44 protein-coding genes and 2 pseudogenes are annotated in these 45,400 nt (G+C 39.3%); 34 read left to right on the top strand and 12 right to left on the bottom strand.

All coding sequences use genetic code 11. From position 1 onward, the window contains the following. The 11 genes and pseudogenes from B4H39_RS08145 to pknB all read left to right on the top strand — a co-directional run. Nucleotides 1–621 (top strand): annotated as a pseudogene (locus B4H39_RS08145) (hypothetical protein); the annotation flags it as partial. Nucleotides 622–884: 263 nt separating this feature from the next. Beyond that, the gene (locus B4H39_RS08140; protein WP_251420737.1) at nucleotides 885–1,334 is read left to right on the top strand and encodes a GNAT family N-acetyltransferase; all 450 of its coding nucleotides are present in this window, start codon (nucleotides 885–887) and stop codon (nucleotides 1,332–1,334) included. 344 nt (nucleotides 1,335–1,678) lie between these two features. Continuing rightward, a complete protein-coding gene (locus B4H39_RS08135; protein WP_251420735.1) occupies nucleotides 1,679–2,362 on the top strand; it encodes a type 1 glutamine amidotransferase domain-containing protein in 684 nt (227 codons plus the stop codon). Between the two features lie 336 nt (nucleotides 2,363–2,698). Further along, a complete protein-coding gene (gmk, locus tag B4H39_RS08130) occupies nucleotides 2,699–3,322 on the top strand; it encodes a guanylate kinase (RefSeq protein ID WP_202231424.1) in 624 nt (207 codons plus the stop codon). Between the two features lie 86 nt (nucleotides 3,323–3,408). Next, the gene (rpoZ, locus tag B4H39_RS08125; RefSeq protein WP_202231425.1) at nucleotides 3,409–3,768 is read left to right on the top strand and encodes a DNA-directed RNA polymerase subunit omega; all 360 of its coding nucleotides are present in this window, start codon (nucleotides 3,409–3,411) and stop codon (nucleotides 3,766–3,768) included. 144 nt (nucleotides 3,769–3,912) lie between these two features. Beyond that, a complete protein-coding gene (locus B4H39_RS08120) occupies nucleotides 3,913–6,240 on the top strand; it encodes a primosomal protein N' (RefSeq protein ID WP_202231426.1) in 2,328 nt (775 codons plus the stop codon). 260 nt (nucleotides 6,241–6,500) lie between these two features. After that, nucleotides 6,501–7,157 carry a deoxynucleoside kinase gene (locus B4H39_RS08115; RefSeq protein ID WP_251420739.1) on the top strand — a complete coding sequence of 219 codons (657 nt, stop codon included), beginning with the start codon at nucleotides 6,501–6,503 and terminating at the stop codon, nucleotides 7,155–7,157. Nucleotides 7,158–7,429: 272 nt separating this feature from the next. Next, entirely contained in the window at nucleotides 7,430–8,383 is a 954-nt protein-coding gene (gene fmt / locus B4H39_RS08110) for a methionyl-tRNA formyltransferase (RefSeq protein WP_286927561.1), read from the top strand. After that, nucleotides 8,373–9,644 (top strand): 16S rRNA (cytosine(967)-C(5))-methyltransferase RsmB, encoded by a 1,272-nt coding sequence (gene rsmB / locus B4H39_RS08105; RefSeq protein ID WP_251420730.1) that lies wholly within the window; start codon nucleotides 8,373–8,375, stop codon nucleotides 9,642–9,644. The genes fmt and rsmB overlap by 11 nt, the downstream gene beginning before the upstream one ends. A gap of 20 nt (nucleotides 9,645–9,664) precedes the next feature. Beyond that, the gene (locus tag B4H39_RS08100) at nucleotides 9,665–10,438 is read left to right on the top strand and encodes a Stp1/IreP family PP2C-type Ser/Thr phosphatase (protein WP_251420728.1); all 774 of its coding nucleotides are present in this window, start codon (nucleotides 9,665–9,667) and stop codon (nucleotides 10,436–10,438) included. Then, nucleotides 10,438–12,342: a Stk1 family PASTA domain-containing Ser/Thr kinase gene (gene pknB, locus B4H39_RS08095; RefSeq protein ID WP_251420726.1), complete on the top strand. Its 1,905-nt coding sequence runs from the start codon at nucleotides 10,438–10,440 to the stop codon at nucleotides 12,340–12,342. Before B4H39_RS08100 ends, pknB begins: the two co-directional genes overlap by 1 nt. 156 nt (nucleotides 12,343–12,498) lie before the next feature. Here the strand turns inward: pknB and rpsO are convergent, their stop codons facing one another. Together rpsO and proC are read right to left on the bottom strand one after the other, a co-directional pair. Continuing rightward, on the bottom strand, nucleotides 12,499–12,768 hold the full coding sequence (gene rpsO / locus B4H39_RS08090) for a 30S ribosomal protein S15 (protein ID WP_202231280.1): 270 nt from the start codon (nucleotides 12,766–12,768) through the stop codon (nucleotides 12,499–12,501). Between the two features lie 274 nt (nucleotides 12,769–13,042). Continuing rightward, nucleotides 13,043–13,834, bottom strand: a complete 792-nt coding sequence (gene proC, locus B4H39_RS08085; RefSeq protein ID WP_202231281.1) for a pyrroline-5-carboxylate reductase — start codon at nucleotides 13,832–13,834, stop codon at nucleotides 13,043–13,045. Nucleotides 13,835–13,980: 146 nt separating this feature from the next. On the opposite strand from proC, the gene glmU reads away from it, so the two are divergent. The 17 genes and pseudogenes from glmU (at nucleotide 13,981) to ileS (ending at nucleotide 31,750) form a co-directional block, all read left to right on the top strand. Beyond that, the gene (gene glmU / locus B4H39_RS08080) at nucleotides 13,981–15,357 is read left to right on the top strand and encodes a bifunctional UDP-N-acetylglucosamine diphosphorylase/glucosamine-1-phosphate N-acetyltransferase GlmU (RefSeq protein WP_202231282.1); all 1,377 of its coding nucleotides are present in this window, start codon (nucleotides 13,981–13,983) and stop codon (nucleotides 15,355–15,357) included. Nucleotides 15,358–15,389: 32 nt separating this feature from the next. Further along, nucleotides 15,390–15,974: an NUDIX hydrolase gene (locus B4H39_RS08075; protein WP_202231283.1), complete on the top strand. Its 585-nt coding sequence runs from the start codon at nucleotides 15,390–15,392 to the stop codon at nucleotides 15,972–15,974. Next, the gene (gene macP, locus B4H39_RS08070; protein ID WP_251420724.1) at nucleotides 15,967–16,245 is read left to right on the top strand and encodes a cell wall synthase accessory phosphoprotein MacP; all 279 of its coding nucleotides are present in this window, start codon (nucleotides 15,967–15,969) and stop codon (nucleotides 16,243–16,245) included. Before B4H39_RS08075 ends, macP begins: the two co-directional genes overlap by 8 nt. Nucleotides 16,246–16,355: 110 nt before the next feature. Continuing rightward, nucleotides 16,356–17,036 (top strand): 5'-methylthioadenosine/adenosylhomocysteine nucleosidase, encoded by a 681-nt coding sequence (locus B4H39_RS08065; protein ID WP_251420721.1) that lies wholly within the window; start codon nucleotides 16,356–16,358, stop codon nucleotides 17,034–17,036. Between the two features lie 76 nt (nucleotides 17,037–17,112). Then, nucleotides 17,113–18,423, top strand: coding sequence for an aminopeptidase C (gene pepC, locus B4H39_RS08060; protein ID WP_251420719.1), 1,311 nt, complete (start codon nucleotides 17,113–17,115; stop codon nucleotides 18,421–18,423). A 374-nt stretch (nucleotides 18,424–18,797) separates the two neighbouring features. Continuing rightward, on the top strand, nucleotides 18,798–19,802 hold the full coding sequence (asnA, locus tag B4H39_RS08055) for an aspartate--ammonia ligase (RefSeq protein ID WP_251420717.1): 1,005 nt from the start codon (nucleotides 18,798–18,800) through the stop codon (nucleotides 19,800–19,802). Nucleotides 19,803–20,629: 827 nt separating this feature from the next. Then, nucleotides 20,630–20,896 (top strand): hypothetical protein, encoded by a 267-nt coding sequence (locus B4H39_RS08050; RefSeq protein ID WP_237460006.1) that lies wholly within the window; start codon nucleotides 20,630–20,632, stop codon nucleotides 20,894–20,896. A gap of 136 nt (nucleotides 20,897–21,032) precedes the next feature. Beyond that, nucleotides 21,033–21,761, top strand: a complete 729-nt coding sequence (rlmB, locus tag B4H39_RS08045; RefSeq protein ID WP_202231288.1) for a 23S rRNA (guanosine(2251)-2'-O)-methyltransferase RlmB — start codon at nucleotides 21,033–21,035, stop codon at nucleotides 21,759–21,761. A 10-nt stretch (nucleotides 21,762–21,771) separates the two neighbouring features. Next, nucleotides 21,772–22,647, top strand: coding sequence for a DegV family protein (locus tag B4H39_RS08040; protein ID WP_251420716.1), 876 nt, complete (start codon nucleotides 21,772–21,774; stop codon nucleotides 22,645–22,647). A gap of 120 nt (nucleotides 22,648–22,767) precedes the next feature. Continuing rightward, a complete protein-coding gene (gene ftsA, locus B4H39_RS08035; RefSeq protein ID WP_251420714.1) occupies nucleotides 22,768–24,132 on the top strand; it encodes a cell division protein FtsA in 1,365 nt (454 codons plus the stop codon). A gap of 27 nt (nucleotides 24,133–24,159) precedes the next feature. Further along, nucleotides 24,160–25,159 (top strand): annotated as a pseudogene (gene ftsZ / locus B4H39_RS08030) (cell division protein FtsZ); the annotation flags it as partial. Nucleotides 25,160–25,433: 274 nt separating this feature from the next. Next, nucleotides 25,434–26,105 (top strand): YggS family pyridoxal phosphate-dependent enzyme, encoded by a 672-nt coding sequence (locus B4H39_RS08025; protein ID WP_202231292.1) that lies wholly within the window; start codon nucleotides 25,434–25,436, stop codon nucleotides 26,103–26,105. A 39-nt stretch (nucleotides 26,106–26,144) separates the two neighbouring features. Next, complete coding sequence (locus tag B4H39_RS08020; RefSeq protein WP_202231293.1) at nucleotides 26,145–26,723, top strand: cell division protein SepF; 579 nt, start codon at nucleotides 26,145–26,147, stop codon at nucleotides 26,721–26,723. Nucleotides 26,724–26,729: 6 nt separating this feature from the next. Next, the gene (locus tag B4H39_RS08015; protein WP_202231294.1) at nucleotides 26,730–26,975 is read left to right on the top strand and encodes a YggT family protein; all 246 of its coding nucleotides are present in this window, start codon (nucleotides 26,730–26,732) and stop codon (nucleotides 26,973–26,975) included. Continuing rightward, complete coding sequence (locus B4H39_RS08010; RefSeq protein WP_202231295.1) at nucleotides 26,972–27,769, top strand: RNA-binding protein; 798 nt, start codon at nucleotides 26,972–26,974, stop codon at nucleotides 27,767–27,769. The genes B4H39_RS08015 and B4H39_RS08010 overlap by 4 nt, the downstream gene beginning before the upstream one ends. Nucleotides 27,770–27,795: 26 nt before the next feature. Further along, nucleotides 27,796–28,623 carry a DivIVA domain-containing protein gene (locus B4H39_RS08005; protein ID WP_202231296.1) on the top strand — a complete coding sequence of 276 codons (828 nt, stop codon included), beginning with the start codon at nucleotides 27,796–27,798 and terminating at the stop codon, nucleotides 28,621–28,623. Nucleotides 28,624–28,963: 340 nt separating this feature from the next. Beyond that, nucleotides 28,964–31,750, top strand: coding sequence for an isoleucine--tRNA ligase (ileS, locus tag B4H39_RS08000; RefSeq protein ID WP_251420710.1), 2,787 nt, complete (start codon nucleotides 28,964–28,966; stop codon nucleotides 31,748–31,750). 67 nt (nucleotides 31,751–31,817) lie between these two features. Here the strand turns inward: ileS and B4H39_RS07995 are convergent, their stop codons facing one another. Continuing rightward, complete coding sequence (locus B4H39_RS07995; protein WP_202231298.1) at nucleotides 31,818–31,934, bottom strand: DUF4044 domain-containing protein; 117 nt, start codon at nucleotides 31,932–31,934, stop codon at nucleotides 31,818–31,820. 67 nt (nucleotides 31,935–32,001) lie between these two features. Further along, on the bottom strand, nucleotides 32,002–32,184 hold the full coding sequence (locus B4H39_RS07990; RefSeq protein WP_251420708.1) for an SPJ_0845 family protein: 183 nt from the start codon (nucleotides 32,182–32,184) through the stop codon (nucleotides 32,002–32,004). A 182-nt stretch (nucleotides 32,185–32,366) separates the two neighbouring features. Here B4H39_RS07990 and tuf point away from each other — a divergent pair, with 182 nt between their 5' ends. Further along, nucleotides 32,367–33,554: an elongation factor Tu gene (gene tuf / locus B4H39_RS07985; protein WP_202231300.1), complete on the top strand. Its 1,188-nt coding sequence runs from the start codon at nucleotides 32,367–32,369 to the stop codon at nucleotides 33,552–33,554. Between the two features lie 328 nt (nucleotides 33,555–33,882). Here the strand turns inward: tuf and B4H39_RS07980 are convergent, their stop codons facing one another. Both B4H39_RS07980 and B4H39_RS07975 read right to left on the bottom strand, forming a co-directional pair. Then, entirely contained in the window at nucleotides 33,883–34,227 is a 345-nt protein-coding gene (locus B4H39_RS07980) for a DUF1831 domain-containing protein (protein WP_202230266.1), read from the bottom strand. A gap of 2 nt (nucleotides 34,228–34,229) precedes the next feature. Continuing rightward, nucleotides 34,230–35,291 carry a cysteine desulfurase family protein gene (locus B4H39_RS07975; RefSeq protein WP_251420706.1) on the bottom strand — a complete coding sequence of 354 codons (1,062 nt, stop codon included), beginning with the start codon at nucleotides 35,289–35,291 and terminating at the stop codon, nucleotides 34,230–34,232. Between the two features lie 530 nt (nucleotides 35,292–35,821). Between B4H39_RS07975 and B4H39_RS07970 the strand changes: the two genes are divergently transcribed. Further along, the gene (locus B4H39_RS07970; protein ID WP_251420704.1) at nucleotides 35,822–36,505 is read left to right on the top strand and encodes a YitT family protein; all 684 of its coding nucleotides are present in this window, start codon (nucleotides 35,822–35,824) and stop codon (nucleotides 36,503–36,505) included. A gap of 164 nt (nucleotides 36,506–36,669) precedes the next feature. Here B4H39_RS07970 and B4H39_RS07965 read toward each other — a convergent pair whose 3' ends face one another. The 5 genes from B4H39_RS07965 to B4H39_RS07945 all read right to left on the bottom strand — a co-directional run bounded on the left by B4H39_RS07965 (nucleotide 36,670) and on the right by B4H39_RS07945 (nucleotide 40,553). Then, entirely contained in the window at nucleotides 36,670–37,050 is a 381-nt protein-coding gene (locus B4H39_RS07965) for a DUF956 family protein (RefSeq protein ID WP_202230268.1), read from the bottom strand. 105 nt (nucleotides 37,051–37,155) lie between these two features. Then, a complete protein-coding gene (locus tag B4H39_RS07960; RefSeq protein ID WP_202230269.1) occupies nucleotides 37,156–38,253 on the bottom strand; it encodes a PTS system mannose/fructose/sorbose family transporter subunit IID in 1,098 nt (365 codons plus the stop codon). 22 nt (nucleotides 38,254–38,275) lie between these two features. Next, nucleotides 38,276–39,079 carry a mannose/fructose/sorbose family PTS transporter subunit IIC gene (locus tag B4H39_RS07955; RefSeq protein WP_202230270.1) on the bottom strand — a complete coding sequence of 268 codons (804 nt, stop codon included), beginning with the start codon at nucleotides 39,077–39,079 and terminating at the stop codon, nucleotides 38,276–38,278. Between the two features lie 30 nt (nucleotides 39,080–39,109). Next, nucleotides 39,110–40,099, bottom strand: coding sequence for a mannose/fructose/sorbose PTS transporter subunit IIB (locus tag B4H39_RS07950; protein ID WP_251420702.1), 990 nt, complete (start codon nucleotides 40,097–40,099; stop codon nucleotides 39,110–39,112). Between the two features lie 250 nt (nucleotides 40,100–40,349). Beyond that, entirely contained in the window at nucleotides 40,350–40,553 is a 204-nt protein-coding gene (locus B4H39_RS07945; RefSeq protein WP_202230272.1) for a ferredoxin, read from the bottom strand. Nucleotides 40,554–40,598: 45 nt separating this feature from the next. Here B4H39_RS07945 and B4H39_RS07940 point away from each other — a divergent pair, with 45 nt between their 5' ends. From B4H39_RS07940 to B4H39_RS07930, 3 genes are all read left to right on the top strand, one after another. Then, a complete protein-coding gene (locus B4H39_RS07940) occupies nucleotides 40,599–41,111 on the top strand; it encodes an SAG1386/EF1546 family surface-associated protein (protein ID WP_202230273.1) in 513 nt (170 codons plus the stop codon). Nucleotides 41,112–41,143: 32 nt separating this feature from the next. Beyond that, the gene (gene cmk, locus B4H39_RS07935; RefSeq protein ID WP_251420700.1) at nucleotides 41,144–41,806 is read left to right on the top strand and encodes a (d)CMP kinase; all 663 of its coding nucleotides are present in this window, start codon (nucleotides 41,144–41,146) and stop codon (nucleotides 41,804–41,806) included. Between the two features lie 353 nt (nucleotides 41,807–42,159). Then, on the top strand, nucleotides 42,160–43,200 hold the full coding sequence (locus B4H39_RS07930) for a VanZ family protein (RefSeq protein WP_251420698.1): 1,041 nt from the start codon (nucleotides 42,160–42,162) through the stop codon (nucleotides 43,198–43,200). Nucleotides 43,201–43,581: 381 nt separating this feature from the next. On the opposite strand, the gene B4H39_RS07925 is transcribed toward B4H39_RS07930, so the two are convergent. After that, entirely contained in the window at nucleotides 43,582–43,737 is a 156-nt protein-coding gene (locus tag B4H39_RS07925) for a hypothetical protein (protein ID WP_251420696.1), read from the bottom strand. Between the two features lie 164 nt (nucleotides 43,738–43,901). Here B4H39_RS07925 and B4H39_RS07920 point away from each other — a divergent pair, with 164 nt between their 5' ends. Then, nucleotides 43,902–45,260 carry an LCP family protein gene (locus tag B4H39_RS07920; RefSeq protein WP_251420694.1) on the top strand — a complete coding sequence of 453 codons (1,359 nt, stop codon included), beginning with the start codon at nucleotides 43,902–43,904 and terminating at the stop codon, nucleotides 45,258–45,260. Nucleotides 45,261–45,400: the final 140 nt, after the last annotated feature.

Raw genomic sequence — 45,400 nt, 5'->3', positions numbered from 1 at the left:
ATTGATAACAACTGGGGGAACCCGGGACCAGAGGAGAATGTCCAACCCGACCAAATCAACTTTAGCCTCATGGCACCGGGGACCATCTTTACTATGGCTAATGAGCGGTACCGTTATTTGGAGAATATGGGGAACAGTAACCATATGATTATCCGTGAAGATGCCATTCGTCATGCACGCTTTCATAATCAAGACACTTTCAATAACACATGGTATGGCAACCTTGATCCCGCAGTTCAAGCTATGGTTCAGCCTGTAGCAGATCACTTTGATACAGGAAGCGTTGCGCTTGAAGGCTTAACATGGTCAGACAACTCTGCTGTGAATATTCCAACTAACCTGCATGAGTTTCCAGCAGTTGATGAAGATATAACTCAGGTTGATCCGAGTGGAACGCCACGTGCATTTTCTCTGTCCATGGCAGATGTAATACGTATTTTTGCTGACAGAGGCTCCCGTACTATATCTGTGCCCAGAACAGCTTTTTGGATGCTTCGTACTCCTGCAGCACCAGGAAATGGTTGGCTTATTTCTATGGGAGGCTGGTTTACTGGGGATTTGGCTGATACATGGGGTGGTTCTGCTGGTGGCACACGCCCGGCCCTCATCGTCAGACAATAAAACTGATTAAATTCACCTAAAATTAAAAAATCACTAAACAGGACATATTTATATGCCAAGACAAGTGATTTTTTTGTTTCTCACATTTTAACATTTGTAAGGAAGAGGGACTATGGTGTAATGAGCTATGGTTTTCATAAATTCCATGTTAATTCTGCTTATGATATAATAAAAAACACAGTTTGACAATTGAAACAGCTGCTCTAAGATAGGGAGACGTAGACTTATCTGGAATTTATTTGAATTGGAAAGAGGGTTTCAAAATGAATGATTTAGAGGAAAAAAAGTTAATCAGAGAAGCAACGGTAGCGGATGCAAAGCATTTAAGAGATATTACTGCTGAGCAATTAGGTTATGAGGTTTCCGCTGAATTGCTAGCAAAACAGCTGGAAAAATTAACCGCAGATAAGGAAAACCACTTTATCAGGGTTTATGGAAGCGCAGTTCCAATGGGCTATATTCACGCTGAGTTGTACGAGAGTATTTATTCTGAACCCATGTTTAACATCTTAGGACTCGCAGTCGCTAAGGGACATGAAAATCAAGGCGTGGGCAAGGCCTTACTGTTGGAGCTGGAGAGAGAAGCTAAACGAAGAAACCTGTGGGGGATACGCTTAAATTCTTCAGATAAGCGTAGACAGGCACATGAATTTTATGCGCATCTGGGTTATCATTCAGATAAATCACAGAAAAGGTTTTTGAAGATGCTGTAGGATGTCTCGGGCCTTTTAGATACAGTGAAAAAGTTGGGCAGTGATAAAATAACTGCCAGAAGCTATTGATTTATCAATAGCTCGCAGTTTTATCGTGAGGTTAAGAGCTCTACTGAATGCTATGCAGTAAGTAAAAGTACAGCTAAACTAAAGATGAGTGCGCGAAAAGGGCGGACAAGTCGGACACCGCTCTATGAAACCAAAAAATTTTATTGCTGAGAGAAGTCGCAGACTTTGTCAATCAAGAGGAATGATCGCTGGGGATTCTTCGATAGAAAAATTTCAATCAAGAATTTAACTGCAGTTTAAAGCTGTACCTCTATACCTATAAAGCAGGAAAAGAAATGAAAAAAATATTAATCGTATTAACAAATGTAAATAAATTTCCTACAACTCATGAAGCTACAGGCTTATGGCTAGCTGAAGCAACGGAGTTTGTAAGTGAAGTACAAAAAGCAGGCTATCAAGTAGATTATGTTAGTCCACTAGGCGGATACGTGCCAATTGACCCAAGAAGTTTGAAATCCTTTTATGCGGATAGTGAAACATTTGAAGTCTACAGCTCAGTTGATTTTCAGAGGCGTGCCTTATCCCATTCACTTCATCCAGATCAGATTAAACCTGAGCAATATGCTGCGATCTATTATACTGGTGGACATGGTGTAATTTTTGACTTCCCAGATAATCAAGAACTCCAAAACATAGCAGAAAAAATTTATCAGAGCGGCGGTTATGTCACTTCAGTATGCCATGGTGTTTGCGGCTTGCTTAATTTGAAAACATCTAATGATGAATTTTTAATTGCACATAGAACACTTACAGGGTTTACGCAACTTGAAGAACTGTTGAGTGGAAAAAATAAGCGCGTACCATTTGGAACGGAGAGAGAAAGTAAAAAAAGAGGTGCTCATTTTGTTAAAAAGCGCCCATTTGCATCATTTGCAGTACAAGATGGACAGCTGATTACAGGTCAAAATCCGATGTCAGGTAGAGCGGTGGCTAAACTACTGCTGAAAAATCTAGAGTAGCTGTATTTTGATGGATGAATGTTGTATTTGACGTGTGCTGACTTTGAGTTAAACTGTAATCATAAGTTCTGCTGTGGTGTAACGAGTGAATCTAAAATTCTAACCCTATGGAGCGAGGCGACTGTGTAAGACTTACACAATCGCTTTTTTCTTTTATAATTTGAAAGTCCTATTGTGCTGTTTAAGGAATGGTGCTAGTGCTAACCCATGCAGCTTTTATAATTCAAAGTGATATGTTACAATTGAATTAATAAAAATTACATTTTGTTACACAAAGTGGATGTGGCGTCTAGACTTTGCTAGAATAGATTGTAAACAATAAGTGAGGTTAAAGAGATGCCTGAACGTGGTTTATTAATTGTCTTTTCTGGTCCTTCAGGAGTTGGAAAAGGTACTGTCCGTGCGAAAATTTTTGAAAATGAAAATAACTTTGATTACTCTGTCTCAATGACAACGCGTCCACAGCGACCTGGTGAAGTGGATGGAAAAGATTATTATTTCCGTACGCGCGAGGAGTTTGAAGAAATGATTCGTAAAGGGGAAATGCTAGAATATGCTGAATATGTAGGAAATTATTATGGCACACCCTTGACCTATGTCAATCAAACTTTAGACGAAGGCAAAGATGTTTTCCTTGAAATTGAGGTTCAAGGTGCGCTTCAAGTGAAGGAGAAGGTTCCAGATGGTGTATTTATTTTCTTGACTCCTCCAGACTTGGAAGAATTACGCGGCCGACTTGTTGGGCGTGGCACAGATAGCGCTGAAGTTATTAATAATCGGATGAAAAAAGCTAAAGAAGAAATTCGTTTAATGAGTGAGTATGATTATGCTGTAGTTAATGACAAAGTTGAACTTGCTGCTGAACGTGTCATTAAGATTATCGAGGCCGAACACTACCGTGTGGATCGTGTAATGGAGCGTTATGCGCATATGATTGATAAATTGGATGAAAACGTTTAGATAACCAATATAAGGGGTGTCAACTCACAGGAGTGCTTACTGGCATAATCTAAATAACCTATAAAAAGAGGAAAGAGGAAACTGATATGATGTTAGAACCTTCAATTGATAAATTGCTACAAAATGTAGATTCAAAATATTCACTTGTCGTTTTGGAAGCAAAACGTGCGCATGAGTTGCGTGACGGTGAACGTCCTACGATGGAATTCAAATCTGTTAAACGTACGTTACAGGCTTTGGAAGAAATTGCTGAAGGTAGAGTAACCATCCACCCTTCGCCAGATGCAAAGCGTGAAACATTGAAAGAAAAGCGTGAACTTGAACGTCTTCAACAAAAGATGGCTGAAAAGCTTATTCGCGAACAGATCGCTAAGGAAGAGGCTGAGGAAGAAGCAAAACAAAAAGGAAATCGTGCAGCCAAAGCTGCAGCTGCGGCAGCAGAATAACAGGTATAGAAAAAGCTTTCAAAGGTTTGGATTTAAAACTTTTGAAAGCTTTTTTCAACAATCTAAAGTTTACACGTGTTCTTATCTTTTTGTTATAATTTATATATTAGATTCGCGTAGAAAAGACAAAAGCAGAGGAGAAAAATGTTGAAAAAAACGGCTAAAATTATTGTAGATGTTCCTCTGATGCAGACAGATAAGCCATTTTCTTATGCAATTCCTAGAAACTTAGAAAATCTGATTGAAACAGGGATGCGTGTTCATGTTCCTTTTGGTACAGCGAACCGTTTGGTTCAAGGGATTGTTATTGATTTTTCAGAGGAAGAAGATTCAGAGCTTAAGGAAATTGCAGAGCTTTTAGATGTAGAACCGGTTTTGACAGCAGAACAACTGAGATTAGCGGATGAAATGCGACATACTGTTTTCTCATATAAAATCTCTTGTCTAAAAGCGATGCTGCCTAATCTCCTTAATTCAAGTTACGATAAAATCCTAACAGATTCAGAGGGAATTCAAAGGAAATGGAGCTTACTGAACGAAAGTCAAAAAATAGAGGCTTTGAAAGAAGTCAAGTCAGGACATTTGAAAGTAAGTTACTCTGCAAGGTCTAAAGAAAATAAAAAAATAGAAAAATACGTGAAAGCCAGTGCAAAATTGGCTGACTTTAAAATCGGTAAGGCAGCAAAAAAGCGCGCCGAATTGAAAAGCTATCTTTTGAATCAAGAAGAGATGATTCGTCAGAAAGACCTTCCTTTCTCCTCTGCTGTCATCAAGTATTTTGTGGATAATGAGCTTGTAGAGGTAACGCAAAAGGAAGTCTCTAGAACAGCAGCCATGTTTGAGGCTGTAACCCCTGATAAGTCCAAAGTTCTAAATGAAGAACAAGCGCTTGCCTTTAATGCCATCATTGAGTCTGCAGACAAACCATTTTTGCTTGAGGGTGTGACAGGCTCAGGGAAAACGGAGATTTATTTGCAGGTGATTGAGCATACACTAAGAGAGGGAAAGACAGCGATTATGCTGGTTCCGGAGATTGCGCTAACACCACAAATGTCCAACCGCTTCATTGCCCGTTTTGGGGAAAAAGTTGCCATCATGCATTCTGGCTTATCAGATGGGGAAAAATATGACGAGTGGCGCAAGATAAAGGAAGGCCATGCACAAGTTGTTGTGGGGGCACGTTCCGCAATTTTTGTTCCTTTGGAAAATATTGGAGTAATCATCATTGATGAGGAACATGAAACGAGTTATAAACAGGATTCTAACCCACGTTATCATGCAAGAGATGTTGCGCTGTTGCGTGCGAAATATCATCAAGCGCGTGTGATTCTGGGTTCTGCCACACCAAGCTTAGAAAGCCGAGCGCGTGCACAAAAAGGGGTTTATCACTTGTTAACGCTTAAACACCGTGCAAACGAACAAGCACTCTTGCCTGAGGTACAAATCGTAGATATGCGGAGCCACCTTAGCGATCAGTCAGCCAATTTTTCGGATATTCTTTTGGAAAAAATTCGGGAGAAGGTTGAGCGAAAAGAACAAGTTATTTTAATGCTCAATCGCCGAGGCTACAGTTCTTTTGTAATGTGTAGAGATTGTGGTTTTGTGGTTGGGTGCCCTAACTGTGACATTTCTTTAACTCTACATATGGATACAAAGACGTTAAATTGTCATTACTGTGGTCATCAAGAGGCGATTCCACAAGTTTGTCCCAACTGTAACGGTCGCAAAATTCGCTATTATGGTTCAGGGACTCAGAAGGTTCAGGAAGAACTAGAAAAGCTGCTTCCAGAACTACGTATTTTACGAATGGATGTGGACACAACAAAGACAAAGAATGCGCATGAAAAGATTTTAAGAAAGTTTGGAGAACATGCTGCTGATGTACTTCTAGGAACGCAGATGATTGCTAAAGGTTTGGACTTTCCTAATGTGACCTTGGTCGGAGTGATTAATGCGGATACAGGATTAAATTTGCCCGACTTTCGCGCCAGCGAACGAAGCTTTCAGCTGCTGATGCAAGTTGCGGGACGTGCAGGTCGTGCAAATAAAAAAGGAGAGGTTATCATTCAGACCTTTAATCCGGGACATTATGCGGTTAAATTAGTCGCAGCTCAGGATTACGAAGCTTTTTACCGTCAAGAAATGTATTACCGTCAACAGTTAGCTTATCCTCCCTATTATTTTACTGTACAGATTTTGGTGAGTCACAAGGATGAAGATATCGTAGCCAAAAAAGCTTATGAAATTGCAAGTTTGGTGAAAGGGAAGCTATCAGATAAGGCTAAGGTTTTAGGACCGACTCCCAAACCTATTGCGCGTACTCATAATCTGTATCATTATCAGATACTGGTGAAATATCGCTTTGAGGCTCAACTAGAAGAAGTCTTGAATCAGGTTCTTGATTTAACACAAAAACGAGAAAATAAAAATTTACGTGTTTTAATTGACAGTGAGCCTCAAAGCTTTGTGTAAAAAGGATAAATTATCTTAGCTGCACACTACAAAGTGAGGAGAAGAATCTATTTCAGTCAGTTTTCACAGCTGCCTTTCTAAATGAGGGAGGGTATCTGTTAGTGTGTTATAATAAAAACGCCTTAAAGCATGATATGGAGCATTTGTGCTTTGGGGCGTTTTTCAGATATTAATGCAAGAAAAAATTCGTTTGCTGGGTGGAGGTTGCATTTTTTCGATATGAATATTTTGATACAAAGGGGGAAATACAGGAAGGCAAAATGACAGTGATAGTATTAGCTGGAACGATTGGAGCTGGCAAAAGTTCACTTACCAAGATGCTGGCAGAAGAGTTGGGGACAGAAGCTTTTTATGAAAGTGTAGAGGACAATGAGGTTCTGCCTCTGTTCTATCGAGAGCCACAAAAGTATGCTTTTCTACTGCAAATTTATTTTTTGAACAAGAGATTTGAGTCAATAAAAAGCGCACTTCTGCATGACAATAATGTTTTGGATCGCTCTATTTATGAAGACAGTTTACTTTTTCATCTGAATGCAGATTTAGGTCGGGCTACAGCAATCGAAGTAGAGGTTTATGACTCTTTATTAAAACACATGTTAAAAGAAATCGAGAACCTAACTTTTAAGAAAGGTCCAGATCTTTTGGTTCATGTCAGTGTATCTTTTGAGAAGATGTTGGAACGGATACAAAAACGTGGGCGGGAATTTGAACAGTTAGACTATGATTCCTCACTGTATGAGTACTACAAAGAGCTGAATGTAAGATATGAAAAATGGTTTGCCTCCTTCAATAGTTGTCCTAAAATGCAAATTGATGGAGATAAATATGATTTTGTAGAAGATGAAGCTGCTAGAGCCTTTGTTATACAAGAAATTAAGAAGAAATTAGCAGAAATTGAGGATGAAAAGCACAAATGATTTTAGGCGAGGAATAGGAGCCCACTCTTTCTGTTCGATCTAGCTTGTTTATATTTTTATTCCCTATACTTTTTTGTGAATTAGGCATGTGAAAAGAAATAGAAGTTAAGAAAGTGTTATAATTAATGACAGACACTTTACTTAAAAAGTTATATGAGACGTAAAACAGGAGGATGAAAAGTACAGAAGCTCTATTTTTTCTTAGACGTCAGTTCAGGAGATTTAAAAGAAGACTGACAAGAAAGGATAGAGTTGCTGTGTAAAATGACACGATGAAAAAAACAAAAATAATTTTTATGGGAACTCCCCAGTTTTCACAAACCGTTTTGAAAGGTTTAATTGATAGCCAAAAGTATGAGATTTTAGCCGTTGTCACACAACCTGATCGTAAGGTGGGACGTAAGCAAGAATTGCGTCAAACTCCAGTGAAAGAGTTGGCGCTTCAAGCAGGCTTGAAAATTTTACAACCAGAAAAATTATCGGGCTCTCCCGAGATGGAAGAACTTATGGCCTTTGGCTCACAGGGCGCAGGGATTGTAACGGCAGCTTTTGGTCAATTTTTGCCTGGGAAATTGCTCGATGCCATGTCTTTTGCAGTCAATGTTCACGCCTCCCTGCTGCCTAAATACCGTGGTGGAGCTCCTATCCATTATGCAATTATGAACGGTGAGAAAGAAGCAGGTGTAACCATTATGGAAATGGTTAGAAAAATGGATGCAGGGGATATGGTCGCTAAAGCTTCTATTCCTATTTTAGAAGAAGATAACGTGGGCACAATGTTTGAAAAATTAGCCCTTGTAGGCCGTGACCTTCTCCTCGAAACGCTTCCCCTGTATGTTGCTGGCGAAATCAAACCGCAAGCGCAAGATGAAAGTCAAGCGACATTTTCGCCCAATATAAGTCCAGAAGAAGAAAAAATTGATTGGACAAAAAGCAACCGTCAAATCTTTAATCAAATTCGGGGGATGAATCCTTTCCCAGTAGCACACACAACATGGAACGAAGGACGTTTTAAAATTTACGATAGCCGGTCAGTCAACACGGACAAGCACGGACATCCTGGTGAAATCATTGATAAAACAAAAAAAACACTTTTGGTAGCAACAGGTTCAGGAGCTTTAGAGCTTCTTGAAGTACAGCCTGCCGGAAAACCGAAGATGGATATCGTAAGTTTTCTCAATGGTTTGGGACAGAAAGTAAGTATAGGTGATCAGTTTGGCAAATAATGCAAGACAAGTCGCACTTGATGTGCTCAATGACATTTTTGGAAATGATGCCTATGCCAATATTGCCTTAGATAGAACTTTACGTGAGGCAGATCTTTCGGACTTGGATCGTCATTTTGTAACAGCTTTGGTCTATGGTGTGGTTTCTAAAAAAGGACTGTTGGAATGGTATTTAGAGCCCTTCTTAAAAAAAGCACCAAAGCCTTGGGCTAAGATGCTTTTGATCATGACGATATACCAAATCCTTTTTATGGATAAGGTGCCGACCTCAGCAGCTGTTGATGAGGCGGTAAAAATTGCTAAACGTAAAGACGGACAGCAAGCAGGGAACTTTGTCAACGCTGTTCTGCGCCATTTTATGCGTTCAGAACGAAAAAATGAAGAACCCAAAACTTGGGAAATTAAATATTCAATGCCTAAACTTTTATTAGATAAAATGGTTAGACAGTTTGGAGGGAAACGCACAGGCCAGATTCTCGAAAGTTTAGAAAAGCCAAGCAAGGCAAGTCTCCGTATGATTGATCCAAATGTCATCCTTCCTGGTACCAGTGCTTCAAAGCTTTCTCCTGTTGGACGTGTTGCGGAGCATGGACATTTTTCACATACACCAGAATTCATGGAGGGGAAATTCACGATTCAGGATGAAACAAGTCAATTAGTAGCGCCCCAACTTGAACTAAGGGGGAGTGAGCGTGTGCTTGATGCTTGTGCTGCTCCTGGTGGAAAAACGACGCATATTGCACAATATCTGGATACGGGTCATGTTGTGGCCTGTGATTTGTATGACCATAAACTGAAACTTATCGAAGACAATGCAGAACGTCAAGGGGTTTGGGAGAAAATTACAACCGTTAAAGCAGATGCTACTCAAATCGCAGAACGTTTTGCAGATGATGCGGACTTTGACCGTATCTTGGTTGATGCACCCTGTTCTGGTATTGGCTTAATTCGCCGTAAACCTGACATTCGCTATCGTAAAGAAAGTTCGGATTTTCTTAATTTGCAGGAAATTCAATTAAAAATATTGGACAGTGCTTCGAAAAAGCTAAAGAAAAATGGTATAATGGTCTACAGTACCTGCACAATTTTTGATGAAGAGAACTTTGAGGTCGTTAAGAAATTCCTCGAAGCTCATCCAGAATTTGAACAGGTTGAGATCTCGCATGAAAAAGAAGACATCATCAAAGAAGGCTGTATTTTTATCACACCGGAGATGTACCATACAGATGGTTTCTTTATTGCGAAATTCAGAAAACTTTAATTCTTTTATAAGGAGCAAAAGTGGAATATAGTATTTTATCAGACATTGGTATGAAACGTACTGCCAATCAAGATTTTGCTGGTACTTATGTCAATCGTGCAGGTTATCGTCTGTTTCTTTTAGCAGACGGTATGGGCGGACATAAGGCAGGAAATGTCGCCAGTAAACTAACAGTTGAAGATTTAGGGAAACTGTGGGAAGAATCATTTTTTGATGATGGCACACCAGTGTCAACGCTGGAGACTTGGTTGCGCAACCAAATTCGCAATGAAAGCGAGAATATTGCAAACTTAGGAAAACTCGATGAGTATCAAGGGATGGGAACAACTCTTGAAGCTTTGGCAGTGCAAGAGGAAAAAATTATTTCAGCTCACGTTGGTGACAGCCGCACCTATTTGATTCGCGATGGCGAATTACAGAAAATAACGACAGATCACTCTTTGGTACAAGAGTTAGTAGATGCGGGTCAGATTACTGAGGAGGAGGCTGAAATGCATCCCAACAAAAATATCATTACGCGTTCTCTTGGTCAATCAGCAGAGGTTCAAGCAGATTTACAAGCTGTAGATGTTCAAGCTGGTGATTATCTTTTGATGAATTCTGACGGGCTGACAAACATGATTTCTCCAGAAGAGATTTTAGAGGTTGTTTACTCTGATGTCAGCATAGAAGAAAAGACAAGAACACTCGTTAACCTTGCAAATGAGGCAGGGGGCCACGACAATATCACAGTAATTTTGGTGAAAATTGATGCTCAACCAGCAATGGTGAATGAAGATGTGGAGGCCGGCTGATGATACAAATCGGAAAAATCTTCGCAGAACGCTATAAAATTATCAAAGAAGTTGGTCGCGGAGGAATGGCGAACGTTTATCAAGGGGAGGATATGTACCTTGATAATCGTCAAGTAGCCATTAAAGTTTTACGTTCAAACTTTGAGAATGATAACATTGCCATTGCACGTTTTCAAAGAGAAGCATTTGCAATGGCTGAGTTATCGCATCCTAATATTGTCAGTATATCTGATGTCGGAGAGTCGGAAAATCAACAATATATCGTTATGGAATATGTTGATGGCATGACACTGAAACAATACATCAATGAGCATGCACCATTATCAAATGCTGAAGCGATTAATATTACGTCAGAAATCCTTTCAGCTATGGAATGTGCGCACAATCATGGGATTATTCACCGCGATTTAAAACCACAAAATGTGTTGCTTTCACAGAGTGGTAATGTCAAAGTGACTGATTTTGGTATTGCTAAGGCTTTGACTGAAACAAGCCTAACTCAAACAAATACCATGTTTGGAAGTGTCCATTATCTATCTCCTGAGCAGGCGCGTGGGGCTAATGCTACATTACAATCAGACATCTATGCTATCGGTATCATCCTATTTGAACTTTTGACGGGACAGATTCCATTTGATGGAGATTCAGCTGTGGCTATTGCTTTGAAACATTTTCAAGAAAATGTGCCAAGTATTATCAACATCAACAAAAATGTACCGCAAGCATTAGAAAATGTGGTGATTAAAGCAACTGCTAAAGATATTCACAATCGCTATGCAAATGTTGAAGAAATGATGACTGATTTGGCTACTGCAACTAGTCTTGATCGAAAAGGAGAACCTAAACTCACTTTTGATCAAGACCTTGATGCAACAAAGGCCTTACCTAGTAAACTCATCAATCCGTATGATACGAAACCTTTAATTGATAACACTCAAGAAGAAAAAATCAATAAAGAGACTGAAAAAGAAAGAAAAACGGATCCTGAGGTACCAAAGAAGAAGAAATCACGAAAGGCTCTATTTGGCTGGCTTATCCTCGCTCTTGTACTTATCGGGGGAGGAATCGCAGCTTGGATGATCACAAGTCCGCAAAATGTATCTGTGCCTGATGTGACGAACATGACTCAAGCAGAGGCGGAAAGTAAGCTTAGAGAGAATCATCTTGAAGTTGGAAATGTCATTCAAGAGCTCAGTTCTACTGTTGAAAAAGATAAGGTTACACGTACAAATCCCACTGCTGGATCGAATGTTCGAAGAAGCAGTAGAGTAGATATTTACGTTTCTCAAGGTGCGACTGGTTTCAAGATGGACGACTATGTTGGTCAGAAATACGAGGATGTTGTTGATGATTTGGTGCTGAATAAAAATGTTAGCAAAAGTCAAATTAACATAAACTATGTCACAAGTTCGCAGCCATCGGGAACTATAGTGAAGCAAACACCGGCGAAGGGCAATTTCTTTGATCCAACAGGTGATGATCAAATTAGTTTTGACGTATCTGAGGGAGATACAGTGACAATGCCTGCAATTGATTATACCTCAGGAGGTTTAAGTTCAACCTCAGCAATCAGTTACCTTAACCAGTTGCAAAGTCTTGGTGTACCTACTTCTAACATTACTTTTGTGGATGCTAGTACAGCAAGCGCAGTTTCAAGTTCTAACTTGAATGGTTATTATGTCACACAAACAGCTCCTGCACCAGGCAGCAAGTTTAATCCTAAAAACACAAGGGTTACATTGACAATTGCTAAAGCAAGTACCAGCAACAATAACAATGATAATCAAACTTCAGAAACAACTAAAGAAACAACGGAATCTTCACCAGAACAAGAAAATGGTGGAGGCAAATCAGAAGCCTCTTCATCAGAGGACGGTAAAAATACAACCACTCAGTCGCCTTAAGATGGAAAAACGTTCAATGTTTGTAAGGCTATAGAAAAAGACAAAAGGAAAAAACGCTTAACCACAGCAATCTTAGGCATAGGTTAAGCGTTTTTTCATCTTAGAGATTTTGACATCTTCCCAAATAAAAAACTGCCCGAAGACAGTTTTAAAATCTTAACGACGAAGACCGAGTGAAGCGATGAGTTCACGGTAACGTTGAACATCTTTCTTACGAAGGTAAGCAAGAAGGTTACGACGATGACCGATTTTTTTCATCAATCCGCGATAAGTTGCGTGGTCTTTTTTGTGTGCTTTAATATGATCGTTAAGGTGGTTGATTTCCCAAGTCAAAACAGCGATTTGGACTTCTGGTGAACCAGTGTCGCCCTCAGTACGTGCATACTGCTTGATGATTTCTTGTTTCTTTTCTTTTGAAATTGCCATGAGTTTTTCTCCTTTTTATTTGTTGCTCATTCCGAGTAGAACGTAGGCAAAACGCAAAACCAAGAATGAGTTGTAAAAAACTACTCTTCTATCTTACACTATTTTTATAATTTTTACAAGTTTAGTTCGTGCAAAGACAAGACAAATGTATGGGAAAAATTAGGAAAAGCTCTCGTATCATTTTACCATAAAAAGCTGAGCACAAGTTCTGTTAAAATGGCCAACTTTCATCAAAAAGTGCGTTCGTGTACATGCCGGTATACAAAGATAGGGTTCAGTTTAAAGTATTCTCTTTTTCGACTGTTGCAGTTATTGCATCAATTACTGTAGCTACAAAACGATTTTGTTCCAAGGAAACAACACCTGCAACGGTTGTTCCTCCGGGGCTTGAGACCTTGTCGACCAACGTCCATGGTCCTTCAGCGGATTCAAGAATCATTTGAGCTGAAGCAGAAACAGTTTCCGCAACAATCTTTGTAGCTTGGTCCTTAGGGATGCCATGAAGCACTCCTGCACGGCTCAAAGCATCAACAAACATGTAAATATAAGCTGGGCTAGAACCAGCAATGGCCGTAAAGGCCGGGAAATCTTTTTCAGCGATTTCATGCACCGTACCAATCGAAGAGAAAATGTCTTGGGTTAATTGATAGATTTCTGAACTTACATATTCATTACGTACAATGGCGGTAGTTGACTTCTGAATCTGTGCATTGATATTAGGCATAACACGAATAATTGGAAAATCATACGTTTTAGACATATCTGAAAGTGCTTCTAGATCAACGCCGGCTGCGATAGAAATAAGTGTTTTATCTTTGGTAAAATGAGGGGAAATCTCTTCCATAACGTCAGGTAAAATTTGAGGTTTAACCGCCATAACGATGAGGTCAGATTGCTCTACAAGTTCACTGTGTGAGGGGCTAGCAAAGACACCTAATTTATCCGCTTGTTCTTGAGTTTTTCTCAAATCACGACCCGAAATAAGCACACGAACATTTGACTTATCAAGTCCAGCAATGATAGCAGATGCCATCTTACCGGCACCTATAAAACCAATTGTTTTCATCTTATCTCCATTTTCTTTATCGTAAAACTTCTCTTATTTTAGCATATTCAGAGGTGTAAAGACAATAATTAGAAATATTCTTAGAATATGATATAATTTATTGTGTATTAAATCAGAAATTTTACAGGTTTTGGAGGCCACATAAAATGGAAAAATTTGCAATTGTACTAGCAGCGGGCAAAGGCACGCGGATGAAATCATCTTTACCGAAAGTTCTTCACAATGTGGCTGGGAAAACAATGCTTGGTCATGTATTAAAAAATGTAAGCAAAGTTGATATGGAGAAACGTATCGTTATCGTTGGTCACGAAGCAGATAAAGTGATTGAAACTCTTCCTAAAGGCACAAGTTTTGTGAAACAAGATGAACAGTTAGGAACGGGTCATGCTGTACGTATTGCATCAGATTTACTTGAAAATGAAGAAGGAGCAACCTTGGTTATCGCGGGTGATACACCCCTCATCACAGGTGAAACTTTGGAGAAGTTGTTTGAGTATCATGTGACTCAAAAAGCAACAGCAACGATTTTAACGGCCATTGCCCCTGACCCAACAGGTTATGGGCGTATCGTCCGTAGTTCAGATGGCTCTGTTGAAAAGATTGTAGAGCAAAAAGATGCTTCGACAGTAGAACAAGCTATTCAAGAAATCAACACGGGAACCTACATTTTTGACAATAGAGCACTTTTCTCGGCTTTGAAAAATCTGACGACAGACAATGCCCAAGGTGAATACTATCTTACAGATGTCATTGAAATTTTCAAAAATCAAGGCAAGACAATTGCGGCCTATACACTAAAAGATTTTGATGAAAGTCTGGGAGTAAATGATCGTGTTGCTCTAGCCCAAGCTGAAAAAATTATGCGTCGCCGTATCAATCATCAGCACATGCTAAATGGTGTAACACTCATCGACCCAGAAACAACTTACATTGATGCGGATATCGAAATTGGTGAAGAGACCATCATTGAGCCTAATGTGCAAATCTTGGGTAATACGGTGATTGGTAAGAAGACCTTAATTACAAGTGGCAGTCGTATTGAAGACTCAGAAATTCATTCGCATTGCGAAGTGCGGTCATCATGGATAGAAAGCAGCAAGATGAATATTATGAGCAATGTTGGACCTTATGCTCATCTGCGTCCAGGTACTGTGTTGAGTGAGAATGTGCATGTGGGTAACTTTGTGGAGATCAAAGGATCAACGCTTGGCAAAGGAACAAAAGCGGGTCATCTTACGTACATTGGCAATGCAACGGTTGGGGAAAAAGTCAACTTTGGTGCAGGGACAATCACAGTAAATTATGATGGTCAAAATAAATACACTACAGAGATTGATGATTTTGCATTTATTGGTTCGAACTCAACATTGGTTGCTCCACTACGTGTTGGTAAAAACGCTTTGACTGCGGCAGGTTCAACAATTACCAAAGATGTTGCCCCTGAGAGTATTGCTCTTGGACGTTCACGTCAAGTTGAGAAGAGTGGAGCAGCACGACGCTTGCCGCATTTTCGTGGGGAGTAATTTAAGAAAAAATAAAGATAACGGAGATAAAAATGCGAGAGTTTGACGAGAAGAAGTTTGAAGAACCTACTTTGTCTCGTGAGCAAATTTTTCACGGACAAATCTTTCAAGTTGTGAAGGACTTAGTCAGTTTGCCCGATGATACGATGGGAACAAGGGAACTGGTTTTTCACAACGGTGGCGTTGCAGTCGCACCGATAATTGATGATAAATTGATATTGGTGGGACAGTACCGTAAAGCTTTTGAAAAATTTATTTTTGAAGTTCCTGCAGGAAAATTAGAAGATAATGAGTTGGATAATCCGAAAGCTGCAGCTTTACGTGAGCTAGAAGAGGAAACGGGATATACGGCAGAACAACTCGTAGAGATTAGCAGCTTTTATGGGACACCAGGATTTTCATCTGAAAAAACATATCTTTATTTTCCAAGTGGACTTACTAAGCTTGAAAATCCCCGTCCTAAAGATGAAGGGGAGTTTCTTGAAGTGGTTGAAGTCACATTAGATGAGGCAAAAATAATGATTGAAGAAGGGCAAATTTGTGATGCCAAAACAATCATGTCTGTGTGGTATTGGGAGCTTCAAAATCTGAAAACGCAAGGAGATTTAGATGCCTAAACCACTTTTGACAGATGATATCATTAAAGAGGCAGAGAGGAAAAGAAGACGTTTAGAGAGAAGTCTAAAGGAAGAATTAGAAAATGACAGAGAGCTTGCAGAAAAATATGACAAGCTTGAACGTGATTTATCTAAGAATTCTGTCTATAAAAGTCGTCGTATTGAAAATGCAAAGCAGAAAAAAAGAAGTAGCCGTGTAAATAAATGGCTTCTTATCACCTTACTTGTCGTCATTGGAATAGGTGTGCTATTTTTCTGGTACTACTTTTAAAATAAAACTTAAAACCTCACATTATATTGTGAGGTTTATTTTAAAATTTTGTACTATAATAGAAGTGTAGCTATACTTGATACTCAAGAAAATAAAAGGAGGGGTTTAGGATGAAATTAGGAATCATTTGTGCGATGGAAGAAGAACTACGTACACTTGTAGAAAGTTTGGACAAAGACAGCAAAATAACACGTCATGGCTATGTTTTTCATACAGGTTCGATTGGACGTCATGAGCTTGTTTTAATACAATCAGGCATTGGTAAGGTCATGTCAGCTATAGCAGTTACCTTACTTGTTGAGATTTTTGACGTAGATGCTATTGTCAACACTGGTTCCGCGGGGGCTGTGAATCACAGTTTGAAAATTGGTGATATTGTTGTCGCTGATAGATTGGCTTATCATGATGTAGATGTCACAGCTTTTGGCTATGCCTATGGTCAAATGGCTCAGCAACCCCTATATTTTGAAAGCAGTAAATACTTTGTATCAGAGTTAAGGAAAGTTATAGATTCTCCAATCGTGGGATTGATTACAAGTTCAGACAGCTTTATTGCTAGCGAAAGTCGTATTGCTGAAATCAAAAAACATTTTCCTGATGTTCTTGCCGTTGAAATGGAAGGGGCCTCAGTTGCGCAGGCAGCAACTGCTATGAAGAAGCCTTTCGTAATTATTCGCGCCATCTCAGATACGGCGAGTCATGATGCCAGTGTTAAATTTGATGAATTTATCATTGAAGCGGGGCGGAAGTCTGCTCAGACATTAATAAATTTTCTGAACAATCTAGAATAAGTTGCAATTAGCTGACTTTTTTGCTATAAAAAAGTTACAATAATAAAATTAATATGTAGAAATGGAGAGAAATTAAATGACACTTACGCAAGATTTTACACAAAAACTCTATGACAACTTTGCAGAAAATCCTAAATTTCGCGCTGTTGAAAATGCGATGACTAAGAACGGACTTCTAAATGCACTTGAGGTGCGCAGTTCACACGCAAATAATATTCCTGAGTTCTCAATTGACCTGACACAAGACAAGGTAACCGATCAGAAACAATCAGGTCGTTGCTGGATGTTTGCTGCCTTGAACACCTTCCGTCACAAAATGATTGGGCAGTACAAACTGGAAAATTTCGAACTGTCACAGGCCTACACTTTCTTTTGGGATAAATACGAAAAGTCAAATTGGTTTATGGAGCAAATTATCGATAATGTAGATATGGATGATCGCCGTTTGAAATTCTTGCTTCAAACACCTCAACAAGATGGGGGACAATGGGATATGGTTGTTGCTCTCTTTGAAAAATACGGTGTTGTTCCGAAAGAAATTTATCCTGAGTCAGTGGCTTCATCAAACTCACGTGCGTTGAATCAATACTTGGATAAGTTGCTGCGTCAAGATGCTCAACTATTGAGAGAAGCTTTGAAAAAAGGGCAAGATGTTCAGGCACTTAAAGAGGGAATGCTGCAAGAAATATTTAACTTTTTGGCTGCGACTCTTGGATTGCCGCCTCAAAACTTTGAGTATGCTTTCCGTGATAAAGAAAAGACATTGGAGAAATTTTCTGGCACTGCGCAAGAATTTTATGCCAAGTATGTAGACATTAAGCTTGACGATTATGTTTCTGTTATCAATGCTCCAACTGCTGATAAACCATACAATAAATCCTATACAGTGGAATTTCTGGGTAATGTGGTAGGCGCTCGGTCTGTTAGACATTTAAACCTCGACATGAAACGCTTTAAAAAATTAGCCATTGAACAAATGCAAGCAGGAGAAACGGTTTGGTTTGGCTGTGATGTAGGTCAGATGTCTAACACTAAAGATGGCTTGTTGACACTTGATGCTTATGATTTTGACACAGCACTTGACATTCAGTTTACACAGGATAAAGCTTCACGTCTAGATTATGCAGAATCTTTGATGACACATGCCATGGTCTTGACTGGAGTAGACTTGGATGAAAATGGTGAGCCTACAAAGTGGAAGGTAGAAAACTCTTGGGGCAAAGATGTGGGTAAGAAAGGTTACTTTATCGCTTCTGATGCCTGGATGGATGAGTACACTTATCAAATCGTTGTCCGTAAAGATTTACTCACTGCTGAGGAACTTGCAGCTTACAATGCAGAACCACAGGTATTGTTGCCATGGGACCCAATGGGAGCTTTGGCTTAAAAAATAAAAAATCCTGAAAATAAAAATAGAATCGTCTTAAGTGCGGTTCTATTTTTATTAATTTTGGATAAATCGGACTTTTACAGAAGAGACAGTCCCGAATAGGCAGTTTTTTGTTGCAGTGTTAGAAAGCATCAATTCTCTGTTTGAGATTATACTTTTATTTACAATTATAAATAGGCGGACTTTAAAAGAGTTTGATATTAGTAATGACTGTGTGGTACAAAGTGTGGAATAATGTCAGTATAGGATACCAAACGAGTTATAAATGCTTAATACAGAGATATTTTCCAGTGATTTCAGTTAATATCATAATAAATCTGTACGATTATGATATAATAATCAGCAAGATTATTTAGGAGTTATTAAATTTTATGGAGAAAACCATTATTCCAAAAGGCTATAAATCCATACTGGATGTCTATGATACACAGACAGCTATTGGATTTATTAAACGTTGTTTTGAAGAAGCGCTCACAGGAAGTTTAAAATTAAAAAGAGTATCTGCACCGCTTTTTGTTGATGAGCAGTCAGGATTAAATGATAATCTAAGCGGAAGCGAACGACCTGTAAAGTTTGATGTTCCAGCTCTAAATAATAATGGAGAAATTGTACACTCTTTAGCTAAATGGAAAAGAGTTGCCTTAAAACAATATGACTTTCATGTAGGAAACGGTCTTTACGCAGATATGAATGCGATTAGACGTGATGAAGAATTAGATAATCTTCACTCTATTTATGTGGATCAATGGGACTGGGAACGCGTGATTTCAAAAGAGCAACGAACCATTGACTACTTAAAGGAAACAGTTCAAGATTTAGTTAATGCTATCGCTGAAACATCGAGTCGTTTGCATACAAAATATCCTAAAGTAGAAACAGTAATAGATACAAAGATTTCTTTCATTACAAGTCAAGAATTAGCAGATCTTTATCCTGATTTAACATCAAAAGAAAGAGAAAATGCTTATGTTAAAGAACATCCGACGACCTTTATCTTACAAATTGGTGACTTATTAAATTATGGGGAACCACATGACAAGCGAGCACCAGACTATGATGATTGGACTTTAAATGGAGATTTGCTCTTCTGGCATGAGCCTTTAGGGTGTGCCATAGAATTATCGAGTATGGGAATTCGTGTGGATGACAAAGCGCTGATTACTCAATTAGAGAAAGCTAACGCGAAGAGTCGTCTAGAGTATCCTTTTCACCAGCAAGTGCTTAATAATGAGTTGCCATTAACAATTGGTGGTGGTATTGGACAAAGTCGTATGTGTATGTTACTACTTGGTAAAGCACATATTGGCGAAGTTCAAGTTTCTTTATGGGATGAAGAAACAATTGATGCTTGTAAAGATAAAATTTTCTTACTTTGAAAAACTAAGGATTAAGATATTAGGATAATGTCAATAAATTACATATTCCGTGGTGTTTAGAATGCCACGTTTTAGTATGTTTTAATAAAAATCTGATTAGCAAAAACAGACTTATTTTATGTCAAGTGTTTCTAATAAGATGAATTTTCTCTTTGCTATCTTTAGGGAGTCTTTCTGCTTGTCTATTTCTAAGATTTATGACAATTCCAAAGCCCTCAACTATTGCAAGTAGTTGAGGACTTTTTTGTTGTTCTGACTAAGTTGGGTGACGAAGAAGAGAACGAAAGTAATAGAAAATCATCGCTGCTCACAAACTTTATTGTGTATGGAAAGGGGACTATTGAAGAGAATGTTACAGATTTATATAGCCCATGGATGGCAAACATTTTTGAGTGCAAGCTAAAGACAGTACAAACCTAGATTGGCCAGATGAGAAGAAATTCAGAATATAATAAATATGGCGCTGGACCGAGAAGGCATATCATGGTAAGTTATGCAGGATTTTATGATTATTGGGTAAGCAGAGGAGAAAAGTGGTAAGAAATGTTATAATAAGGTTTGTAACATTTCTCCTGCTTGTTAAACGAGAGGACGATGTTTTATAAAAAATTAGACAATGGAAAGAATCGCTGTTTTGAAAAATTTGGGAGGGGGAAAATCTCAGAGAGTGAGGGAAAGGCAATTCAACAATTCATATCAGTCTTGGGTTTAGCTCTAACAACCTGAGTGTTAAGACGGATTTATTATAATCTTCTGTTCACCTACACTCAAAAAGTTGGCTAGATAAAACATAATCCTGCGTCACAGGTGGTTTTGCCCGAGGGGGAATGTGGCTCATTTTTGGTTACATCTATCGCCTTCCCGAATGTTACAGGAAAACAGAAATTTTAGAATTTATGTTTTTGACGGGTTTACGTATACATATGTTAAGGCATTTCCATATCTCCTTATTGGTTGAGATGAATAGACTGATTAAGGCGATTACGGAGGGTGTAGGGCATTCGGATGAAAAAATGATTGTGCAGGTATGCAGTCCCGTAACCCCAAATATGCAACATGATTTGAACTCCAAACTGAATGAACTTAACTTTTGAGGGTAACCACTGCTCAGCAAAAGCATTGGAAAAAGGAGGAAAAGTAGGGGAAATAGAAACGTGAAACCTTCTGTCAAATAGCTGTCATAGTGCTTGTTTACAGAGGGGATCATGATATTTTTTCTAAAATATTATTATGGAAAATACAGATGTCGTCTATGGCTTACATGCTGTGACAGAATCGCTCAATGCAGGAGTGGTAAATAAACTCTATGTCGAGGAAAAATTACGTGGAAAGAACGTTGAAAAAATCAAGGAACTGGCACGTGAAAAAAAAGTGAACATTTCTTGGACCCCAAAAACTGAATTAAATAAAATTTCAGAAAATGGAGTGCATCAAGGTTTTGTCGCACGTGTCGCCGAATTTTCTTATGCCGATTTGGAAACGCTTTTAGCAGAAGTTGCAGACAAAGAAGAAGTGACATTTTTAGTTTTAGATGAATTGACAGATCCTCATAATCTTGGCTCAATTGCTCGAACGGCTGATGCTACGGGAGTAGATGCGATTATCATTCCTAAGCACCGATCGGTTGGTATCACTCCTACTGCTGTTAAGGCGAGTACAGGAGCGCTTCAGCATATACCTGTCGTGCGTGTAACTAATCTTTCGCGTACCTTAAACAAATTGAAGGAAGTGGGTTTCTGGACTTTTGGTACAGATATGGATGGCACAATTTATTCTCAATGGAATACTTCTGGAAAAATTGCTTTAGTTATTGGAAATGAAGGAAAAGGTATAGGGCAAAACCTCAAAAAACAGGTGGACGAAATGATTACTATTCCAATGGTTGGGCATGTACAAAGTTTGAATGCAAGTGTTGCAGCCAGTGTATTGATGTACGAAATTTTTAGAAACAGAATGTAAGGGGAGAAAGATGACTTTTCGAATTATTACAGATTCAACAGCAGATTTGAGTGAAGACTATTTGCAAAAAAATGATATAGCAGTTCTGGGGATGACAGTTACTATTGGAGATGAAAACTATCCAACAGTAGGTGAAAATGCCTTGGATAACGACCATCTCTTAAGTGAAATTAAGTTAGGGAAAGCTGTTCAAACATCCCAAATCAATTCTGGGCAATTTACAGAACTGTTTAAAAATTATGTAAAGAAAAATCCAGAACAGGAAATTGTTTATCTGGCCTTTTCATCTGGCCTCTCAGGGACATATCAGTCGGCAGTTATTGCTCGCGATATGGTATTAGAAGAATATCCTGAGGCGAAAATCACTGTAGTGGATACCTTAGCCGCAGCTTCAGGCGAAGGTTTCCTAGTCCAAGAAATGGTGAAACTGCGTGATTCTGGAAAAAGTTTGCCAGAAGCACTGGATGTTTTGGGAGACCTTATCTTACGTTTGAACAGTCTATTTATGGTGGATGATTTAAACCATCTGGCGCGTGGTGGTCGAATTCCTAAAGCAGTAGCTATGGTGGGAACTATGGCAAATATCAAGCCCTTACTCACTGTTGACACTCAAGGAAAGTTGACACAGTTGTCCAAAGTACGTGGGAAAAAGAAGGCTATAAAAGCCTTAGTTGATATGACTCTTGAAGAAATTGATTTGTCTTATCCACGTATAACAGTTGCTTACTCTGGAAGTGATGCAACAGCTCAAGAAGTTAAAAATATGGTTCTGGCGCGTGATCTTGTTGACACTGTTGACATTCGCCCTTTGAGCCCAACAATTGTCACCCATACAGGGGCTGGAACTCTGGCGATTTTTTCAATTGCGAAAAAAAATAGGAAATAATGTAAAAAAATCACAGTTGAACTCTTGTTTTACTGTGATTTTGTGTTAAAATATAAGATGAGTGTAAACTCAATAAATTGAAAATATGAATTGTGATATGTGAGGAAAGGGGTCGCTTTTATGCTAAAAAGTGGACTTTATACAGGCGTTGACATTGGTACAAATACTATAAAAGTGCTGGTTGCAGAATACGTCTCAGATGAAATGAATATAATTGGTGTCGGAAATGCGAAATCTGACGGTCTGAAAAATGGAATCATTGTAGATATTGAAAAGGTCGCGACAGCGTTACGTAAAGCTGTCAACGCTGCAGAAGAACGTGCGGGAATTACGATTGACAGGATTAATGTTAGTATTCCTGCAAATCAACTCGAAATGGAAAACTGCCAAGGCATGGTTCCTATTATCGGAAACTCAAAAGAAATTACAGAGGACGACGTTATGCAAACCGTGCAAAATGCATTGATGCGTGGTGTCGTTCCAGAACGTGAAATCATTTCGGTGGAAACAACAGAGTTTACAGTTGATGATTTTACAGGGATTTCTGATCCTCGTGGAATGTTTGGTGTACGTCTGGGCATGCGTGGTATTATTTACACAGGTCCAAAAACATTAGTGCATAACATTCGTAAAGTTGTTGAGCGTGCAGGGTTGATTGTAGACAATCTTGTTATTGCTCCCCTTGCTATGGCACATTATGTTCTTTCGGAAGGAGAGCGTGAGTTTGGCACGGTTATGATTGATCTTGGTGCTGGACAAACCACAGTTTCAGCAGTTCGTGATCAACAGCTGAAATTTGCACATACAAGTCCAGAAGGTGGCGACTATGTAACACGTGATATTTCAACTGTCTTGAACACTTCCTTGAGTGAAGCAGAAGACTTAAAACTTAACTATGGGGAGGCCAGTACGGAACGGGCGAGTCAAGAAGAATATTTCCCAGTTGACGTGGTCGGTCAAACAGATCCAGAAGAAATTACAGAATACTATCTTTCACAAATTATTGAAGCACGTTTGACACAAATTTTTAGCCGTGTTAAATCAGATTTGGAAAACACGCGTTCCTTGGATTATCCCGGTGGAATTGTGCTGCTTGGTGGCGCTGCAGCCATGCCTGGAACAGTTAATCTGGCGACAAAAGTTATTGGTATGAATGCACGTCTGTTTGTTCCAAGCGAAATGGGTTTGCGTAATCCAGCGTTTGCGCAAGTGATTAGTGTTGTGAACTATGTTGGTGAACGTACAGATATTGATCGACTTGTGTTACAAGCCATTACTTCTGACGGTACATATGTTGCACCTGCTGCTCAATACGAAGAATCTGTTCTTCAACCCGCAGATTCGATGAACTATGAAGAAGCGAATGACTTCTATCAAACAGAAGTTCTAACGCGTCCAGCTACACAAGCAGCAGCTGAACCTGAGGAAGAAAAAGAAGGTGTTGTAGATCGTATGCGCAACATGTTCTCAAACCTTTTTGACTAAAATGACTTAATAACGGAGAAATAAAACATGGAATTTTCATTTGATACAGAAATTGCTCAAGGCGCTGTAATTAAAGTTATCGGTGTTGGTGGCGGTGGCGGAAACGCGGTTAACCGCATGATTGAAGAAGGCGTGTCTGGCGTTGACTTTATCGTAGCTAATACAGATGTACAAGCCTTGCGCAGTTCAAAAGCTGATACAGTAATCCAGCTCGGACCTAAATTGACACGCGGACTTGGAGCAGGTGCCCAACCTGAGGTTGGACGTCGCGCAGCTGAGGAGTCAGCAGAGACAATCGCACAAGCTTTTGAAGGTGCAGATATGGTCTTCATTACGGCTGGTATGGGTGGAGGTACTGGTACAGGTGCTGCACCAGTAATAGCTCAGATTGCTAAAGAAATTGGAGCCCTGACAGTAGCAGTTGTTACACGTCCATTTGGTTTTGAAGGCTCAAAACGTAGTTATTTTGCAACTGAAGGTATTGAAGACCTTCGTACAAATGTGGATACGCTGCTTATTATTTCAAACAACAACTTGTTAGAAATTGTTGACAAGAAAACACCATTGACAGAAGCTTTACGTGAAGCGGACAATGTTTTACGTCAGGGCGTGCAAGGGGTAACAGACTTAATCACAAATCCAGGAATGATTAACCTTGACTTTGCCGATGTGAAAACAGTTATGGCAAATAAGGGAGATGCCCTTATGGGTATCGGTGTTGCGACAGGTGAAGATCGTGTCATTGAGGCAACACGTAAAGCTATCTACTCTCCTTTACTTGAAACAACAATTGAAGGTGCTGAAAATGTTCTCCTGAACGTTACAGGTGGTATGGACATGAGCCTTATCGAAGCACAAGATGCTTCTGAAATTGTTATTCAAGCAGCTGGCAATGATGTGAATATTTTATTGGGGACATCTATTGACGATTCACTCAGCGATGAAATTCGTGTTACTGTTGTGGCAACAGGAGTTTCACGAGATGCTTCTGATGAGTATCTAGGTGCATCATCAGCTCCAGCGGCAGAAGAACCACGTCGTCAACCTAGCTTCCAACATAATTCGATGAATCAAGCAGCAAGCTCAACGTCACGTCAAGCTCAAACTTCACAGTTTACACATGGACAACAAGCGTCAGCTCAAAGTTCAGGTTCAGCTTTTGGTGATTGGGATCTTCGACGTGATGTATCACAGCGTCAGAATGGAAACCAAAATCGTGAAAGCGCATCAAGTGTAACAAGTTTCTCAGGTATCCCATCCGCAGATGAAGATATTGATACACCACCATTTTTCCGTAAATAATGAGTATAGCAGAAAATGTTAAAGATATTTTGAATAAGGTAGATGTGGCAAAAGCTACATCTGCTTATTCAAATCAAGAAGTTCAGGTAATTGCTGTTACCAAGTATGTTGATGTTGTAAAAGCAGCTCAAGTTGTTGAGGCAGGAATTCATCACTTAGCAGAAAATCGTACAGATTTATTTCTTGAAAAATATGAGGCCTTAGAAGATAAAAATATTACATGGCATTTCATCGGTAACTTACAACGTCGTAAAGTAAAAGATGTCATTAATAGAGTAGATTATTTTCATGCTTTAGATTCTATAAAGCTTGCTAAAGAAATTGAAAAACGAGCAACACACATCATAAAATGTTTCTTAGAGGTCAATATTTCTGGTGAAACAACCAAACATGGCTTTTCGCCCAAAGATATAGATGACGTTTTAGCAGAAATTTCACAGCTAAATAATGTGGAAATTGTTGGCTTAATGACTATGGCACCGATAAGTGCTGATGATGAACAGTTGGATAACATCTTCGCTTCGATGAGGCAATTGCAAACTGAAATTGCGGCTAAGGGGATTCCTAATATTCCATGTACGGAGTTGAGTATGGGAATGAGCCGTGATTATACAAGAGCCATTCAGCAGGGAGCAACCTTTGTTCGAATCGGTACGGCATTTTTTGAATGAAACTTGTGTGAAATCTAAGCGTTGATAACGGAGGGAAGTATGGCCTTAAAAGACCAATTTGATAAATTAAAGAAATTTTTCGAAGAGGACGATGATGAGTATGATGAGCCTGCTGTAGCAGCTCAAAAACCGCAAGCACAACCGCAAAAGTCTTCGGCAGTAAATACAGAAAAGAAAATGACAGGAACGAATCGTCCGGTTCAATCACAGGAAAGAACTCAAGCTAAACCACTTTCTAAGCGTCCTGTATCTTTTTCTTCAGCAACAAATAACAATAAAACAACAGAGAAAAAAGTTCAAAAACCTATGATGAATCAAGCCACAACAAGTGCAGGACAAGTTATTGCAATCAAAGAACCACGTGCCTATTCTGATATTATGGAAGCAGCGCGTATCGTCAAAAATGGAGAGTCTGTTTTGGTTAACTTCAAGTTTATGCCAGACAATCAGGCACGCCGTTCAATTGACTTCTTGACTGGAGTAGTTTTCACACTTGATGGTGATATTCAAAATGTTGGCGGACAGATTTTCTTATTAACACCGGCGAATATCACAGTTGATGCTTCCCGAGAACTCAGTATCTTGGCAGGACAAAACTTTGAAAACTTCGATATTTGATAAACTATGATTATATATATTTTAATTCGACTGATTGGTCTCTATACATGGGTTTTGGTAGCTTATGCTTTAATGAGTTGGGTACCAAGCCTTTATGATACAGCTATAGGACGCTTTATCATCAAAATTTCAAGACCTTACTTAAGCCTGTTTGAAGGCATTCCATTACGTTTCGCAGGATTGGATTTCACCATTGTACTTGGTGTAATTGCCTTGCAGGTCATTCAACAAATACTCTTGCGCTTATTATGAGTCAAGAAAGTATATATCAGCATTTTCATCCTGATGAAAAACAATTTATTGATCGTGTCTTAGACTGGATTGATCGTGCGGAAAACAATTATTCTGTAGTTACAACTTATTTCCTAAATCCAAGAGAGGTCAAAATCCTTGAATCTTTAGCAAATAAGCGGGAACTTCAGATTTTTTCTACTCAAGAAATTGCAAAAACAGAACTTACAAAAATAATTTTAGCTCCAGAATTTTACAATTTAAATCTGGAGGACTTTGATTTAGCCTTATTAGAAATTTCTTACGCAAATAAGTTCCATCAGCTGAAGCATTCACAAATTTTAGGGAGTTTTTTAGGACAAACAGGTGTACGTCGGTCAGAACTTGGAGATATTATCCTAAATGATGAACGCGCTCAAATCTTTGTTTCTAAACATCTTCTTGAAATCTTTCAGAAGAATATTGCTAAAATAGGATCAGTTCCGGTTCAGTTTGTTGAAAAGCCTTTTGCAGAGCTTATTCAAACAGAATCTTCTTCGATTATAAAAACTGTCTTGGTTTCAAGTTTACGTATTGATAAAATCATTGCAAGCACTTTCGAAATTTCTCGCAATCTTGCCGTAAATATGTTACAATCAAGAAAGGTAAAGTTAAATTACCTTGAAATTGAAAAAAAAGATTTTCCCGTTGGGCAAGGTGATTTAATCAGTGTCCGCGGCCTTGGGCGCATTAAAATTTTGAGATTTTTAGGCGAAACCAAAAAAGGCAAACAGAAAGTCGAATGTGAAATTACTAAGAATCATAAGAAAAAATAGAGTCTCTTAAGAGGTTGGAGGTACTTATGGCATTAAATAGTTTAGATGTTCAAAATAAAACATTTAATACACAAATGCGTGGTTATAACAAACAGGAAATTGAAGAATTTTTAGATATCATCGTACGTGATTATGATGAGTTTGCACAAAAAATTAAAGAGCAAGATCGGGAACTTAAGGCTTTGCGCGAACGTGTAAAATACTTTGATGACATGAAGGATTCTTTGAATAAGTCAATTGTCGTTGCACAAGATGCGGCGGATAATTTGCGGGTTCAAGCTCAAAGTGAGGCAAATAGTATTATTGCTGAGGCAAGCCAAAAAGGTCAGCTCATCATCGAGTCAGCTAAGAAAGAAGCGGGAACAATTCTTAACCAAGCATCGGACGATGCCCGCCGTTTGGTACGCGATACAGATGATTTAAAACGGAAAATGCGCCTTTATCATCAACGTATGACCTCCATTATTGAGGCACAGTTAGCAAGTATTCATTCTGAAGACTGGCAAGATACTCTGGAAACTACCTCTTCACATGTCACAAATCCAGAAGAAAAACTTCAAGAAATTGTGGATACACACTTGAGCAATACTTCATTGCAGGGGAATACAGTTCGCCAAGAAATTGCAGATGCAGAGAAACCTGCAGGAAGCGAAAACCTTGAGATGCCTAAAGTGGAGGAAGTTGAAACCGCACAAACTGTTGAAGAAATTGTAGCTCCAGTTCATGAAACAGGGCCTCTTTCTATGCCTCCAGTGGGCGAAATGCTGGACACGATTGGTGAAACAAAGCCTTATCCAGTTTTTCCAGAATTACAGACAGATGCTCCTAAAGTCGAGTCATCTGAAATTAAATAAAAAATTTAGGACAAGAAAAGAAAAACATATTTACAGCAAGTGAGCGTTGATGAGAGGCTCATATTCCCTGTTTTTCGGCTCATCACCTAAATTATTCTAAACCCAATTAAAGTAAGTTTAGACGCTGTACACGTTACGTACATAAAGAGTTTTCACGAGTTTCTAGTGAAAAAAATTAAGGTGGTACCACGGTCTTTCGTCCTTTTTCGAAAGACCGTTTTTTATTTTCATTCTCACTTGTTTGCTAAAGCAAAAGGAATGGAAATAAAAATGATTCACAGTACATTGTGAGTCTCCCCATTTAGCTGTAAGTAAAATTATTAAAAGAAAGGTGTAAAATATGAAAATCAAAGACACATTGAACTTAGGAAAAACTGCTTTCCCGATGCGTGCAGGATTACCGAATAAGGAGTCAGGCTGGCAAAAGGGATGGGCAGAGGCCAAACTTTATGAAGCACGTCAAGAACTTAATGAAGGAAAGCCCTCTTTTATGCTCCATGACGGCCCTCCTTATGCAAATGGTAATATTCATGTTGGGCATGCCTTGAATAAAATCTCAAAAGATATTATTGTGCGCTATAAGTCAATGTCTGGTTTCCGTGCACCTTATGTCCCTGGTTGGGATACACACGGACTGCCAATTGAGCAACAACTTTCAAAAGCTGGCGTAAATCGGAAAGAGATGGATGTGCTGGATTATCTTGAAGAATGTCGCAAATATGCTCTTAAACAAGTAGATATGCAGAGAGAAGACTTTAAGTCTTTGGGCGTTTTGGCAGAGTGGGAGAATCCATATCTGACACTTTCACCAGAATATGAAGCTGCTCAAATTCGTGTCTTTGGTAAAATGGCTGAAAAAGGCTATATTTATAAAGGACAAAAACCAATCTACTGGTCTCCTTCATCCGAAAGTTCATTGGCTGAAGCAGAAATTGAGTATCAAGATGTACGCTCACCTTCTATCTTCGTTGCTTTCAAGGCTAAAGATGTTAAAGGATTACTGCCAGAAGATGCAGAGTTTGTTATTTGGACAACAACTCCTTGGACACTTCCTGCAAATATGGGAATTTTTGTTCATCCTGACTATGAATATTCAGTAGTTGAAGTTGGGGCACGAAAGTTTGTTGTTGCTTCAGAAATGCTCAAACAGGTCTCAGAAACATTGGAATGGGAAAATCCAAAGCTTCTTCAAACACTCAAAGGCTTAGAAATGGATAGAATGACTGCTCAGCATCCGTTTTATGATCGTGAATCATTGGTGATGAATGGAGATTATGTCACTCTTACCTCTGGTACAGGCCTCGTCCATAGTGCACCAGGTCATGGTGAAGATGACTATTTCTACAGCCGCAAGTACAAACTTGACGTACTTTCACCTGTAGACAACCGTGGCTATTATACAGATGAAGCTCCAGGTCTGGAAGGAGTTTTCTATGATGATGGAAATAAAATCGTATGCAAATGGTTGGAAGAAAAAGATGCTTTACTTAAACTAGATTTCTTCACCCACAGTTATCCTCATGACTGGCGGACAAAAAAACCAGTTATTTTCCGGGCTACACCACAGTGGTTTGCTTCTATCGAAGATTTCCGTGAAAATATCCTCAGTGAGATTGAAAAAGTAAAATGGATTATTCCTTGGGGGAAAACACGTCTCTACAATATGGTACGTGATCGTGGGGATTGGGTTATTTCTCGTCAACGTGCATGGGGAGTACCACTTCCTATCTTTTATGCAGAAAATGGGGAAGCCATCATTACACCAGAAACTACGGAACATGTTGCTCGCCTTTTTGCTGAGTATGGCTCAAAAATTTGGTTTGAACGTGAGGCCAAAGAACTCTTACCAGAAGGATTCACACATCCTGGTTCACCAAATGGTGAGTTTACAAAAGAAAAGGATATCATGGATGTCTGGTTTGACTCTGGTTCATCATGGAATGGAGTTCTCAATGTGCGTGATGATCTGTCTTACCCAGCGGATTTGTATCTTGAAGGTTCAGATCAGTATCGTGGCTGGTTTAATTCCTCAATCACGACATCTGTCGCTGTCAATGGTGTATCTCCATACAAGTCGGTACTTTCACAGGGCTTTGTACTTGATGGAAAAGGGCGCAAGATGTCCAAATCTCTCGGCAATACCATCCTACCTTCAGATGTGACCAAAAAACTTGGGGCGGATATCCTTCGCCTATGGGTAGCATCTGTTGATACAGAAGCAGACGTACGTGTTTCTATGGAGATTCTTAATCAAGTTTCTGAGGTTTATCGGAAAATTCGTAATACCATGCGCTTTTTGATTGCGAATACCTATGACTTTGACAGGAATACAAACGGTCTTTCTTATGAAAACTTGCGCAGTGTTGATAAATATATGCTTGTGAAGTTCAATGAATTGGTGAAATCAATTCGTGCAGCCTATGACTCTTATGACTTTATGAGTGTCTACAAACAGGTAATTAATTTCTTGACCAATGATTTGTCAGCTTTCTATCTTGATTTTGCTAAAGATGTTGTTTACATTGAAGCAGCAGATGCAGCAGATCGTCGTTCAATGCAAACCGTCATGTACACAATGCTTGCAGATTTGACAAAACTTTTGGTTCCAATTCTTCCACATACGGCGGAAGAAATCTGGTCATATCTTGAAGCTGAAAAAGAGGATTTTGCATATCTCGCAGAAATGCCTGAGTATAAAGAATTTACTGATTCAGAAGAACTTCTGGGAGAGTGGGAAGCATTCCTTGCCTTCCGGGCGAAAGTTCTCAAAGCGCTCGAGGAGGCACGTGAAGCAAAACTGATTGGTAAGTCACTCGAAGCTAAGGTTACAATCTATCCTAACGAGGTCGTTTCAAGTCTTCTTGTAAGTCTTGATGAAAATATCGCGCAACTGCTTATTGTTTCTGATTTCTCAGTATCAAATGAAGAAGCGCCAGAAGCAGCCCTCAAATTTGATGATGTTGCTATCCTTGTAGAGAAAGCGGCAGGAGAAGTGTGTGAACGTTGTCGTCGAACAGATGAAACAGTAGGAAAAGATGAAAATGAGCACCTTCAATCGCTTTGCTCAAATTGTGCTCAGATTGTGAAAAGTGAATTTCCTCAAGTATTGACTGTTGGATTTGAATAAAACAAAAAAGGCTTGGTTTTGTCTAAACCACGCCTTTTGTTTCATAAAAAACTGCTTCAAGCAGCTTTTAAAAAGCAGACAGTGCCATAGCTAAAGAGCTAAAGATAATAAGTACAAGCATTGCAACAACAACGACCATTGTTACTTTTTGAAAAGTAGATTTTTGTTTCTTTTTGTAAGCCATAGTTTCCTCTATAAATATTATTTCTTTATTCTATACTATTCTAGCAATAAATAAGTAAAATGTCACACTATTTGCCAGTATCCACTTTTTTTGACTTTGAAGTGTCTTTAGTTTCTAAAAATTTTGCGAATGGATCTTCTTGTTTATCAGAGCTTACAGAAGTTTTACTTGCGTCCGAGTTTTCAGTAGAAACCCCCAAATCATCCATCAATTTACCGAAATCATCACGTTTTCTGAAAGTTAATCCCATATTGACATTTCTCCTTACTATTTTCTATATATTTTACTATGAAAAGCTAAAAAAAGCCAGATAAATTGCAATAAAGTTTGCAATTACAAGGAAAATCCAGTATAATGTTAAGGAACGGTAGTTTGTGCAATAGCATAACTGCCTATAAAAAATATATTTTTTCTCAAAGGAGACATTTTAAAATGGCTAAAGAAGTTTACGATCGTAGCAAACCGCACGTAAATATTGGTACTATCGGACACGTTGACCATGGTAAAACTACATTGTCAGCTGCTATTTCTAAAGTATTGGCAGATAAAGGTTTGGCTGCTCAAACTGACTTCGCATCAATCGATGCTGCGCCAGAAGAACGCGAACGTGGTATCACAATCAACACAGCTCACATCGAGTACTCTACCGACAAACGCCACTACGCCCACATTGATGCCCCAGGTCACGCGGACTACGTTAAAAACATGATCACTGGTGCTGCTCAAATGGACGGTGCGATTCTCGTTGTTGCTGCAACTGACGGACCTATGCCACAAACACGTGAGCACATCTTGCTTTCACGTCAAGTTGGTGTTAAATACCTTATCGTATTCCTTAACAAAGCTGACCTTGTTGACGATGAAGAACTTATGGAACTCGTTGAAATGGAAGTACGTGATCTCTTGTCAGAATACGACTTCCCAGGCGATGACACTCCAGTAATTGCTGGTTCAGCTCTTGGTGCTTTGAACGGTGAACCTCAATGGGTTGCTAAAGTTGAAGAACTTATGGATGTTGTTGACGAGTACATCCCAACTCCAGAACGTGATACTGACAAACCATTGTTGCTTCCAGTCGAAGACGTATTCTCAATCACTGGTCGTGGTACAGTTGCTTCAGGTCGTATCGAACGTGGTACTGTTAAAGTCAACGACGAAATTGAAATTGTTGGTATTAAAGAAGACACTAAGAAAGCTGTTGTTACTGGTATCGAAATGTTCCGTAAAACACTTGAAGAAGGTCTTGCTGGAGATAACGTTGGTGTACTCCTCCGTGGTGTTCAACGTGATGAAATCGAACGTGGTCAAGTTATCGCTAAACCAGGTTCAATCACTCCACACACTAAATTTGAAGGTGAAGTTTACGTATTGAGCAAAGAAGAAGGCGGACGTCACACTCCATTCTTTGATAACTACCGCCCTCAATTCTACTTCCACACAACTGACGTTACTGGTTCAGTTAAACTTCCAGAAGGTACTGAAATGGTAATGCCTGGTGATAACGTTCATATCGACGTTGAACTTATCCACCCAGTTGCCATCGAAAAAGGAACTACTTTCTCTATCCGTGAAGGTGGACGTACTGTTGGTTCAGGTATCGTAGCTGAAATCAAAGAATAATTCTTAATGAATTATAGAAGTAATATTATTTCTTAGAAAAACTCGCTTTTGGGCGAGTTTTTTTGTTCTGTTAATTCTGCGGTGCTAGCTGAAAATATACTGCTATTTTTTGTAGAAAAGCTATAGAAATTCAGGAGCTATAATATTTTTCGGGGGAAGCAACTCCACTGAATGTCATAGTACTCAAATAAAACTAAAAAAGCTGCCTAACGACAACTTTTTACTGTTTACTGTAACTCTATTTTAGTGCTGGCCACTACAGAATTGATAGATGTAGCAAAATGAATTTTTTTGTTTTTTTCAATAGCTCCCAAAACTCAGGCGTTTTTTATACTTCAGTCTTTATGAAAATATCACGATCAACGAAAACATCCATTTGGAAGTAAAATTTGTCTTGGATGATTTTATTAGCATTTTTGAAAATATTAACATTGCGTAAGCCTGATTTATCAGTGACTGACATTTTAAATCCAGTCAAATCGGGATTGATGATGATTTTTAGGAGGAAACCTTGTCCTGAATTTGGAACTTCCTCAAGTATACGTTTGAATTCAAAATTTCCAACATTGTTTTGAACGAAGGTTGTATCTTTGAGGGTGAATTTTTTAACGTTGGGTGACAACTTGTAGCTGTATTTGCAGTCTTCAAGAAGTTTTTCAGTAATAAAAGCCATAATTATAATGCCCTTTCTTTTAATAGTTTAACAAAAGCGTGAACTTCATCTTCGGTATTGAGTTCTGAAAAGGAAACACGGATATTTTCCTTCAGCAGAGGTGATTGACTTCCATACACCGCTTCAAGAACATGTGAGGGCTCTACTGTTCCCGCAGTACATGCTGACCCCGTTGAAATGGCTACTCCTGATAAATCAAGTTTTGTCAAAAGCAAATCATGGTTTTGTTCTGGAAAGCCAAGATTGACAACATGAGGCATGGAGGGACCGAACTCATGGGTATAATAATCTACATTTGCGAGGTCTTGAAGCAGCAGAGATTTTAGTTTTTCGACATGTAAATAGTTACTGTTCATGTTCTCGGTAGCGATTTGTAAAGCTTTAGCCATGCCTATGAGAGAATGAAGATTTTCTGTACCTGCACGACGTTTTTCTTCCTGCTCACCACCATGAATGATACTGTCAAACTTTAGTTTAGGGCGGTGATAGAGAAAGCCGACACCTTTAGGTCCATGAAATTTGTGACCACTGGCTGAGAGAAAATCTATTTTCAAATCTTCAGGATATACGGGGATTTTCCCCATAGCTTGCACTGCATCAACATGAAAGACTGCTTGATGATTTTCTAAAAGTTGCCCGACTTCCTTAATGGGAAGCAGTTGCCCGGTTTCATTGTTGGCCATCATCATAGATACCAGAAGAGTATCTTCACGAAGTAGATCTTTAATTAAATGTGCAGGAAAAGAACCGTCATTTTGTGGGCGGACGAAGGTAACATCAAAGCCGTGACGGCTTTTTAAGTAGTTAAGTGCATTAAGTACAGAAGGATGTTCTATCGCTGTAGTAATGATATGGTTCCCTTTTTGGCGATTAGCTAAAGCGTAACCGATCAAGGCAGTCGAATTTGATTCGCTTCCACCAGAGGTGAATGTGATAGTGCCAGGTGATACGTGTAGTGCCTGGGCTATCGTTTCACGTGCTTGCCGCACGATTTGACTTGCTTGCCGCCCAAAACTATGTGTACTAGAAGGGTTGCCAAAGTTATGTAGGAGAACATCGGTCATGGCTTCAACAACTTCAGGCAGTAGAGGAGTTGTTGCCGCATTATCTAGGTATATGATTGAGATTTCCTCTCTTTCCGTCTTATTCTAAACCGTTATTAAAAAAAGTTTTTAGAGATTTTGAATTTCTTCTAAAATCTGGAGTTTTGGCAAAATCTGCCCTTTTTTTAATTTAAACTTCGCAATAACCTGTTGAAAGTAGAATACCAATTGGACTTCTTGCTCTACCACGAAGCCATGGATGTGGGAGCTATTTTTAGTTCAATCCAGTCTAATGTTTTTTTACATCAGTACTGAATGATTTCAGAAGTTCCTTCTAATGCTACTTAGGGGTTATTTTCCTTGTTTATGGAAATCATAAGTTTCCATTACTTCTATCTTACCATGTTTTACGTTTTTTTTCTGTAATTCAAACACTTTACATGAAAACTTCATAGAAAATGAATAAAATTTCATTGGATGTGAAAATTTCGTTCAGAAATCATTAGTTCTTTCAAAAGGCAAATGTTATTATAGAACAAAGGGGGGAATTTATGTCAGTTATTGGTGTGAAGATAGATAAACAGTTTATCAAGGATTTGATTGTTCTTATTATTGGAGTAGGGTTTTATATTTTATCGGTGAGGCTTTTTGTAATACCTAACTATTTAGCCAGCAATGGTATTGCCGGTTTTTCGGTATTTGTCGACTTTGTTTTTGGAATAAACCCTGCGTTGACTTTTTTTGTTGTTAATATCCCCTTGTTTCTCTTTGGTTGGAAACTTCTAAGTCGGCGGGAATTGCTTCTTAGTATCCCAGGCGCTGCGGCTATGAGTTTATGGATGCTGATTTATGAAGCCATGGGAATTGATGGTTTCCAATTCAGTCAAATTATCTTTGCTGGAATATCGGATGGTATTTTGTCAGGCATAGGAGCAGGGCTGGTCGTTGTCTCCGAAGGAACTTTTGGAGGGTCTATACTTCTGAGTCGTATCATGGAAGACCGCTGGGAATTCACCATTGATCGTGTGCTCTTCGGTATTGATGTAGTCGTTATGGGTCTCTCTTTGATAACTTACTTGGCCTTTCCTAATTTTGCAGTTACTCTACTTTCTTGTTATATCTTTAGTAAGGTGACACGTTTTATTGGGAGAAAAGACTATCGTGACAAAGTTTTAGATAAACTGTATTTTAATATGTTTAGACGTGAGAGAAGTAAAGAAGAAAGAGATTCATAAACACATTGAGTAATGGAGGAGCTGATTCTGCTGAAAAGAGCTGGGGATGAAAATATTGATTTTCAGGCAAAATCAAAAATAAAAACGCTTAATCTGCTCAGCATGTGATTAAACGTTTTTATTTTTGAAACTTTTGTCCCAGCTTCTCTTAAAGCGCAACCTTTTTACTTCTTTTTGCGGCGAAAAAGGCTAAAGAATTTATCGAATAATCCTTTCTGACGAACTACTTTTTCATTTCCGATATACTGACGAATGTATTTAAGGATAGTACCAGAATCTTTTGAGGCAAAGCGCACACGTTGTTCATTACGGAAGACGATGATAAACTGACGTCCAATTTTAACTTTTCCCTTTCGGGAAACGGAAACATCGCCTTCTACACGTGCGATAGAAGCCCAGGGGAATTGCATGTTTTTTTCGACATTTGAATCATTGAAAAATTCAAAAGCTCTATCTCCAATCATAATTTTACCGTATTCAGCAAAACCTAAGTAAGCGATAGCTGATGTGGTAAAGTCTACCTTGGTATTAAGTGATTGTGCCAATTTTTAGTGCTCCTAACGATAGTAATATCTTTATTATAACAAAAATAATCTCATTAAAAAATCGCCGTTAAAACACGACGATTTTGTTCTTGTTTTACAATCTTATTAAGCAAGACCTGCAACGTGAAGGATGATACCAAGAACGAACATACCCATGATAATGAACAATGGAGCATTTTTGTTTTTCCATTTACGCAAGATCCAAAGAACAAGGAAAGTCAAGAGTAATGCGATAAATCCAGGAATTAATGAATTGAACACGTCTTGAAGTGATTGTGTTTGTTCTGGGCTCAAGCCAAGGCCAGATGATACTTGATTTAAGATATGGCTCAATGTAGAACCATCAATCGCGTTAAGTTGATCCACAGTTACATAATGTGCAAAACCGTCTTGACCTGCAACACCGTTACCTACAACGTTACCTGCTTGATCAAGCCAATCGAATTTAGCAACTCCCTCAGGTGTGGTACCAGTTTGAGCACCTTGAACCACAACTTTGCCTGCCTTATCTAGCCATTCACCAACATATGCACCGTCTGCTAAAGGTTTAGAAGGAAGCATTGCGTTAGGACCAGTAAAGCTGATGTTAACCCAACGTTGGATCAATACACCAAGGATGAACATACCAAGGATAGATGCACCTTTAGTAATTTGTTGGAGCATTCCTCCACCGAGGTCGCTTGTAATTGCAGTACCTTGTTTGTAACCAAACTCTTGTGTATACCACAAGAAAGCGATACGGATTGCATTCCAAACAACGAAGAAGAAGATTGGAGCGATAATAGAACCACCAGTTGCAAGTGATGCAGCGATGGCACCAACGATAGGACGTACTGTGAACCAGAAGACAGGGTCACCGATACCAGCAAGAGGTCCCATCATACCGACTTTCACCCCTTGAATAGCAGCTTCGTCGATTTCGACACCGTTTGCGATTTCTTCTTCAAGGGCCAATGTAACACCGACGATAGGTGCGGCTACATATGGGTGAGTATTGAAGAACTCCATGTGGCGTTTCAAAGCTTCTTTAGCTTCTTCAGAACCTGGTTTGTAGAACTGCTTCAATGCTGGAATGATTGAGTAGAGGAAACCAAGGTTTTGCATACGTTCGTAGTTCCAAGAACCTTGAAGGAACATTGAACGGAACATAACGCTCAAGCGTGTGTTTTTAGAAAGGCTAAACTTTTTATTTGTATTTTCCATTTTTATAAAATCTCCTTCCTAATTAGTAATCATTGAGAATATCGCCGATTGGGTCACCACTTGAAGCAGCAGTTCCACCGTTACCAGCGTTATTAGAAAGATTGAGGTAGATAAGAGCGATAACAACACCAAGGATACCCATACCAATCAAAGTAATTGCAGAAAGTGGTGCGAGTACAAATCCGAGGAAGAAGAATGGCCAAAGCTCTTTAGTTGCCATGAGGTTGATAACCATCGCATAACCGACAACAACAACCATACCACCACCAACAGCAAGACCTTTAGATACCCAATCAGGAATTGAGTTCAAGGCAGCAGTTACTGTTTCAGCAGGGATAGCAAGGATGATTGCAGCAGGGATAGCAATACGCAAACCTTGAAGAAGGAGTGCGAACATGTGCCAACCAGCGACACCTGAGTAAGAACCTTTTTCAGCAGCAGCATCCGCTAAGTGAACGATACCAACTGAGAGGAAACGAACCAAAGTAGTAAGTACGAGACCAGCAGTTGCCAAGAGGATAGCGGCAGGTACGATAACACCAGTGATGTGTGTCAAGTCAAAGTTACCACCTTGAACCATCAAGATAGCAGAAGCGACAGAAGCAAGTGCAGCGTCAGGTGCGACAGCGGCACCAACGTTAGCCCAACCAAGGGCGATCATTTGCAATGAACCACCCAAGATAATCCCTGCAGCCATGTGACCAGTAGCGATACCGATCAATGAGCAGGCGATGATTGGTTGGTGAAATTGCCATTGGTCCAAGATACCTTCGAGTCCAGCTAAGAACGCGAAGATAAGAACTAAAATGATTGAAATAATACTCATTTTATAAATTTCTCCTAATAATATTTAATTTTACTTAACATCTGCTTTGTTAATCAAAGCAAACAAGTCAGATTTAGAATCGTTAGGGACTTTACGAACGTCAAACTGAACGCCGAGATCACGTAACTTTTCAAAAGCAGCAACATCATCTTTGTTGACAGATAATACTGAGTTAAGCATTGTTTTACCTGTGCTGTGTGCCATAGAACCCACGTTAAGTGTAGTTATAGGAACTCCACCTTCGATAGCAGCAAGTGCATCTTGAGGAGTTTCAAACAAGAGAAGAGCTTTAGTTTCACCAAAACGTGGATCTTTAGCAACCTCAATCATTTTCTTGATAGGGACAACGTTGGCTTTAACACCTGGAGGTGCAGCTTGTGTGATGAGTGTTTTACGCATCTCATCTTTGGCTACAGCATCAGAAACAACGATGATACGGTTTGCTTTTGAGTCTGGAGTCCAAGCGGTTGCAACTTGACCGTGGAGAAGGCGTGAGTCGATGCGGGCAAGGTTAATTTTAATCTTACCGTCACCAATAACAGTACCTTCTGGGATAGCGGCAGCAGATACACCAGCTTCAGCTGGAGCAGTGCTTTCTTCAGCAGGATTAAGCTCTTCTGGCAATGCTTTGATGCCAGCTTTCGCTTCCTTAATAATGTTTGCTGCAACTTGTTCAACACCTGCAGAAGCATCCATCATACGTTCTGTATAGGCCTGAATAAGCATTGGCAAGTTGAGGCCTGTGATGATAGCTACCTTACGCTCTGGGTTTGCACCCATCACTGCACTTGCTTGGTTGAATGGAGAACCGCTCCACAAGTCAGCAAGGACAAGGACTTCATCTTCAGCATCAAATGTTGCGATAGCGGCTTCGATCTTGGCACGCAAGTCGTCTGGTCCTTCGTTAGGCATGAAAGTGACAGCTTGTACTTTCTCTTGCTCACCGAAGATCATTGAACCAGATTGCTTGATGCCTGCGGCGAATTCACCGTGGCTCGCAATAACAATTCCGATACTCAATTGAGTAACCTCCTTTAAGTTTTTATATAATATAATTATTACTGTCTTAGTGTACTATAAACTGAAAACATTTGCAAGGATTTATGAAACTGGTTTCATAAATCTGTCATTTTAATTTAAAAAAATAAAAATAAAAAAACTTATGCAACAAACATAAGCCATATATACATGAAGAAGACATGTTTGACATCACAAAATAGTTAGAAAAAGGAGTAATTTTATGATAAAATAAGTATCAGAGTTTAATATTTTAAGATTTGGTAATCTTTATCGCAGCCGTTGGACAAGCCTTAGCTGCATTTATTATTTTATCATCAAAAATATATTTTTCTTCAAGTTTGTCTGAATTATTTAATTTAACGATACCATTGTCATGGTAGTCAAAGACATCTGGAGCGTGTAAATAGCAAAGACCGCATGCAATGCAGTTTTCTGGTATTATGTTTACTTTCATAAATTGATGATAATATAAAAAGACTAAAAAGGAAAGGAAAAAGATGTGGCAGAAAAAGAACCATGGGACAAAGAAATCTATAAAGCCATGCGTGAGGACTCTGAGAGGAGACGTTCAGGTGGGAAGGGGAAGAAACAAGGCAGTAATAAGTCGTTAACTTCGCGTGCTTTGACCTTTACCGTGGTTACAATGTTCTTATTGGTTGGCTTTATGATTGCCTTTATTCTTTGGAATAATCAAACGCAACAAAGTGGAGGCTTTGCTCAGGAAACGTCAGAAAATAAAGTGGAGCAAAATGGCGAACAGCAAGCAGAGCAAAACACTGGAGAAGTTAAGCCAGAAGAAAGTACAACTGTTCCATCAGAAACGACAGAAGATTCTTCAGCTGAAGAAGGAGCAACCTATACGATTGTAGCTGGAGATGATCCAAGTAAGATAGCTGCTAAAACTGGGGTGGATTGGTCCGTTATCGCGCGTCTCAACAATATTTCGGCAACAGGCTATAATGCAGATGGTTCGGCAATATCACCTGGGCAAGTATTGAAACTGAGAGAATGATGAAGTATTGAAAGTAAGAATAGGAAAGAAACATGATAAAGTTACAAATTGCTGTTGATGGTCCCGCATCAAGTGGGAAATCAACCGTTGCAAAAATCGTTGCCCAGAATCTAGGGATTATCTATCTGGATACAGGAGCCATGTATCGTGCTGCGACATTAGTTGCCCTCCAAAATAAAACAGAGGATCCACAAAAAATTATTGATATCATTAAGAAAAAGCCAATTTTTTTCAAAAATACAGCAGACGGTCAGCTTGTGTTTTTGGGGACGGAGGATATCACTAAAATTATTCGCACAAATGAAGTAACCCAAAATGTTTCGAAAATTTCCGCTCTAAGTGCTGTGCGAGAGTTTTTGGTTGCAGAGCAGCAGCGTATTGCGAGCGAGGGAGGAATCATTATGGATGGCCGTGACATCGGTACAGTTGTTCTCCCGCATGCGGATTTGAAAATTTTCCTTGTGGCTTCAGTGGAAGAGCGAGCAGCGCGGCGCTACAAGGAAAACTTGGAGAAAAATATTCCTACGGATTTGGAAGAACTCAAACGGGAGATTGAAGCGCGTGATTACAAGGACAGTACGCGTGCTGTGTCACCTTTAAAACAAGCAGATGATGCGATTTTGTTGGACAGTACCGGTAAAACAATCGCTCAAGTTGCAGATTTTATTGAAGAAAAAGCTCGTGAGCTTTTGTAATCTGCTGCATTTGAAAAATTTGTCTAAAAGATAAAAGCTGTAAAATCGTTCAAGAAGTGGTTCCTCTTTTCCCGCTTGGTCGATTTTACAGCTTTAGTTTTTTGTTCTAGACTAATTTTTCTAGGAAAAATAATATCAGAGAGAGTGATGCTGAAGCTTTTGGAAAATTGCTTTTAGTCTTATAAGTATCTACATGTTTTAAAGTCTGCTGTGGCCTTTCATCCAGTAAAAGTTGTGAGTCGTAAGCTTTAGACTTCCAGACCTTACGTCATGTACATTGACAGAGTATTGAAGTTTTGATTTGTGTTTTTTGATGATATAATGAGGTTAAAATGAATTAAAAAAGGATTCTTATGCTGTCTTATCTCCATGCCATCCAAATTGGTGTACTGCTTTTCTTTATTTTCTTCCTGATCAGCCTCATCCCTTATATGATTGTTCAATATCGGAAGTACGGCCGAGTTAACCCTTGGCGTTTTTTCGTTAATTTTTCATTCATACTTTATCTGGTTTGTGCCTATGCGATGACGATTTTTCCACTGCCAAATGTAGAACAAGTGGCGCAGATGACGGGACCAAAGCAAAATCTTGTTCCTCTTGAGTTTGTGCGTCAGTTTATAGCTTACAATCCTCTAGAATTAAGTGACAAGAGTACATGGATCTTGGCGTTGAAAGCTCCAACATTTATTCAGCCCTTTTTCAACTTATTATTAACGCTGCCTTTTGGGATATATTTGCGCTATCTGTTTAAGAGAAGTTTTTCTCAATCCTTTGTTTTGAGCTTTCTCTTGACCTTGTCCTTTGAGTTTTTGCAACGCTCTGCCCTTTTTGGACTGTATCCTCGCCCTTATCGGCTTTTCGATGTGGATGATCTCCTGCTTAATACAGCTGGGAGCTTGATAGGGTTTGGGATAGCCTGCTTACTTGTGAAAGTTTTACCAGACTTAGATATACAGCAGCCACTTCCTGTTCAAGTCGGTATGATACGGCGTAGTATTGCTTTCGGTGTGGATATTATCTTGATGGAAATTATAGCAGCTTTTGTTCCCCATTTTTATATGGCGTTGCTCATAGTTTTTGTAGCAGTTCCTCTGCTTTTTAGAGGAACTTTTGGTCAAAAACTGCTCAAAATAAAAATAGAAGCTGGTCGTATAAATATTTTTATCCGACAACTCTTATTTCTGGTCAATTTTGGGATTTTAGGACTTTTAGGCTATTACCTTCAACGCTCGGGCTATGTAGCAGAAAATGAACTGGGACAAAACTTTTTGCTGATTATTCTTTGCTTGATACTTTTAATGCTACCAACGATAGACCTGCTTTTTTCTGCTCTGTCACGTAGGCAAAAGCTGTGGTATGAGCGCCTAAGCCGAACAGAACTTCGTGCAAAATGATGGCACTCCTGTAGCTTGGTAAAAAGCATAACTGGCAACTGCTTATTTTGTCCTTCTTTTGTGTTAAGCTAGGCGGTTTTGTGGCTTCTTTCATACCCATGTTTCCTGTTCCATTGTCAGGTAAGGCAAAGTGAAGAGATTACGATATCTATTATCACGGTTATTGCAGTCACTTCTCTTTGACATTGGTACAAGCGTACAGATAAGTAACATGGACAGGATGAACCACAGGACGTGCTTTTAATAAGTGTAAACAATCCCCAAGTTGCGGCGAAGAAATTGGGAATTTATGTATCATTCGATATTGAGTAGCTTACATTATAAATGTCTTGGTCGTCAAGGCATGTGATGACAGAAAAAAGTGAACCTGGCTAGAGCTGACTATTGATAGATTTCAATGGTCTTTTTGATTTCTTCCTTAGCAGCAATAAGTTTCTCATTAGGATTAGCGAAGTTTTTTATAGGACATTCTTTCAAAATATCAAGGTATTTCAACTCAGAAGCTGAGGAAGTGATTTTATCGATGTCAACATTCACTTTTTGAAATTTACACTCTCAGCGCCTTCAGCTGTATATTTTTACTCTGTTTGGGTTGAAACTCATTGAAGGTTGTTTAATAGGCATTCTCACAGATAACTCTATAGGGGGCTTTGCGGTAGGCAGTTGACATTATTTGTGGAGTATGGTGTAATAGACAGGTAATGAAAGATAATAGACAAAAACGCTTTGAATATCTAAAAGCAAACAAGGCTTATTTAAGCGAACGTGAAAAACAAGAATACTATGAGTTGCTTCAAGAGCTTAAGGGTTTCCAAGCTTTTGAGGAAGAATATCTTGCAGATATGGAGGAGGAACGAGCTGTTTCTGAATCTCCGTCTTTTGAAAGTCGGAGTAGAGCGAGGCGCTCAACAGGAGCTAAGGCTCCTTTAACTTCTGGGCGTCAAGGCAGGAAGAAAACAGAAACGCCAAACGTAGCTGACTCTGAAACAGAAGAAGTGCCCAGAAAGCCGAAAAAAAAGAAAAGCTGGTTGAAGCGTATTTTCTTTGTTTTACTTGCTCTCCTCTTAGTTATGGTAGGCTTCTTCATTTATGGCTATCAGCGAGGCATTAGTCGTGAAGGAGGTGCGATTAAGGCGGAACAGTTTCATGGTGCGGGGAATTCAGACGGTTCTGTGAACATTCTTCTCCTAGGTGCAGACCAACGCCCAGGACAAAGCTCTGACGTGGCGCATTCAGACAGTATCATGGTCTTAAACATCGGTAGAAGTGGCAAGATGCAGTTGGTAAGTTTCATGCGCGACACTCTGGTGAATATTCCTGGCGTTGGTGATGCCAGTCAAGGACCAAATATGAAACTCAATGCAGCCTTTACTATAGGGGAGCAAAATGAGAATCAAGGTGTAGAGTTAGTGCGTCAAACATTGCAGCAAAACTTTGGTATCAATGCTAAATATTATGCTGTGGTCGATTTTTCAAGCTTTGCAACAGTGATTGATTCTTTATTCCCGGGTGGTGTACAGATTGATGCCAAGTTCTCTACTATCAATGGGCAGAAATTTGATGAGGTTCCCGTGCCTGATGATTTGGCAGAAACTGAAGGGATGGCGCCTAATGATAGGGAGCTTAGTGCTGAAGAGGCAGCAGCCTTGGGCTATCCTGACGGTGGTGGTATTTTTATGATGATTAAGCAAGGTCCACAACGCATGAATGGTCGTACACTTTTGAACTATGCACGTTTTCGTCATGATGATCAGGGCGACTTTGGGCGTGTCCAACGCCAGCAGCAAGTGCTGGAGACTCTAACGTCGAAAGTGAAAAATCCATTGACCCTATTCACCGGGGCGAGTGCTTTAGGAACAGCGCGTGCCGTAACCATGACCAACTTGGCTAATACTTTTCTCTTAACGAAAGTTTTACCTGCGATGTTTGGAGGAGTAGAAACTACAACAATTCCAGATGACAATGACTGGCAGGCAGCTTATGATATGTATGGTGGTTCTGGTCTTTTAATCGATATGAACAAATATAGTGCTAAGGCAAAAGACATACTGGGACAATAGTTGGAGAAGACAGAAAAAGCATTCAGCTTCAAAGTTGAACGCTTTTTTTTGAGCTTGAAATAGTTGTGCTAAGGGCTAGGACACGTAGAGTTTATTTTTTTATCCGGTTGTTTTCTCATCAAACACTCATTTCATTTGAC

The organism is Lactococcus sp. UBA7128 (assembly GCF_002492185.1).
GTDB classification, from domain to species: Bacteria; Bacillota; Bacilli; order Lactobacillales; family Streptococcaceae; genus Lactococcus; species Lactococcus muris.
The sequence above is the reverse complement of the archived record's forward strand: the minus strand, read 5'-3'. Positions and strand labels throughout refer to the sequence as shown.

Bases quoted from the DNA above. Each gene is read 5' to 3' on its own strand.
- fmt (WP_286927561.1), top strand. From the start codon at position 7,430: ATGAAAAAAACAAAAATAATTTTTATGGGAACTCCCCAGTTTTCACAA.
- B4H39_RS08025 (WP_202231292.1), top strand. From the start codon at position 25,434: ATGAGTATAGCAGAAAATGTTAAAGATATTTTGAATAAGGTAGATGTG.
- B4H39_RS07960 (WP_202230269.1), bottom strand. From the start codon at position 38,253: ATGGAAAATACAAATAAAAAGTTTAGCCTTTCTAAAAACACACGCTTG.
- rlmB (WP_202231288.1), top strand. From the start codon at position 21,033: ATGGAAAATACAGATGTCGTCTATGGCTTACATGCTGTGACAGAATCG.
- B4H39_RS08040 (WP_251420716.1), top strand. From the start codon at position 21,772: ATGACTTTTCGAATTATTACAGATTCAACAGCAGATTTGAGTGAAGAC.
- ftsA (WP_251420714.1), top strand. From the start codon at position 22,768: ATGCTAAAAAGTGGACTTTATACAGGCGTTGACATTGGTACAAATACT.
- pknB (WP_251420726.1), top strand. From the start codon at position 10,438: ATGATACAAATCGGAAAAATCTTCGCAGAACGCTATAAAATTATCAAA.
- B4H39_RS08135 (WP_251420735.1), top strand. From the start codon at position 1,679: ATGAAAAAAATATTAATCGTATTAACAAATGTAAATAAATTTCCTACA.
- glmU (WP_202231282.1), top strand. From the start codon at position 13,981: ATGGAAAAATTTGCAATTGTACTAGCAGCGGGCAAAGGCACGCGGATG.
- B4H39_RS08115 (WP_251420739.1), top strand. From the start codon at position 6,501: ATGACAGTGATAGTATTAGCTGGAACGATTGGAGCTGGCAAAAGTTCA.
- B4H39_RS07970 (WP_251420704.1), top strand. From the start codon at position 35,822: ATGTCAGTTATTGGTGTGAAGATAGATAAACAGTTTATCAAGGATTTG.
- B4H39_RS07955 (WP_202230270.1), bottom strand. From the start codon at position 39,079: ATGAGTATTATTTCAATCATTTTAGTTCTTATCTTCGCGTTCTTAGCT.
- B4H39_RS08065 (WP_251420721.1), top strand. From the start codon at position 16,356: ATGAAATTAGGAATCATTTGTGCGATGGAAGAAGAACTACGTACACTT.
- macP (WP_251420724.1), top strand. From the start codon at position 15,967: ATGCCTAAACCACTTTTGACAGATGATATCATTAAAGAGGCAGAGAGG.
- pepC (WP_251420719.1), top strand. From the start codon at position 17,113: ATGACACTTACGCAAGATTTTACACAAAAACTCTATGACAACTTTGCA.
- B4H39_RS08120 (WP_202231426.1), top strand. From the start codon at position 3,913: ATGTTGAAAAAAACGGCTAAAATTATTGTAGATGTTCCTCTGATGCAG.
- cmk (WP_251420700.1), top strand. From the start codon at position 41,144: ATGATAAAGTTACAAATTGCTGTTGATGGTCCCGCATCAAGTGGGAAA.
- B4H39_RS08140 (WP_251420737.1), top strand. From the start codon at position 885: ATGAATGATTTAGAGGAAAAAAAGTTAATCAGAGAAGCAACGGTAGCG.
- B4H39_RS07920 (WP_251420694.1), top strand. From the start codon at position 43,902: ATGAAAGATAATAGACAAAAACGCTTTGAATATCTAAAAGCAAACAAG.
- asnA (WP_251420717.1), top strand. From the start codon at position 18,798: ATGGAGAAAACCATTATTCCAAAAGGCTATAAATCCATACTGGATGTC.
- B4H39_RS07945 (WP_202230272.1), bottom strand. From the start codon at position 40,553: ATGAAAGTAAACATAATACCAGAAAACTGCATTGCATGCGGTCTTTGC.
- B4H39_RS08005 (WP_202231296.1), top strand. From the start codon at position 27,796: ATGGCATTAAATAGTTTAGATGTTCAAAATAAAACATTTAATACACAA.
- B4H39_RS08015 (WP_202231294.1), top strand. From the start codon at position 26,730: ATGATTATATATATTTTAATTCGACTGATTGGTCTCTATACATGGGTT.
- ileS (WP_251420710.1), top strand. From the start codon at position 28,964: ATGAAAATCAAAGACACATTGAACTTAGGAAAAACTGCTTTCCCGATG.
- proC (WP_202231281.1), bottom strand. From the start codon at position 13,834: ATGAAAACAATTGGTTTTATAGGTGCCGGTAAGATGGCATCTGCTATC.
- gmk (WP_202231424.1), top strand. From the start codon at position 2,699: ATGCCTGAACGTGGTTTATTAATTGTCTTTTCTGGTCCTTCAGGAGTT.
- B4H39_RS07930 (WP_251420698.1), top strand. From the start codon at position 42,160: ATGCTGTCTTATCTCCATGCCATCCAAATTGGTGTACTGCTTTTCTTT.
- B4H39_RS07995 (WP_202231298.1), bottom strand. From the start codon at position 31,934: ATGGCTTACAAAAAGAAACAAAAATCTACTTTTCAAAAAGTAACAATG.
- tuf (WP_202231300.1), top strand. From the start codon at position 32,367: ATGGCTAAAGAAGTTTACGATCGTAGCAAACCGCACGTAAATATTGGT.
- B4H39_RS07975 (WP_251420706.1), bottom strand. From the start codon at position 35,291: ATGACCGATGTTCTCCTACATAACTTTGGCAACCCTTCTAGTACACAT.
- B4H39_RS08050 (WP_237460006.1), top strand. From the start codon at position 20,630: ATGTGGCTCATTTTTGGTTACATCTATCGCCTTCCCGAATGTTACAGG.
- B4H39_RS07990 (WP_251420708.1), bottom strand. From the start codon at position 32,184: ATGGGATTAACTTTCAGAAAACGTGATGATTTCGGTAAATTGATGGAT.
- B4H39_RS08010 (WP_202231295.1), top strand. From the start codon at position 26,972: ATGAGTCAAGAAAGTATATATCAGCATTTTCATCCTGATGAAAAACAA.
- rpsO (WP_202231280.1), bottom strand. From the start codon at position 12,768: ATGGCAATTTCAAAAGAAAAGAAACAAGAAATCATCAAGCAGTATGCA.
- B4H39_RS07980 (WP_202230266.1), bottom strand. From the start codon at position 34,227: ATGGCTTTTATTACTGAAAAACTTCTTGAAGACTGCAAATACAGCTAC.
- rpoZ (WP_202231425.1), top strand. From the start codon at position 3,409: ATGATGTTAGAACCTTCAATTGATAAATTGCTACAAAATGTAGATTCA.
- B4H39_RS08075 (WP_202231283.1), top strand. From the start codon at position 15,390: ATGCGAGAGTTTGACGAGAAGAAGTTTGAAGAACCTACTTTGTCTCGT.
- B4H39_RS08020 (WP_202231293.1), top strand. From the start codon at position 26,145: ATGGCCTTAAAAGACCAATTTGATAAATTAAAGAAATTTTTCGAAGAG.